Annotated in this window: 53 protein-coding genes, 2 tRNA genes and 1 other annotated feature; of the genes, 16 read left to right on the top strand and 39 right to left on the bottom strand. The window is 56.2% G+C overall.

Annotation, left to right across the window (positions count from 1 at the left end; translation table 11 throughout):
- Positions 1-541: 541 nt before the first annotated feature.
- Positions 542-618, bottom strand: a tRNA-Met gene (locus tag WMO44_RS08550).
- Positions 619-734: 116 nt separating this feature from the next.
- Positions 735-1625 (bottom strand): helix-turn-helix domain-containing protein, encoded by an 891-nt coding sequence (locus WMO44_RS08545; protein ID WP_349152340.1) that lies wholly within the window; start codon positions 1623-1625, stop codon positions 735-737.
- A 249-nt stretch (positions 1626-1874) separates the two neighbouring features.
- Between WMO44_RS08545 and WMO44_RS08540 the strand changes: the two genes are divergently transcribed.
- The 6 genes from WMO44_RS08540 (at position 1875) to WMO44_RS08515 (ending at position 10635) form a co-directional block, all read left to right on the top strand.
- Complete coding sequence (locus WMO44_RS08540) at positions 1875-2450, top strand: YcxB family protein (protein ID WP_349152339.1); 576 nt, start codon at positions 1875-1877, stop codon at positions 2448-2450.
- A gap of 85 nt (positions 2451-2535) precedes the next feature.
- The gene (dctP, locus tag WMO44_RS08535) at positions 2536-3573 is read left to right on the top strand and encodes a TRAP transporter substrate-binding protein DctP (RefSeq protein ID WP_118658711.1); all 1038 of its coding nucleotides are present in this window, start codon (positions 2536-2538) and stop codon (positions 3571-3573) included.
- Between the two features lie 101 nt (positions 3574-3674).
- Positions 3675-4163 (top strand): TRAP transporter small permease, encoded by a 489-nt coding sequence (locus tag WMO44_RS08530; protein ID WP_055186371.1) that lies wholly within the window; start codon positions 3675-3677, stop codon positions 4161-4163.
- On the top strand, positions 4163-5482 hold the full coding sequence (locus WMO44_RS08525) for a TRAP transporter large permease (protein WP_349152338.1): 1320 nt from the start codon (positions 4163-4165) through the stop codon (positions 5480-5482). The genes WMO44_RS08530 and WMO44_RS08525 overlap by 1 nt, the downstream gene beginning before the upstream one ends.
- Before the next feature lie 119 nt (positions 5483-5601).
- Positions 5602-8097, top strand: a complete 2496-nt coding sequence (locus WMO44_RS08520) for a glycoside hydrolase family 31 protein (RefSeq protein ID WP_349152337.1) — start codon at positions 5602-5604, stop codon at positions 8095-8097.
- Between the two features lie 21 nt (positions 8098-8118).
- Complete coding sequence (locus WMO44_RS08515; RefSeq protein ID WP_118658713.1) at positions 8119-10635, top strand: glycoside hydrolase family 31 protein; 2517 nt, start codon at positions 8119-8121, stop codon at positions 10633-10635.
- Positions 10636-10724: 89 nt separating this feature from the next.
- On the opposite strand, the gene WMO44_RS08510 is transcribed toward WMO44_RS08515, so the two are convergent.
- Positions 10725-12101, bottom strand: a complete 1377-nt coding sequence (locus WMO44_RS08510) for an MATE family efflux transporter (protein ID WP_349152336.1) — start codon at positions 12099-12101, stop codon at positions 10725-10727.
- 403 nt (positions 12102-12504) lie between these two features.
- Here WMO44_RS08510 and WMO44_RS08505 point away from each other — a divergent pair, with 403 nt between their 5' ends.
- From WMO44_RS08505 to WMO44_RS08490, 4 genes are read left to right on the top strand one after another with little or no spacing between them, the layout of a single operon-like run.
- Positions 12505-13047, top strand: coding sequence for an RNA polymerase sigma factor (locus tag WMO44_RS08505; protein WP_349152335.1), 543 nt, complete (start codon positions 12505-12507; stop codon positions 13045-13047).
- Positions 13044-13775, top strand: coding sequence for a hypothetical protein (locus WMO44_RS08500; RefSeq protein ID WP_349152334.1), 732 nt, complete (start codon positions 13044-13046; stop codon positions 13773-13775). Before WMO44_RS08505 ends, WMO44_RS08500 begins: the two co-directional genes overlap by 4 nt.
- Positions 13776-13787: 12 nt before the next feature.
- Entirely contained in the window at positions 13788-14669 is an 882-nt protein-coding gene (locus tag WMO44_RS08495) for an ABC transporter ATP-binding protein (protein WP_154252549.1), read from the top strand.
- Complete coding sequence (locus WMO44_RS08490) at positions 14666-15919, top strand: hypothetical protein (RefSeq protein ID WP_349152333.1); 1254 nt, start codon at positions 14666-14668, stop codon at positions 15917-15919. The genes WMO44_RS08495 and WMO44_RS08490 overlap by 4 nt, the downstream gene beginning before the upstream one ends.
- 390 nt (positions 15920-16309) lie before the next feature.
- Here the strand turns inward: WMO44_RS08490 and lysS are convergent, their stop codons facing one another.
- The 10 genes from lysS to WMO44_RS08440 form a co-directional block, all read right to left on the bottom strand.
- Complete coding sequence (gene lysS / locus WMO44_RS08485) at positions 16310-17821, bottom strand: lysine--tRNA ligase (RefSeq protein ID WP_349152332.1); 1512 nt, start codon at positions 17819-17821, stop codon at positions 16310-16312.
- A gap of 12 nt (positions 17822-17833) precedes the next feature.
- Positions 17834-18319 carry a transcription elongation factor GreA gene (gene greA, locus WMO44_RS08480; protein ID WP_055186361.1) on the bottom strand — a complete coding sequence of 162 codons (486 nt, stop codon included), beginning with the start codon at positions 18317-18319 and terminating at the stop codon, positions 17834-17836.
- Positions 18320-18579: 260 nt separating this feature from the next.
- Positions 18580-19218, bottom strand: coding sequence for a GDSL-type esterase/lipase family protein (locus tag WMO44_RS08475; RefSeq protein ID WP_097779270.1), 639 nt, complete (start codon positions 19216-19218; stop codon positions 18580-18582).
- Between the two features lie 7 nt (positions 19219-19225).
- Positions 19226-20155 (bottom strand): ROK family protein, encoded by a 930-nt coding sequence (locus WMO44_RS08470; protein WP_349152331.1) that lies wholly within the window; start codon positions 20153-20155, stop codon positions 19226-19228.
- Between the two features lie 18 nt (positions 20156-20173).
- Positions 20174-20878 carry an N-acetylmannosamine-6-phosphate 2-epimerase gene (locus WMO44_RS08465; protein WP_097783200.1) on the bottom strand — a complete coding sequence of 235 codons (705 nt, stop codon included), beginning with the start codon at positions 20876-20878 and terminating at the stop codon, positions 20174-20176.
- Positions 20879-20882: 4 nt separating this feature from the next.
- Positions 20883-21332, bottom strand: coding sequence for a NanQ anomerase/TabA/YiaL family protein (locus tag WMO44_RS08460; RefSeq protein WP_349152330.1), 450 nt, complete (start codon positions 21330-21332; stop codon positions 20883-20885).
- Between the two features lie 73 nt (positions 21333-21405).
- Positions 21406-22335: a dihydrodipicolinate synthase family protein gene (locus WMO44_RS08455; RefSeq protein WP_349152329.1), complete on the bottom strand. Its 930-nt coding sequence runs from the start codon at positions 22333-22335 to the stop codon at positions 21406-21408.
- Positions 22336-22361: 26 nt separating this feature from the next.
- Positions 22362-23333 (bottom strand): carbohydrate ABC transporter permease, encoded by a 972-nt coding sequence (locus WMO44_RS08450; protein ID WP_055186355.1) that lies wholly within the window; start codon positions 23331-23333, stop codon positions 22362-22364.
- Between the two features lie 14 nt (positions 23334-23347).
- Positions 23348-24244 carry a carbohydrate ABC transporter permease gene (locus tag WMO44_RS08445; protein ID WP_349152348.1) on the bottom strand — a complete coding sequence of 299 codons (897 nt, stop codon included), beginning with the start codon at positions 24242-24244 and terminating at the stop codon, positions 23348-23350.
- Between the two features lie 130 nt (positions 24245-24374).
- Positions 24375-25730 (bottom strand): extracellular solute-binding protein, encoded by a 1356-nt coding sequence (locus tag WMO44_RS08440; RefSeq protein WP_349152328.1) that lies wholly within the window; start codon positions 25728-25730, stop codon positions 24375-24377.
- A 486-nt stretch (positions 25731-26216) separates the two neighbouring features.
- Between WMO44_RS08440 and WMO44_RS08435 the strand changes: the two genes are divergently transcribed.
- Positions 26217-27062: a MurR/RpiR family transcriptional regulator gene (locus WMO44_RS08435; protein WP_349152327.1), complete on the top strand. Its 846-nt coding sequence runs from the start codon at positions 26217-26219 to the stop codon at positions 27060-27062.
- 132 nt (positions 27063-27194) lie between these two features.
- On the opposite strand, the gene WMO44_RS08430 is transcribed toward WMO44_RS08435, so the two are convergent.
- Positions 27195-27899 carry a Bax inhibitor-1/YccA family protein gene (locus WMO44_RS08430; protein ID WP_349152326.1) on the bottom strand — a complete coding sequence of 235 codons (705 nt, stop codon included), beginning with the start codon at positions 27897-27899 and terminating at the stop codon, positions 27195-27197.
- Between the two features lie 108 nt (positions 27900-28007).
- Here WMO44_RS08430 and hemW point away from each other — a divergent pair, with 108 nt between their 5' ends.
- Complete coding sequence (hemW, locus tag WMO44_RS08425; protein WP_349152325.1) at positions 28008-29090, top strand: radical SAM family heme chaperone HemW; 1083 nt, start codon at positions 28008-28010, stop codon at positions 29088-29090.
- Between the two features lie 271 nt (positions 29091-29361).
- Here the strand turns inward: hemW and WMO44_RS08420 are convergent, their stop codons facing one another.
- The 10 genes from WMO44_RS08420 to WMO44_RS08375 all read right to left on the bottom strand — a co-directional run bounded on the left by WMO44_RS08420 (position 29362) and on the right by WMO44_RS08375 (position 37102).
- A complete protein-coding gene (locus WMO44_RS08420; RefSeq protein ID WP_349152324.1) occupies positions 29362-30885 on the bottom strand; it encodes a recombinase family protein in 1524 nt (507 codons plus the stop codon).
- Between the two features lie 13 nt (positions 30886-30898).
- Positions 30899-31219, bottom strand: coding sequence for a type II toxin-antitoxin system RelE/ParE family toxin (locus WMO44_RS08415; RefSeq protein WP_120120646.1), 321 nt, complete (start codon positions 31217-31219; stop codon positions 30899-30901).
- Complete coding sequence (locus WMO44_RS08410) at positions 31216-31521, bottom strand: type II toxin-antitoxin system RelB/DinJ family antitoxin (protein ID WP_035393314.1); 306 nt, start codon at positions 31519-31521, stop codon at positions 31216-31218. Before WMO44_RS08410 ends, WMO44_RS08415 begins: the two co-directional genes overlap by 4 nt.
- Positions 31522-31689: 168 nt before the next feature.
- On the bottom strand, positions 31690-32430 hold the full coding sequence (locus WMO44_RS08405; protein ID WP_349152323.1) for an ABC transporter permease subunit: 741 nt from the start codon (positions 32428-32430) through the stop codon (positions 31690-31692).
- Complete coding sequence (locus WMO44_RS08400; RefSeq protein WP_349152322.1) at positions 32430-33227, bottom strand: carbohydrate ABC transporter permease; 798 nt, start codon at positions 33225-33227, stop codon at positions 32430-32432. Before WMO44_RS08400 ends, WMO44_RS08405 begins: the two co-directional genes overlap by 1 nt.
- A 1-nt stretch (position 33228) precedes the next feature.
- Entirely contained in the window at positions 33229-34695 is a 1467-nt protein-coding gene (locus WMO44_RS08395) for an ABC transporter substrate-binding protein (protein ID WP_349152321.1), read from the bottom strand.
- 20 nt (positions 34696-34715) lie between these two features.
- On the bottom strand, positions 34716-35147 hold the full coding sequence (locus WMO44_RS08390; RefSeq protein ID WP_143405465.1) for a hypothetical protein: 432 nt from the start codon (positions 35145-35147) through the stop codon (positions 34716-34718).
- Between the two features lie 58 nt (positions 35148-35205).
- The gene (locus WMO44_RS08385) at positions 35206-35454 is read right to left on the bottom strand and encodes a hypothetical protein (protein ID WP_097776517.1); all 249 of its coding nucleotides are present in this window, start codon (positions 35452-35454) and stop codon (positions 35206-35208) included.
- A 168-nt stretch (positions 35455-35622) separates the two neighbouring features.
- Positions 35623-36288, bottom strand: a complete 666-nt coding sequence (locus WMO44_RS08380) for a sigma-70 family RNA polymerase sigma factor (RefSeq protein ID WP_349152320.1) — start codon at positions 36286-36288, stop codon at positions 35623-35625.
- Positions 36272-37102 (bottom strand): helix-turn-helix domain-containing protein, encoded by an 831-nt coding sequence (locus WMO44_RS08375; protein WP_349152319.1) that lies wholly within the window; start codon positions 37100-37102, stop codon positions 36272-36274. Before WMO44_RS08375 ends, WMO44_RS08380 begins: the two co-directional genes overlap by 17 nt.
- Before the next feature lie 776 nt (positions 37103-37878).
- On the opposite strand from WMO44_RS08375, the gene WMO44_RS08370 reads away from it, so the two are divergent.
- Positions 37879-39144 carry a plasmid recombination protein gene (locus WMO44_RS08370; protein ID WP_349152318.1) on the top strand — a complete coding sequence of 422 codons (1266 nt, stop codon included), beginning with the start codon at positions 37879-37881 and terminating at the stop codon, positions 39142-39144.
- Between the two features lie 17 nt (positions 39145-39161).
- On the top strand, positions 39162-39338 hold the full coding sequence (locus tag WMO44_RS08365) for a hypothetical protein (protein ID WP_223387700.1): 177 nt from the start codon (positions 39162-39164) through the stop codon (positions 39336-39338).
- A 98-nt stretch (positions 39339-39436) separates the two neighbouring features.
- Here the strand turns inward: WMO44_RS08365 and WMO44_RS08360 are convergent, their stop codons facing one another.
- Positions 39437-39688, bottom strand: coding sequence for a DUF6061 family protein (locus tag WMO44_RS08360; protein WP_349152317.1), 252 nt, complete (start codon positions 39686-39688; stop codon positions 39437-39439).
- 152 nt (positions 39689-39840) lie between these two features.
- Positions 39841-39925 (bottom strand) — tRNA-Tyr (locus WMO44_RS08355).
- A gap of 205 nt (positions 39926-40130) precedes the next feature.
- Between WMO44_RS08355 and WMO44_RS08350 the strand changes: the two genes are divergently transcribed.
- Positions 40131-40802 (top strand): sugar transferase, encoded by a 672-nt coding sequence (locus WMO44_RS08350; RefSeq protein ID WP_055186966.1) that lies wholly within the window; start codon positions 40131-40133, stop codon positions 40800-40802.
- Between the two features lie 46 nt (positions 40803-40848).
- On the opposite strand, the gene ilvD is transcribed toward WMO44_RS08350, so the two are convergent.
- From ilvD to ilvB, 4 genes are all read right to left on the bottom strand, one after another.
- Positions 40849-42507: a dihydroxy-acid dehydratase gene (ilvD, locus tag WMO44_RS08345; protein WP_249251252.1), complete on the bottom strand. Its 1659-nt coding sequence runs from the start codon at positions 42505-42507 to the stop codon at positions 40849-40851.
- 204 nt (positions 42508-42711) lie between these two features.
- A complete protein-coding gene (gene ilvC, locus WMO44_RS08340; RefSeq protein ID WP_097779242.1) occupies positions 42712-43731 on the bottom strand; it encodes a ketol-acid reductoisomerase in 1020 nt (339 codons plus the stop codon).
- Positions 43732-43830: 99 nt separating this feature from the next.
- Positions 43831-44394 carry an acetolactate synthase small subunit gene (ilvN, locus tag WMO44_RS08335; RefSeq protein WP_349152316.1) on the bottom strand — a complete coding sequence of 188 codons (564 nt, stop codon included), beginning with the start codon at positions 44392-44394 and terminating at the stop codon, positions 43831-43833.
- Between the two features lie 15 nt (positions 44395-44409).
- On the bottom strand, positions 44410-46074 hold the full coding sequence (gene ilvB / locus WMO44_RS08330) for a biosynthetic-type acetolactate synthase large subunit (protein ID WP_112121381.1): 1665 nt from the start codon (positions 46072-46074) through the stop codon (positions 44410-44412).
- 87 nt (positions 46075-46161) lie between these two features.
- Positions 46162-46419 (bottom strand) — a binding site (T-box leader).
- A gap of 182 nt (positions 46420-46601) precedes the next feature.
- On the opposite strand from ilvB, the gene WMO44_RS08325 reads away from it, so the two are divergent.
- Positions 46602-47819 carry an ATP-binding protein gene (locus WMO44_RS08325; protein WP_349152315.1) on the top strand — a complete coding sequence of 406 codons (1218 nt, stop codon included), beginning with the start codon at positions 46602-46604 and terminating at the stop codon, positions 47817-47819.
- Positions 47820-47910: 91 nt separating this feature from the next.
- Here WMO44_RS08325 and WMO44_RS08320 read toward each other — a convergent pair whose 3' ends face one another.
- The 9 genes from WMO44_RS08320 to WMO44_RS08280 form a co-directional block, all read right to left on the bottom strand.
- Positions 47911-48285 carry a RidA family protein gene (locus tag WMO44_RS08320; RefSeq protein WP_055186970.1) on the bottom strand — a complete coding sequence of 125 codons (375 nt, stop codon included), beginning with the start codon at positions 48283-48285 and terminating at the stop codon, positions 47911-47913.
- Positions 48286-48600: 315 nt separating this feature from the next.
- Complete coding sequence (gene ilvA, locus WMO44_RS08315) at positions 48601-49806, bottom strand: threonine ammonia-lyase (RefSeq protein ID WP_249240646.1); 1206 nt, start codon at positions 49804-49806, stop codon at positions 48601-48603.
- Positions 49807-49951: 145 nt separating this feature from the next.
- Complete coding sequence (locus WMO44_RS08310; protein ID WP_349152314.1) at positions 49952-50896, bottom strand: TPM domain-containing protein; 945 nt, start codon at positions 50894-50896, stop codon at positions 49952-49954.
- Entirely contained in the window at positions 50893-51651 is a 759-nt protein-coding gene (locus tag WMO44_RS08305; protein ID WP_349152313.1) for a LemA, read from the bottom strand. The genes WMO44_RS08310 and WMO44_RS08305 overlap by 4 nt, the downstream gene beginning before the upstream one ends.
- Position 51652: 1 nt before the next feature.
- Entirely contained in the window at positions 51653-52804 is a 1152-nt protein-coding gene (locus WMO44_RS08300) for a toxic anion resistance protein (RefSeq protein WP_349152312.1), read from the bottom strand.
- Between the two features lie 43 nt (positions 52805-52847).
- Positions 52848-53477, bottom strand: coding sequence for a 5-bromo-4-chloroindolyl phosphate hydrolysis family protein (locus tag WMO44_RS08295; RefSeq protein ID WP_015537494.1), 630 nt, complete (start codon positions 53475-53477; stop codon positions 52848-52850).
- 103 nt (positions 53478-53580) lie between these two features.
- The gene (locus WMO44_RS08290) at positions 53581-54069 is read right to left on the bottom strand and encodes a DNA-deoxyinosine glycosylase (protein ID WP_154251703.1); all 489 of its coding nucleotides are present in this window, start codon (positions 54067-54069) and stop codon (positions 53581-53583) included.
- A complete protein-coding gene (locus tag WMO44_RS08285; protein WP_349152311.1) occupies positions 54066-54959 on the bottom strand; it encodes an HAD family hydrolase in 894 nt (297 codons plus the stop codon). The genes WMO44_RS08290 and WMO44_RS08285 overlap by 4 nt, the downstream gene beginning before the upstream one ends.
- Positions 54960-55096: 137 nt before the next feature.
- Complete coding sequence (locus WMO44_RS08280; protein ID WP_349152310.1) at positions 55097-55984, bottom strand: putative manganese transporter; 888 nt, start codon at positions 55982-55984, stop codon at positions 55097-55099.
- Positions 55985-56343: the final 359 nt, after the last annotated feature.

Raw genomic sequence — 56343 nt, 5'->3', positions numbered from 1 at the left:
ACAGCTGTATTCATTGGCTAAAGTATAACAGAAAAAGACGGTCTTTGCCAGAACGTTCTTATTATAAAATGGGAAAGTTTTACGCTTTTTGCCGGGCAACAAGCACGATATCTTCTGGATGCAGTGCAGACGGAATCGCGCAAAATCGTAAAAATGACCGTTTTTACCTCGAAAGTCTTCTAACTCTTTCTGCGGCAAAGCCAGTATGATAAACGCATGACAAACACATCCTACTTCGGCTCCGCTGCCCGCAGCGGGCTACACTGTTCAAGCGCAGCGGCCTGCGCCTATGACCCACAGAGTTTTGAACAATGTGGGCATTCAGACCCGGAAACGCCGCATTCCGTACCCACAATGTTCAACCCGCACGATGTGAACATTTGACGTAGAATAGTTTCTTTTTACACACTGATCAAATATAAAAAGTTATAATAATATTCTACACTGTTCACGCTGCACAATGTGCAACAGCGGCGGTGCTTCCCACTTTGATGTGAACACAAAAAAAGCAGGTTGAATTTAAAAAATTCAACCTGCTTGGTGGTTGCGGGGGCCGGATTTGAACCAACGACCTTCGGGTTATGAGCCCGACGAGCTACCAGACTGCTCCACCCCGCGATATTTACTTTTCGCTTCTCAGCGGTTCTCGCTGACTGCTCAAGTATAATACCATAGGCCGGGCAGAATGTCAACCCTTTTTGCGAAAAAATTTTCGTATCCTCTTGCCACAACTTTTAATGCCTCATCGTCCGGTGCTGTGCGCGGTATTCGGCGGGAGTGATGCCGTACAGGCGGCGGAAGGTTTTCAGAAAGCTGCTGTAATCCGGGAAGCCGCTCTCGGTGCAGGCGTTCAGGACGGAAACGCCCTCCTCCAGCGCCTTGCGGCAGTGCTGCATCCGCAGATAGGTCAGGTAGTTGTGGATGCTCTCCATGGTGCACTCCTTGAACGCGCGGGAAAGGTGCTCCCGGCTGGCGTAAAGTTCCTGCGCCAGCTGCGCGGTGGTAAGGGTCGAGTCCTGATAATGCGCCTGCAGGTAGGCCACCGCGCGCGCGACCAGTACACTGGTGCTGCTGGGGGCAGCGGTCTGTCCGCTGCCGGTGGCCTGCGTGATGAGCAGCATCATTTCAGAGACCTGCGCCTCAAAAACGGTGTCCCGGATAGAGCCCGGCAGCTCCAGACTTTGCGCCATGCGGATGAAAAGCCCCTTGAAGTCCCACTTGCGGCATGCCTCGCTGTCCAGCACGGTGAGCTGCTGCAGCCAGCCTGTGTTTTTCAGGTTCACGCGGCGACGGGTGGCCTGCCAGAGGGCATCGTCGATCTGGACGACCAGACGATCCGACTGGGCATCGTTGATATTGAAGTTGCCAGAGTGGTAGACCTGAGAGGGAAAATAGACCAACTCCCCCACATGGACCAGATACACGCTGCCGTCCACCGAGTAGCGCACCGTGCTGCCGCCGATGGGGAGCACCAACTCGTGATACGGGTGGGAGTGCACCACAGACTGCTTGTTTTCCCGGTTCGTGTACCATGCGACCAGAAGCCGGGTGTCGCGCAGCCCCATCCGCGCCTGTGCTTCCGTAAGGACATTATCAATATAATGCGAGACACGTTCGATGCCCATAGCCACTCCTGCTCCTTGTTAAAAAAATAAGAATCATTCTCTTACGTCCTTTTTTGCCCTAGTATATCAGTACATATCACATTTTGCAACATTTAAATCACAAAATCCGCGGAAAATCCATATATTTTTTAGTATGATAAGGGTGCAAGGAGACGAGATTGACCAAATACACAAAAATGTTTCAACACTTTTGTGCTTATCGACAAATGCATTGGTTGCATTTCGTGACCGCCTGAAAGGAGTCCGTCCATGCAGACCTCAAAGAATCATTTTGAAGCCAAAGTGGTCTTTAACGATGAGACCATCCGCCGGATGTTCCGCACGGAGTTCTACACCTACGAGGGGCTGCGGCATCTGCTGTGGCTTGCAGCAGCCTTTGTGTTGGTGATGGCGGCGCTGTTCACTGCCATTCCTACCGTTGTCAAAGTGCTCTGCCTGCTGGTGGGCTGTGCCATGTTCGCCATGCCGGACTTTTTGAGCCGGGTGGCGGCAGAGGGCGTCATCATGCAGCGGGGCGGTGCGGAAACTACCGTGAGCTGCCGGGTCAACGATGGCGGCGTGGACGTGGAAAATGGTGCGCACATCCCCTTTGCAAAGATCGACCGGCTGGTGGAGGATGACCAGTATTTCTACATCTTCCAGAGCCGACAGATGGCCGTGATGATCCCCAAGGGAAGCCTGCTGCCGGCAAACCCGGAGCGGTTCGCAAAGGTGCTTGCCAAAGAGACCGGCAAGGACTGGCAGCGCTCCAAGAGCCTGTGGGGGCTCAACCTGAAAGACCTGATCCAGATGGGAAAGGATCGCTTTCAGCGCAGCGCGTCCTGAGCGCTGCACCGCAATTATGCTGTTTCACAGCCGGTTGGCTGTGATCGTGGGATACGATAAAACAAGATAAGGAAGGAAAAACACTATGAAAATCACTCGCAGACAGTTCGTACAGGCCATGGCAGTTGCTGGTGCATCTGCCCTGCTCACCGCTTGCGGCGGTTCTTCCGGCAGCACTGCCGGTTCCGGCGCAGCTTCTGCCGCCGCCGGCGGCAGCTTCAACCTGAAGCTGGGCCACAATCTGGCCGAGGATCACGCTGTGCACATCCAGCTGACCAGCTTTGCAGAGCAGGTCAAGGAAAAGACCGGCGGCAGCATCAACATCCAGATCATCCCCAACGGCACCCTGGGCAGCGAGGCTGACATGATCTCCCAGATCCAGGCAGGCGCACTGGATATGGCAAAGGTCTCCGCTTCCACTCTGGGCAACTTCAGCGAGAAGTACAACGCCTTCTCCGTGCCTTATGTGTTCAACGATCAGGCACACTACTACAGCTACATGGACAGCGACTCTGCAAAGGCTGTCTTTGAGTCCACCGACGATCAGGGCTTCCGCGGCCTGACCTGGCTGGATTCCGGCGCACGTTCTTTCTACACCAAGGCTACCGCCATCCGCACCCCGGCTGACCTGAAGGGTCTGAAGATCCGCACCATGGACAGCCAGATGGCTATCGACATGATGAACTGCCTGGGCGGCTCCGCTACCGTTATGGGCTACAGCGATATCTACACCGGTATGCAGCAGGGCGTCATCGACGGTGCCGAGAACAATGTCACCGCACTGCGCGACCACGGCGACGTGACCAAGTACTACTGCTTCGACGAGCACACCCGCATCCCCGATATGGTGGTCATCGCTTCCAGCGTGTGGAACAAGTTCTCCGATGAGCAGAAGTCCATCGTGTCCGAGTGCGCTGCTACCGCTACCGAGGAGTACAAGGACGCTTGGAAGAAGTTCGAGGACGAGGTGCTGGACAAGGCTGTGAACCAGAACGGCGTCGAGCTGGTCAAGGATGTGGACATCGCCGCATTCCAGGCCGCTGTGCAGCCCATCTACGACAACCTCAAGACCTCTAACCCCACCACCTACGCGGTCGTGGAAGAGATCCGCGCAATGGCCTAAACGCCAACGCATTGCTTTCCATTCTTATCTCCCAAGCTGCGGGCAGCGCACGGTGCTGCCCGCAGCTGCGCGGGAGGGAATGAGTTCAAGGAGATGATCTTGTGAAAAAACTGGATAAAATTCTGGATAATGTCATGCGCTTCCTCATGGCAGTGGCAATGTTCGCCCTGCTGGCAGGCGGCACTTGGCAGATCTTTACCCGCTGGATCCTGCGCAACCCCTCCACTGTAACGGACGAGTTTCTGCGCTATGTCCTGATCTGGGCATCCATGATCGGTTCCGCCTACTGCTTCTACAAGGATAAGCATCTGGCACTGGATCTGGTCAAGGGCCGCGCAAAGGGTGCGTTCAACGTCGTGCTCAGCGTGTTCATTGAGGCCGCCATCGTGTTCTTTGTGGGCTACGTCTTTGTTTACGGCGGCTGGAAGCTGACTGCAAACGCCACCAACGTTTCCTCGGTCATGCGCATCCCCTTCAAGTTCCTGTATTCCATCCTGCCGATCTCCGGCGTGTTCATCATTCTGGCTCGCGCGCTGAAGTATGTACAGCTCTTCGCAGAGCGTAAGGAAAAGAAAGGAGAAAACGCATAATGGTTGCACAGGCTACGTTACTGCTGTTCGGTTCCTTCTTTGTCATGCTGCTGGCCGGTGTGCCCATCTCGGCAGGCATTGGCATTGCATCCATCTTCACGGCACTGTTCAGCATGGACCCCGCAATTTTTGCCCTGACCGCCGCACAGCGCTGCTTCTCGGGCATTGACTCCTTCTCTCTGCTGGCGCTGCCCTTCTTCTCTCTGGGCGGCAACATCATGAACAAGGGCGGCATTGCAAAGCGCCTTGTCCGTCTGGCACGTCTGGCTGTGGGCAAGATGCCCGGCTATCTGGCTGCCACCAACGTTCTGGCTAATATGTTCTTCGGTGCCGTTTCCGGTTCCTCCGTGGCAGCTACCTCTGCCATGGGCTCCATCATGGCTCCGCTGGAGCTGGATGAGGGCTACGACCCCAACTACTCCGCAGCCGTCAACATCTGCTCTGCCCCCACCGGCATCCTGATCCCCCCGTCCGGCCCGCTGATCCTTTACTCCATCACCGCCGGCGGCGTTTCTGTGGCTGCTCTGTTCATGGGCGGCTACCTGCCCGGCATCCTGATGGGTCTGTGCGTGGCTGGTCTGGCTGTGTTCATCGCCGTCAAGAAGGGCTATAAGTCCTCCGCCGTCAAGGACCCCGACCCCGCCGTCAAGATCATCATTGATGCAGTGCCCTCTCTGCTGGCCGTCATCATTGTCATGGGCGGCATTCTGGCAGGCTTCTTCACCGCTACCGAGGCCGGTGTGGTGCTTTGCCTGTACTGCGGCCTGCTGTCCATCCTGTACAGGGAGATGACCTTCAAGAGCTTCTATAATCTGCTGGCAGACACCATGGAGAGCAGCGCTACCATCCTGTTCCTGATCGCCGCTTCCTCCATCATGTCCTACGTCATGAGCTACTCCGGCATCCCTGCCGCTATCAGCAACGCACTGATGAGCGTTTCCAGCAACCGCTACGTCATCCTGCTGATCATGAACGTGTTCCTGCTGGTCATGGGTATGTTCCTGGATCTGACCCCGGCTGTCTTGATCTTCACCCCCATCTTCCTGCCCATCACCCGCAGCATCGGCATGAGCGATGTGCAGTTCGGCATCATGCTCATCATGAACCTGGGCATCGGCTCGGTCACCCCGCCGGTCGGTTCCTGCCTGTTCGTGGGCTGCGGTGTCGGCAAGGTCAAGATCGAAGGCGTTACCAAGTATATCGTGCCGCTGTTCGCCGCCATGGTCGTGGCACTGTTCCTTGTCACCTTCATCCCTGCCATTGCGCTGTGTGTCCCGTACCTGTGCGGTCTGGTGCCCAGCCTTGGCTGGACGTTCTAAGCCCTGACTGTTCCGGGTAAAGCAACGAATACGTTGCCCCCATTTCTCTGAAGATATCCTGCATCTGAGGGGGAATGGGGGCATTTTTTATCAAAAATCAACCGAGAGGAGTAAAAACTATGGAGATCTGCTCCCGTTTTACCGGCATGGAGCGCAAAGACGGCGCTTTCCTGCTGCATACTGATAACGCTGATATCAAGGTCTGCTTTGTGACCGATGAGATCGTCCGCGTCCGCGCAAGCTTTGACCATGAGCTGGCAGAGGAGTCCTACGTCCTGATGACCACCGCATGGGAGGATCGGATGGACGAGCTGTTCAAGGGTGAGCGCACCCGTGTGGAGCCCTTTGCCGCCGAGGTCACCGAGGATGACAGCACCCTCACCTTTGCCACCGGCAAGGTGACACTGGTGGTGGACAAGGACCCCATCAACTTCAAGCTGCTGGCTGCTGACGGCTCCGAGCTGTACAGCACCCTGCCCGGCAACCCCTTCGTCAAGGACGCCAACAACCGCGTGGTGGCTTACAGCCGGATGAAGGAGGACGACTGCTTCTACGGCTTTGGCGAAAAGACCGGCCTGCTGGATAAGAACAAGACCTTCCAGCGGGAGCGCGCCACCGACGCCATGGGCTACGATGCCGAGAAGATGGATACCCTCTACAAGCACATCCCCTTCTATATCCGTCTGGACCGCGACACCCACAAGGCTGTGGGCGTGTTCTACCACAACTTCTACGAGTCCGTGTTCAACATGGGCTGCGAAAAGAGCAACTACTGGCCCCGCTACACCTATTTTCAGGCAGACGGCGGCGATCTGGACTGCTTCCTGATCGGCGGTGACACCATTGCCCGCATCGTGGACAACTACACCCTGCTGACCGGCCGTCCGGCACTGCTGCCCAAGCGTGCACTGGGCTATCAGGGCTCCAGCATGTACTACCCCGAGCTGGAAAAGGACAGCGATGACGCCGTGCTGGGCTTTATCGACACCATCAAGGAAGAGGGCTTCCCCATCGATGGCTTCCACCTGTCCAGCGGCTATACCAGCCAGAACAACAAGCGCTGCGTCTTTACATGGAACACCGACCGCTTCAAGGACCCCAGCGCCTACTTCCACGCCATGAACGAAAAGCACGCCCAGAACGTGCCCAACGTCAAGCCGGGTGTCCTGCTGTGCAACCCCCGTTTCGACGAGTTCAACGCAGATGACGTATTCGTGAAGGACAGCAAGAACCCCGAGACCTACGGTGTCGGCAAATGGTGGGGCGGCGACGGCGCATTCTGGGACTTCACCAAGCCCGAAGGCCGTGCAGCTTGGAAAAAGTACCTCACCGAGTCCATCATCGCCGTGGGCACCGATTCCGTCTGGAACGACAACTGTGAGTACGACAGCCTGATGGACAAGGACTGCACCTGCGATTTTGACGGCAAGGGCGGCACCATCGGCCAGCTGAAGCCCCTTATGAGCACCTTGATGTGCAAGGTGGGTGCCGATGCCGTGGTGGAGCACAACGCCAAGGCACGTCCCTACATGGTCTGCCGCAGCGGCAGCGCCGGTATCCAGCGCTACGCCCAGACCTGGTGCGGCGACAACTACACCAGCTGGAAGAGCCTGAAGTACAATATCCCCATCATCACCGGCATGGGTCTGTCCGGCCAGCCCAACGAAGGCGCGGACATCGGCGGCTTTGCCGGCCCCGCACCCACCGAGGAGCTGTTCGTGCGCTGGGTGCAGAACGGCATCTTCCAGGCTCGCTTCTCCATCCACTCCGCCTCCAACGATAACACCGTCACCGAGCCGTGGATGTTCCGGGAGTCTGCGGACACCATCCGGGACGCCATCCTGCTGCGTTACCGCTTTACCCCCTATCTTTACAGCGCCGAGTACGAGGCCAGCCAGACCGGTGCGCCCATCATGCGCGCTCTGGTCTACGACTTCCAGAACGACCCCAAGGCATGGGAGGAGAGCTTCGAGTTCCTGTTCGGCCGGGATATTCTGGTGGCCAACGTTCTGGAAGAGGGTGCCAAGACCCGCACCGTCTATCTGCCCGCAGGCTGCAAGTGGTACGACTGGAACGATAAGTTCCGCTGCTACGAGGGCGGCCAGACCATCGAGGTGCCTGTCACCATGGCTACCATCCCCATGTTCGTCCGCGAGGGCGCAGTCATTGCCATGGCAGACAACCAGCTGATGACCATGGAGGGCGACCACACCACCGCCCTGCACCTTATCGTAGCACCCAAGGGCACCACCACAACGACCCTGTACGATGACGACGGCATCACCAACGATTTCAAGAGCGGCGTGTACCGCAAGACCACCATCACCACCACCGCAGGCGAGCGGGTGACCATAAACTTTGCCTCCGAGGGCAGCTACAAGGACACCGTGGAGACCATCAAGGTGGAGATGATCGCCAAGGAAAAGAGCCCCTTCTGGGTCACGCTGGATGGCCGCAAGATCGAGCACTTCCTCAACCGCCGCAAGTTCGACGCCGCTGCCGAGGGCTGGTATTACAGCCAGAGCAAAAAGGCTGTCGAGGTCAAGTATGCAAACCCCGCCAAGGATCACGCGCTGACTGTTTCGTTTGAACAGTTCGACCTGATCGGTATGTAACACTGTACGGAGGAACCTCTTATGCTGCTGCGTAGTTTTGAATCCTTTGAAAAGACCGAAAACGGCTACCTCATCCACGGCGATGCCGCTGATGTGAAGCTGATTTTCATGACAGACGATATCATCCGCATCCGGGTGCACTTCGACAAGGGCACCCCCATGGAGGAGGAGTCCTACACGCTGGTGACCACCGCGTGGGAGGACCGGATGGACACCCTGCTCAAGGACGAGCGCACTCGCATCACCGCGCTGGATGTCCCCTGCGCCGAGGACGATAAGGCCCTGACCTTTGAGACCGCACACCTGACTTTGAAGCTGTTCAAAAAGCCCTTCCACTTTGAGCTGTTCGATAAGTCCGGCAAGCTGATCTATCAGGATCTGCGGGAGCGCGCCTTTGAGAAAGATCAGATCGGCCGTCTGAGCCACTTCTCCAAGGTGGATCGGGAATACGACCACTTCTACGGCTTTGGCGAAAAGACCGGTCATCTGGACAAAAAGGGACGCCGCCTGCGGATGTCCCCCAAGGATGCCATCGGCCACGACCCCGAGACCGGCGACCCGATGTATAAGCACATCCCCTTCTACATCCGGGTGAATGAACACGATCTGCGCCCCGTGGGTCTGTTCTACCACAACTCCTACGACTGCGTGTTCGACCTTGGCGAGGAGCTGTCCGGCTACTGGGAGCGCTACTGCTACTACCAGACCGACGGCGGCGACATCGACCTGTTCCTGCTGGCCGGTGAGACCCTGCCGGAGATCCTGAACGAGTACACCCTGCTGACCGGCCGCAGCGCCCTGCCCACCAAGCAGTCTCTGGGCTACTGCGCCTCCACCATGTACTACGCCGAGCTGGAAAAGAACTGCGACGAGGAGATCTACAAGGTCATCGACAAGCACGAAAAAGAGGGCATCCTCATCGACAACTTCTGGCTGGCCTCCGGCTATTCCAGCGGCGAAAAGGACAATCTGCGCTATGTGTTCAACTGGAACCACAAGCGCTTCCCGGATCCGGAAAAGTTCTTTGAGAACATGAACGCCCGGGGCATCAACGTGATCCCCAACCTGAAGCCCGGCATCCTGAAGCACCACCCCTACATCGACCTGTTTGAAAAGAACGATGTCTTTATCAAGACTCCGGACGGCAAGGCACCGTACTACGGCCGCTGGTGGGGCGGCGAGGGACGCTTCTTCGACTTCACCGGCCCCAATGGCCGCAACACCTGGAAGCAGCTGCTGGAGGAGAACATCCTCAAAAAGGGCACCAAGACCGTCTGGAACGACAACTGCGAGATGGACGGTGTGGAGGACCGCGATGCCCAGTGCGACTTTGAGGGCAAAAAGGGCACCATGGCAGAGCTGAAGATCCTGCACTCCAACCTGATGGCCTACACCGCCAAGCAGGCGCTGGCAGATGTGTACCCCGGCGAGCGCCCCTACATCATCAACCGCGCAGGTTACGCCGGTATCCAGCGCTACGCACAGGTATGGGGCGGCGATAACCTGACCGACTGGCGCACCGTCAAGTTCAACATTGCCACCATTCTGGGCATGGGCTTGTCCGGCTGCTCCAACATGGGCTGCGATATCGGCGGCTTTGCGGGCCCTGCACCCGAGGCAGAACTGCTGCTCCGCTGGCTGCAGAACGGCATCTTCCAGCCGCGCTTCTGCCTGAACTCTGCCAACAACGATAACACCGTCACCCAGCCGTGGATGTACGAGGAGAACCTGCCCTACATCCGTGCAGCCTACCAGCTGCGCTACCGTCTGATGCCCACTTTGTACTCCCTGATGTACGAGTCCAACCAGAACGGTATGCCGGCATGGCGTCCGCTGTTCCTGGAGTTCCCGGACGACCCCAAGTGCTACACCGACAAGAACCTGACCTTTATGTTCGGCAAGAGCATTCTGGTGGCGAACGTGGTGGAAAAGGGTGCCACTACCCGCACCGTCTACCTGCCTGCAGGCTGCACCTGGTACGATATGAACGATAATCTGCGCGCATACGAGGGCGGCCAGACCATCGAGGTCCCGGTCACGCTGGCAAGCATTCCCATGTTCCTGCGCGGCTCTGCCGTTGTGGTGACCACCGAGGACGTCAAGCACATCCTCAAGGACACCATGCGCCAGATCGACCTGCTGGTCGCTGCCGAGACCGACACCAGCTTTGTGCTGTACGATGACGACGGCCACACCGAGGACTACAAAAACGGCGTTTACGCCAAGACCACCATCACCGTCAAGGCCGGCGACCGCACCGACATCCGCTTTGCCACCGAGGGCAGCTACGAATCCCCCGTGGAGCGCATGACCCTGAAGCTGGTCAGCAAGAAAAAGGGTGCGCTCTGGGCCAGCGTGGATGGGCAGCAGCTTCCCCAGTACATCGTCCGCGATGGCTGGGAGGCCGCAGAGTCCGGCTGGTACTATAACCTGCCTGACCGCACCATCTGGGTCAAGTTTGCAAAGCCTGCCAAGAAGGACTTCACAGTGACTGTCTCCACCGAAAAGTTTGACCTGATTGGTATGGCAGAGGACTAAAAAGTCATCTCCAATCTTCTTTAATTCTTCTTCAAAAACACGATGACCCGTGGGGAGTTCCCCACGGGTCATCGTGTTTTTTATAGGTTTCAGGCTTCGATCTGCGTCTCCCGCCGGAGGATGCGGCAGACCATGAACAGGCAGTAGAACATTGCCAGACCCCATGCAAAGGGATTGGAAAGGCAGATGCCCAGATACCCAAGGCTGGTCTTTACTGCCAGCACGCCGCCAAGGCTGCGGCCAATGAGCTCGCCCACGCCGGAAACGATGGCCAGCACGCTGTAACCAAGCCCCTGCAAGGTGTTGCGGAAGATCATCAGCAGGCCGTGGAAACAGAACAGCATACTCATGACGCTGAGGTACTGGATGGCACCCGCCGTGACGGCAGGGTCGGCATCGCCCAGCACCAGCCCCACCGCGTAGGGCTTGATGAAAAAGATCACGCCCCATGCCACAGCGCAGTAGAGCAGCTGCACCATGCAGCCGTCCTTGATGCCCTGCCGGATGCGGTCGGTGCGGCGGGCGCCGTGGTTCTGTCCCACATAGGTAGCCATGGCCATGCCTACGCTCTCCATGGGCAAGGTGAACATCTGACGGATCTTTTCGCCTGCGGTCTGGGCTGCCACAGCGGTGCTGCCCAGCAGATTGATGGCGTCCTGCATGATGACTGCACCGATAGCCGAGACCGAGTATTCAAACCCCATGGGAAGGCCGATGTAGGCCAGCCGCCTGCAGTGCCCTGCCGAAAGCAGGGTGCGCGGCTGCCGGAAGGAAAGCCCCTCCAGCTTTGCCGTGCGGGTAAAGAACCAGTAGGCGCACAGCCCGCCGCTGAGCAGCTGGCTGAGCACGGTGGCAATGGCGGCACCGTCCACCCCCATGCCCAGCGGCACGATGAAGAAGTAGTCCAGCAGGATGTTCACCACGCTGGCGACCAGCAGGAAGTAAAAGGGGTGTCGGGAATCCCCCAGTGCCCGCAGCACGCTGGAAGCGTAGTTGTATAGCACCGTAGCCGGGATGCCCAGAAAGATGAGCCGGATGTAGAGCACCGCATCGGTGTACAGCTCCTCGGGCGTATGGATGAGCCGGAGCAGCGGTCCCGCCATCAGGGTGGTAAGCACCGTAAACACCACGCTCAGCACCAGACAGAGCAGTGCGCCGTTCAGCAGGTATTTTTGCAGCCCGTCCTTATCCTTTGCGCCAAAGGTCTCTGCCGCCGGGATGCCAAAGCCCACGCAGGCTCCCTGCACAAAGCCCAGAATGAGAAAGTTGAGGGAGTAGGTGGTGCCCACCGCGCCCAGCGCATCGGTGCCCAGACACCGCCCTACGATGACGGTATCCGCAAAGCTGTACAGCTGCTGGAACAAGGTGCCCAGCACCAGCGGCAACGCGAACCGCAGGATCTGGAACAGCGGCTTGCCCACCGTAAGGTCGGTGGTGCCGGAGCGCTTTTGAGAAGTAGCTGCCATAAAGAAAACTCCTTATTATGGTATTTTCTTCATTCTATCATGGACAGCCGCTTTTCCCAAAGTGGTTTTGTGACAGGAAGTTGTCTTTTTGTGATGGAAGCGCGGAAATCTCCGTTTTTTTTACAGTTGCTTCTTCTGCGGTGGAAAGTTCCGGCTGTTTGTTTGCAAATTCATAAAGCCACTTTTGATGCAGCTCTTTACAGGTTCTATACCCATCCGCCACACAGCCGTTTTTACTGCCAAAAAGAGAGGATTGGACGGTGCCAGCCCTCTTGACAAGGAAAAACACAAGGCTCTTTATTATAATAAAGCTATAAAAACATAATAAAGGCAATTATTTGAAATTTTTGAAAAAACAGAAATCATTTTGATGATATGGGACGTTTTAATAGACAGGAAGGGGGTGAACCGTATCCAGACAGAATTATTGCTGCGGAAAGCGCAAAGCGGAGATACAGGTGCGCTGGACACTCTGATTACAGCGTACTATCCACAAATTCTGAACTATTGCCGTTGGCATACAGCGGACGAGCAGCAGGCGCAGGATGCAGCACAGGAAACCTTTTTGAAAGCGGTGCGCTGGCTGGATTCCTGTGGTGGATTTCAGGGGGCATTCCGTCCCTTTCTGTACAAAATCGCAAAAAACATTTGCATCGATCTGAACCGTACCATGGAACGGTCGGAGATATCGCTGGAGAGCTTGCCGGGCGAACCCGCCTATCAGGAAAGCGGCTTTGCTGCGGCAGAGGAGAAAGCAAACCTGCGAGCGCTGACGGCCCAGCTGGAGCCGGAACAGCGGGAACTGGTATTGCTGCGGTTCGCACAACAGCTTAAATTGCGGGAGATCGCGCAGATTACAGGTCTGCCCCTGCGCACAGTGCAGTCCCGCCTGCGTGCCGCATTGAAAACCTTGAAAATGCAATTGGAAAAGGAGGACTGGAGATGAATCGAGCCTTTGAAAAAGAACTGTCCAGAGCACTGGCGACAGAGCTTGACACAGCCGCACCGAAAAAGCTGCTGCGCCGCTGCCGGGCGGAACATGTCGTAAAACAACGGAGTGATTGGCGTGATTTGCTGCACTGCCAGTTCAAATTGCTGGGCTGGAAGGTCTGGGCGCTGGAAGCAATGGCGGCACTGGCGTTGTACAGTGTGGGTCGGGAACTTGCCCTGTGGGAGAAGGCATGGACATTACGCAATGCACTGTTTGGTCTGAGCACACTTGCCATGCTGACAGCCCTGCTCGATCTGCCGTTTTTATACCGGGCAAGTCAATATAAGATGCTTGAACTGGAACAAGCCACATATGCAGGAATCGGTCGTCCGCTGGTGATGCGGTTTTTGCTGCTGCTGGCGGGGGAAACGATCCTGCTGGGAGTGCTGGTACTCAATGTGCGGGCAGCCGTGCCATGGAGCATCGGGCAACTGCTGGCGGTGTTGACCGTGCCATTCCTGACCGCAAACAATGAGCTGCTTCTGCTGCTGCGCTGGGTGCGCCCGGAATGGATGATGACCGGGGCTGTACCACTGTTTGCAGGGCAGATGTGTTTGCTGCGGTTCGTGCAATTATCGGAACTGCCGAAAGGTCTGCCGCTGGCGGCGGGTGTACTGGTGCTCTGCATGGTGTTGCAGTGCATCCAGCTTGCCGCCCGGTCAGAATATATTGCAGAAGCTTGAAAGGAACAAGTCATGGAACTGAAAATTCAGAATGTTACAAAGCGATACCGGGATAAAACGGCGGTGGATGATGTGTCCATCACTCTCACGCCGGGTGTGTGGGGACTGCTGGGGGCGAATGGCGCAGGCAAAACAACCTTAATGCGGATGCTGGCGGGCATTCTGCGGCCCAGCAGTGGCCGGATTTTGTGCGATGGGGTGGAGATTGGGACGCTTGGTGCGGCCTACCGGGAAAAGCTGGGGTATCTGCCGCAGGAATTCGGGTTTTACCCGGAATTCACGGTGCAGGACTATCTGGAATATATGGCGGCGCTCAAGGGTCTGCCGCGCACAGAGGCTGCCCGGCAGATCGACGCACTGCTGGAGCGGGTAAGCCTCACTGAGGTGCGCCGCAAAAAGATCATAAAGCTTTCCGGCGGTATGAAGCGCCGGGTAGGCATCGCACAGGCACTGCTCAACGACCCGGAAATTCTGATTTTAGATGAACCTACGGCAGGGCTGGACCCCGGAGAACGGGTGCGCTTCCGCAATCTGCTGTCGGAGTTTGCGCAGGAACGGATCGTTCTCATTTCAACGCATATCGTTTCGGATGTGGAATACATTGCAGCTGAAAATGCCGTGATGAAGGCTGGCAAAATCATTGCACAGGACACCACCGAAGGGCTGGTAAAGCAGATCGAAGCCAAAGTCTGGCAGGGGAATATCCCGATGGAACAGCTTGCCCGGTGGGAATACCGGCTGCGGGTAGTGAACCTGCGCAACGAGCCGGACGGAACGGTAACATTGCGGTATCTGGCGGATGCACCGCAGCTGCCGGACAGCGTCCCGGCACAGCCCCGGCTGGAAGATCTGTATCTGTGGCTGTTCCCGGAGGAAATGGAGGAAGCAAAATGAACCTGTATCGTTTGGAATTGAAACGTGTGTGCAAAACCCGTATGACAGCTATTCTGCTGGCCATTGCGCTGGTGCTGGCCGTGGTCATGGCATATCTGCCGGTGACCTTTATCGGCTGGACGGAACTGGATGCCAGCGGAAACGAAGTGCGTTACACGGGTCTGAAAGCAATCCGGAAACGGCAGGAGCAGCAGGTATCCGGTACCATCACGCCGGATGTCATGCAGGAAGCACTGGAAGCCTATCAGCGGGTGTACCGGCAGTATGATGCAAGCTCCATCAACGATATCCCGGTCGAGGTATTTTATAAAGAACTTGCCCGGTATCAGCCTCTTGTGAACAACGCAAAGGAAGCCTTTGCCGACTCGAAAACCGGCATGGCACCGGGCGTGATGGGGCTGACCGCAGAGGATATGCAGAACTTTTACAGCCAGCTCCCCAAACGGCTGGAATCGGTGATCTGGCTGGAACAAAGCGGAAAGCCCGGCTATGCGCAGGCGCAGGCCATTGCACAGAAAAAGTTCGATGCTGTACAAAAACCGTTTACCTATTCATTTGGGGTCAGTCCAGACGCAATGGATTACCAGACCCTGTTGAGCTTGCTGCTCACCCTGCTGTGCGCGGTGATTGCGGCCCCGGTGTTTGCATCGGATGCACAGACCGGGGCGCAGGACATCCAACTGTGCACAAAAAACGGCGGTCTGCGGCTAGCAGCGGCAAAGCTAGCGGCGGCGTTTAGTATCACAGGGGCGGCGTATCTGCTCTGCGGCGTGGTGTGGATCCTAGTCACGAATGCTCTATTTGGCTGGGAAAGTACCCAAACTTCCGTGCAATGGCTGTTTTCTGTGACCAGCCTGCTGCCGTATACCGTTGGCCAGATGGAGTGGGTCATGCTGGTGGCAAACTTCCTGATCTTCTTTGCGGAGGTGGCCTTTGTGCTGATGGCATCCGTATGGGCCAAGAACAACCTGACCGCTTTGTCTGTGGCGCTGATCAGTGTGGTGGCACCGCTAATTGTTTATATGGCCGTGCCGGGCTCCTTTGGAGAATGGCTGTCCACCCTGATTCCGGCAGGGGGCATTGGGCTTTCCAATGCATTGCTGTATAAAATGATCAGCTTTGATTTTCTCTATGCAGGCGGGCATGCTTTCTTTCAGGCAGATGTACTGCTGGCATCGGCACCGATCAAGATCGTTCTGCTCGTTGGATTGGCAGCATGGGGGTATCTGCGAAAGACCAAGGTGGCTTAAAAGGAAACGCTACTGAAAAAAGTTCATCGGATGCATAGAAAACTGCATCGGATGAACTTTTGTGTTCTAAGCTCCCTGCCATGAATCATGGTTGTTGATGTACATTTGATGCGTGGTCTAACATTCTTTCCACAACTTTCTCGTATTATCTTTCAATAATAAGCACAAAGGCAGGCACACCATGTTTCCATAGTGTACCTGCCTTTTTCGTCTTTACGGGTTCAGTGTACCTACTACACCAATCCGCCTATTCATTTCTTACACCACACCGCTTTGTAAGGCTCCTTTTCGGGAAAACGTCCCAAAATTGGTGTAGTTGTGGTGTAGTACCGCAGATATCGCCCGAATTTCGTTTGGAAATCCATCGTACCTGCGTTTCAATTTTACGTTTTACTGCTCAATCGGCTTCATCGTGGGGAACAGCAGCACATCACGGATAGAGGCACTATCGGTGAGCAGCATCACCAGACGATCCACGCCGAAGCCCAGACCGCCCGTGGGGGGCAGACCGTACTCCAGTGCGTTGATGTAGTCGTAGTCCACCTGTGCCTTGCACTCGGGCTCCAAGGCCTTGCGCTCGGCCACCTGACGCTCGAAGCGGCCCTTCTGGTCGATGGGATCGTTCAGCTCGCTGAAGGCGTTGCCGTACTCGGTGCAGTCGATGAAATACTCAAAACGCTCAGTGAAAGCGGGATCATCCGGCTTGCGCTTGGCCAGCGGGCTGATCTCCACGGGGTAATCGTAGATGAAGGTGGGCTGGATCAGCTTGTCCTCCACAAAGGCGTCGAAGAACTCAGCCAGAATGGCGCCCTTGGTGGGCACCTCGGGCAGCTCCACGTTGTGTGCCTTGGCGGCGGCGATGGCATCTGCATCGGTCTGCCAGTCGTTGAAGTCTACGCCGGAATACTTCTTCACGGCCTCCACCATGGTCAGGCGCTCCCAGTGGCCCATATCGATCTGCTTGCCCTGATACGGGATGACCAGACTGCCGCAGATCTTGAGGGCAAGGCGCTTGTACAGCTCCTCCACCAGATCCATCATGCCATGGAAATCGGTAAAGGCCTGATACAGCTCAATGGAGGTAAACTCCGGGTTATGCTTGGGGTCCATGCCCTCGTTGCGGAAGATGCGGCCTACCTCGTACACACGGTCCATGCCGCCCACGATCAGGCGCTTGAGGTACAGCTCGGTCTCGATGCGCAGCACCATGTCCATGTTCAGGCTATTGTGGTGGGTGTAGAAGGGGCGGGCAGAAGCGCCGATCTCGAACGGGGTCAGGATGGGGGTATCCACCTCCAAGAAGCCCTTCTCGTCCAGATAGGCGCGGATCTCTTTCAGGATCTGGCTGCGCTTGATGAAGGTGTCCTTCACCTCCGGGTTTGCGATCAGATCCACATAGCGCTGACGGTAACGCATCTCGGTATCGGTCAGGCCGTGAAACTTCTCGGGCAGGGGGCGCAGGCTCTTTGCCAGCAGGGTCAGCTCAGTGGCGCGCACGCTCAGCTCGCCGGTCTTGGTGCGGAACACCTCGCCCTTCACGCCGATAATGTCGCCCACGTCCAGCTTTTTAAAGGCGGCGTAGGCCTCGTCGCCCAGCTCGTCGCGGCGGACGTAAAGCTGGATATCGCCCTTGTCGTCGCGCAGGTGGGCAAAGCTTGCCTTGCCCATAACGCGCTTGGACATCATACGGCCTGCCAGTGCCACCAGCTTGCCGCTGTCGGTCTCGTTGGGCAGCTCCTTAAATTCTTCCTTCAGGTCGGCGGAATACGCGTCCTGCGGGAACTTGGTCAGGGTAAAGGGGTCGTTGCCGGCGGCCTGCAGGTCGGCCAGCTTCTGGCGGCGCACCTGTACCTGCTCGCTCTCGGACAGACCCGCAGCGGGGTTTCTCTTTTGCTCTTCCATGGTTACTCCTACTTAGTTTGCAGAATGGGTGATGGCCAGCACAGTGTACTCCACGGTCTGGCCGGTGGGCAGCAGCACTTCGACCTTTTCGCCCACAGCCTTGCCCATCAGGGCGTGGCCCACGGGGCTCTCATCGCTGATCTTGCCGTTGAAGGCATCGGCTTCGGTGCGGCCCACGATATCGTATTCCTCGGCCTCGTCCTCACCGGTCTCACGGATGGTGACGTGGGTACCAACGGAGACGTTATCCACGCTCAGCTCGCTCTCGTCGATTATAACTGCGTTCTTGATGGTCTGCTCCAGCTCGGTGATGCGGTTCTCCACCAGACCCTGCGTATTCTTGGCCTCGTCGTACTCGCTGTTCTCAGACAGGTCGCCGTGGCTGCGGGCTTCCTTGATCTCTTCAGCCAGCTCCTTGCGGCGGACGGTTTTGAGGTATTCCAGCTCCTCCTGCATTGCCTTCAGACCGGCAGCGGACATCTTGATCTCTTGTGCCATTTGAGAATCTCTCCTTGTTATTAGCTGTATTTCTTTCGCGCAGCCACAAAGCCGCACAGGAATGCCATTTTGACTACACTATTATAATAGCAAGCCGGTGCCTTGTCAACAAAAAAGGCGGCAGTATGGCAGAAAAAAGCGGCTCTTACCATGTGCCTTTTCCATGCTGTCCCGGAAATCGAGCTTTCTCCCCTGCCTGTATGAAAATGCGATCCCGGAAAGTCCGCAGACCTTCCGGGATCGCTCTGACATCTTTTTATTCAGATAAGCTTCGGCACCTCTGCGGTCAGCAGCTCTGCCAGCCGGGCGTGCCCCTTGCAGGTCAGGTGCATGAAGTCCACCTCGTTGAACTCGCACTCGGCGGCGTCCATAAAGTGCACGCCCTGCCGCTCGGCTACGATGCGCAGCTGCTCGGCGACCCCGCGGGATTTCTCCACGCAGCCTGCGCCCATGACGGCATCGTGGAAGCCGTCCTTGATGCAGGGCGGTGCCACCACCAGAATGTTAGGCGCTTTGCCGCCCCAGCAGTCCACGCTCTTGACCTTGAGCAGCAGCCGCTCCATGCCCGCGCCGATGCAGGCGGCGTTTGCGCCAAAGCGCTCCTTGACGTCGTTCGTGCCCAGCATGATGATGAGCAGGTCGATGACCTCGTGGCTCTTGAGCAGGGCGTAAGCCACGCTCAGTGCATCCATGGACTCATGCAGTGGGTCCACGAACACGGTAGTGCGGCCGGAAAGTCCCTCCTCGGTGACCAGATACTCTTCGCCTAGCGCCTTTTGCAGGCGGCAGGTCCAGCGCTCGTCCTCGTTGAAGCGGATGCCGTGGTCGGCGCAGTCGTTGGGGTCGGCGCAATAACCGTGGGTGTTGGAATCACCCAGACAGAGAATATGCTTTTTCATAACCAAATTACTCCTTTTCCATCGTCTGCCGGAAGTAGTACACAGCACCCACCATCCCGGCGTCATTGTGCAGCTGCGCGGCACGAATTTCCAGCCCTTCGGCAAAGGCGGGCATGATGGATGCTTTCACCTTTTCAGCGATAGGCTCGATGAGCAGCTTCTGCTGGGCAGACACGCCGCCGCCGATCAGGATCAGCTGCGGGTTGAAGATATGCACCATGCCCGCCAGTCCCTGCGCGATCTCGTCCGTCCATGCGTCCAGCAGCGCCAGCACGGTCTTGTCGCCCGCCTCAGCGGCGGCAAAGATGGCGCGGCCATCCTTCCATGCCGGGTCTTTCTCCTGCGCGGCGCGCACCAGTGCGGTGGTGGCGGCGTAGCGCTCCCAGCAGCCCTTTGCGCCGCAGGTGCAGTCCACGCCGTCCAGCGCGTGGGTGCGGTAGTGGCCCAGCTCGCCACCCAGACCCCGCGCGCCTTCCAGCAGACGGCCTCCGGTCAGGATGCCGCCGCCCACGCCGGTGCCCAGCGTCACGCCGATGACGTCCGTATAGCCCTTTGCACCGCCGACCCACACCTCGCCCAGCGTCATGCAGTTGGCGTCGTTGGCTACCGTGACCGGCAGACCGAAGGTCTTTTCCAGTTCGGCTTTAATAGGTGCGCCGATGTAGTTGGGCAGATTGCCGCAGGTGCCCGCCACGATGCCCTTGCGGCTGTCGATCTGCCCGGTGGCCGACACGCCGATGCCCGCAAGGCTTTCCGCCGGGATGTTCTGCGCGGCAAGGAATGCCTGTGCGGCTTTCAGCACGGTGGTCAGGATGGGGGTGCGGTAGCCGTCAAAACTTACGCTCTCTTCGGCTTTCGCCAGCACCGCGCCGGCTTCGTCCACGATGCCCAGCTTGACGGCTGTGCCGCCGATGTCGATACCAAGATAGTGTTTCATTGCAGGCACTCCCCTGTGTTATTTCTTTGCGGCGTTGATAGCACCGGTAAAGCGTGCGGTGATCTCTGCCGGGCGGGTAATGGCACCGCCCACCACCAGCGCAAAGGCACCGGCCTCCAGCGCCTTGACCGCCTGCTCCGGGTAGTGGATGTGCCCCTCGGCAATGATCTTTGCCGGGCACTCTGCGGACAGCTTGCGGATGAAGTCAAAATCGATATCATCAATGCCGGTGGTCTCCGGGGTGTAGCCGCGCATGGTAGTGCCCACAAAGTCGGCACCGGCTTCGGCGCAGAGCATGGCGTTTTCAAAGTTATCGCAATCAGCCATCACCAGCTGCTCAGGGTACTTTGCCTTGATGGCGCGGATGAACTGCGCGGAGGTGGAGCCGTCCGGGCGCAGCGCACCGGTGCCCTGCACGGCAAGGATATCCACCCCGCAGGCCACCAGCTCGTCCACTTCCTTCATGGTGACGGTGATGTACATGGGTGTGCCGGGGTAATCCTTTTTGATGATACCGATGACCGGCAGGTCCACCACCTGCTTGATCTGGGTAATATCCCGCACGGTGTTGGCGCGGATGCCCACAGCGCCGCTCATGGCGGCAGCTTTCGCCATCAGGGGCATCACGCCGCCCTCCTTGGTGTACAGCGGCTCGTGCTCCAGTGCCTGACAGGACACGATCAGCCCGCCCTTGATCTGTGCAAACAGCTTTTCCTTATCCATGGTCTTACTCCTCCATTCTGATCTTGACAACGGCCTTGCGCACGCTGACGCATCCGTGCTGTGCAAGGCCGGGTTTATGCAGCTCCTCCGGGAAGAACAGTACAAATCGACCCTCGCCCAGTGCACCGGTCACTACGCTGGCACTGTCCTGAAAGCCGCAGTCCCCGGTAAATTCCCCGATCTCCGCGCCGGGCAGATTGGTGTAGCCCCAGCCCTCGCTGCCGGTAAGGTCTGCCTGTAAATCAGCATAAATCTTGTGGTACTCCGGGTGGTATCCCGCGTCCGGGTGCAATGTGGCGTCCATCAGGTTGATGAACACCTTGTCGCCGTCCACCTCGGTGCGCCCCAGCGGCAGGGCGGCAAGGTCGTGGGTAAGCAGGTAGTCAATGACGGTATCCAAGTTGGGGTGCAGTCCCCTGTACCGGCCCAGATGCTGCAAGGTATCGCAGATCATTCGCGTTTCCTCCAATAAAAGAAGCGCCCGTCTCCCCTCTGGAAAAGAGACGGAGAGGGGCGCTTTTATTTTGTTACAGCTTTGCGATGGCAACTTCGATCATGGCCTGTGCCTCGGCAACGATGGGCTCATCCTCGGGGATCAGGCCGGGCATCGGTGCGCGCACGCTTCCCAGCTCCAGCCCGTACATCCGGCGCAGGATCTCCTTTTGCACGGCATACAGGTTGCCGTGGGCGGAGCACATCTTGTAGATGATGCGGTCGGCTTCGTACTGGATGGCACGGGCCTTTGCGATCTCGCCCTTTTCCAGATGGGCGTTCATAGCCAGATACAGCTCCGGCATCACGGCGTAGGTGCCGCCGATGCCGCCGTCTGCACCGATGACGCGGCCGGAAACGAACTGCTCGTCCGGTCCGTTGAACACCACAAAGTTGCCCTCGCCGCGGGCGGCAATACCGGCATCCTTGAACATCTGGATGTCCTGCGTGGGCATGGAGCTGTTCTTCACGGCTACCACGTTGGGGTTCTTCAGCATCTCGTTCAGCAGGCTCATGGTCAGCGCCGTGCCAGCCAACTGCGGGATATTGTAGATGACGAACTCGGTGTTCGGGGCGGCAGCGGACATATCGTTCCAGTACTTGGCAATGGCGTATTCCGGCAGGTGGAAGTAGATAGGCGGGATGGAGGCAATGGCGTCCACGCCCACGCTCTCGGCGTGGCGTGCCAGCTCCATGCTGTCGGCGGTGTTGTTGCAGCCGACGTGAGCGATCACGGTCAGCTTACCCTTGGCCTCGCTCATCACGGCCTCCAGAACGGTCTTGCGCTCATCGACGTGCTGGTAGATGCACTCGCCGGAGGAGCCGCCCACATATACGCCCTTGACGCCCTTGGCGATCAGGTGGCGGGTCAGCGCCTTGACGCCCTCCACCGAAATGTTGCCCTCTGCGTCATAGCAGGCGTAAAAGGCAGGGATGACACCCTGATATTTTTTGATATCTTTCATGTTTCAAGCCCTTCTTTCTGTAAATTTTAGCCCTTGACTGCACCCATTGCGATGCCCTTGGTGAAGTACTTCTGGAAGATGAGGAAGATGATGATGATCGGCACAGCAGCCAGTGCAGCGCCTGCCATGATCAGACCAAAGTCGGTGCTGTTTTCTGCCTGCAGCTTTGCAATGCCCAGCGAGATGGTCAGGTTGCTGGTGCTGGACAGCATGATCAACTGCATGAAGTAATCGTTCCAGCTGTTGATGAAGGTAAAGATGGCCAGTGCGCCGATACCGGGCTTGACCATGGGCAGCACGATCTTGACAAAGGTGCGCGCCTCGCTGGCACCGTCGATACGGGCAGCCTCCAGCATTTCGGTGGGGATGCCCTCACTGAACTGCTTCATCAGGAACACGCCGAACGGCCAGCCCACGATGGGGAAGATGACCGCCCAGATGGTGTTGTACAGGTTCAGTGCGCTCATCTCGCGCAGCAGGGGGATCAGGATGACCTGCTTGGGCAGTGCCATGGCGCAGACAATGAGGGTGAACAGCAGCTTGCGACCCACAAAGCGCTTTTTTGCCAGCGCATAACCGGCCATGGCGGCGGTCAGGCAGGTAAGGATCATGGACATAACGGCCATGAACACGGTGTTGATCATCCAGCGGATGGCGGCGGGAGCCATGGGACCCACCGAGAAGTAGACAGGCTCGCCGTTGGCGCTGAACTTGGAGCCGAAGGGCACAGCCAGCTGCCACAGCGGGGCACGCTTCCCGGCAAACAGTTTCTGGTAGTTGGTCAGCACCCACTGGCTGGGCCACCACTCGGGGGTGGTCGCGTTGATGGCGGCACCGGTCTTGAAGGAACCGGTGATGATCCAGTACAGCGGGAAGGCGAACAGCACCGCCATGATGCTGATGAGGATGATGGCCAGAATGGCGTAGGCGCTCATCTTTTTCAGTTTACTGGGATGGCGCTTCAACGGTTTTTGCTTTTTTGCAGCAGTTGCACGCATTGTTCCGCACCTCCTTAATTATCCTTGTTGCCCATCTTGAACTGGACAGCAGACAGAATGGCGATGATCACCGCCAGCACCACGCCCATGGCGTTGCCATAGCCGTACTTGTACTGCTTGAAGGCGGTGTAGTAGATGTAGTACATAATGGTATCGGTCTTGTGGTTGGGGCCGCCGGAGGTCAGCAGCTGGATCAGTGCAAAGCACTGGAAGGAATTGATGGTGGTGATGACCAGAATGTACAGGGTGGTGGGTATAATGGCCGGCCACTTGATCTTCCAGAAGCACTGGAGGTCGGTCGCGCCGTCCACCTCGGCAGCCTCCACGATGGACTGATCCACGTTGCCCAGTGCCGAGACATACAGCACGATGGGCTGACCCACGGAGGTAGTGAGCAAGATCAGGATGATACAGCCCAGTGCAAACCGCTCGTCACCCAGCCAGTTGATGTTTTTGTCCAGAATACCAAGGCTCTTGCCCAGATAGTTAAAGATACCGTAGTAGTTGTTGTACATCCACTTCCACACCACGGTAACAGCGACCGAGCCGGTGACCACGGGCAGGTAGAACACGCAGCGGAAAAGGCTGGTGGCCCACTCCGGTAGGTCTACGATGGCGGAGGACACCCACAGCGAGAAGATGCAGGTGATGGGCACCGACACGATGACGATGACGAAGGTGTTCTTTAATGCGCCAAGGAAGATGGGGTCGGCAAACAGGGTCTTGTAGTTTGCCATCCCCACAAAGATATCCGCGCGGTTCATGGTGGAGTCAAAGAAGCTGGTCACCACGCAGAGGATCATGGGGTAGATGACGAAGCCCAGAAAGAAGATCAGGCTGGGCAGCAGGAAGCAGTAGGAGGCGAAGGTTTCGCGCCGTACCAGCGCACTGCTGCGTTTGGGCTCTTTCATTGCCGTCTTTGCAGCCAAGAGGATCACCAGACCTTTCGTTTGAGAGTGTTTTTCCATAAAAAGGCCCCTCCCTCACCCGGAGGAAGGGGCCTTGCGGTTCAGCTGTGATGCAGTTCAGAAAAAGTAGCGCTTATGCCTCGGCAGCAGCGGCTGCGTTTGCGTTGTCCACGAAGGTCTTGACGGCAGTCTCAACGGCCTCGCCGGAGCCCACGCGCTGCAGCATGTTCCACCACTCGGTACGGGCAGTGGTCCAGCCCGGGGTGATCTGGTAATAGTCGCCCAGATAGCCCATGAACTTGCTGTACTCGCTCATGACCTCGTTGCCGGCGTAGATGTCGCCCACGCTGGTGCGGACGGGGAAGTAGGTGGAAGCCAGCACGCTGTCCTTCACCTGGTCGGGGTCAGCAGCGATAAAGCTGATGAAGGTCTTAGCGGCCTCGATCTTGGCCTCATCGCCGTTATCAAAAATGCCGAAGCCCCAGATGCCGCCGCACAGCTTCGGGTCGCCGCTTTCGGTGGGGAATGCCATGGGGAAGATCTCGTCGCCGCTGATGGTCTGGCCTGCGGCAGCGGTGTCAGCGTTCAGCTGCTGTGCAATGTTCCAGCAGAAAGCCATCTGCAGGGTGCCGTTGCGGAACAGGGTGATCTCCTCGCCGCCGTTGATGGAGGGATCGAAGTTGACGCCCTTTGCATCGTACAGAGCCTGAATGGCCTTGATGTTCTCGGCAGAGTCGGCGGTGTACTTGGTGTGGGCTGCATCGGTAAAGGTGCCGCCGTACATATTGTTGATGATGGCGCGGGTACCCTGGTCACCGCCCTGACCGCTGCAGTAGATGGCTGCCACGTTCTCGTAGCCGCCCTTGTACAGTGCGTCCACAGTGTTCAGGAAGCCCTCGGTGCTCCAGGTGTGCTTGTCGGTATCAATGTACTGGTCAGCGCCCACTTCCTTGACCTTGGTCATGTTCACGGCCATGCAGTGTGCGGTCATGCACAGGGGATACTCGTAGTAGTCGCCCTTCTCGTTGTGGCAGGCAGACTCCACAGAAGCGTAGATGTCCTTCTTGGCATCGTCGGTCCACAGGTCGTTCAGCGGAGCCATAACGCCCTTGGCACCCCAGTTGGCCACCAGACGCTCGGGGCCTTCCATGACCAGATCGGGTGCGCTGCCGCCCTCGATGGCGGTGTTCACCTGATCGTCGCCGTTGGTGTAGTCCAGATACTCCACGGTCACCTTGATGTCGGGGTACTTTGCGTTGAAGCTGGAGATCAGGTTCTGGACGGTATCGTCATTGCCCCAGCCGCCGATGGGGTATGTCCACAGCTTGATGCTTGCGCCGGTGCTGGCTGCACTTGCAGCAGCAGAGGAAGCGGTGGAGGAAACAGCAGTGCTGGTGGAGGAGGAACCGCCGCAGGCGGCCAGTGCACCGGCAGCGCCCAGAATACCGGCAGCCTTCAGGAACGAACGGCGGGAAATGCAGTTTTTCATGGTAGATTCTCCTTGTTCATCTTCTTCGACCCATCGGGGGATCGTACTCCGTTTTGCTCGTAGCGGCTGCTCGTGTCTGCAGCCGTTGTTTGTAGCCTAATTATAGAAAATTATTTTCATTTTGTCTATTCATTCTTTTCATAAATTTTCATTTTCAAACCCAGCAGCCTGCACAAATTTGTGGGATATCAGAAAAAACACAATATTTTCATCCACTTCACTTGTCAAAATAGTTACAAAACGGTACACTTTCCCCGCCTGTTCTGAAAATCGCTTTCAGTTTTGAAATCGTGAAAATGAAAAGCATTTTCACGATTTGAATCATTTTTTCCAAAAAAACTGTGCCCTCTGCACAGAATCGGCGGGTAAAATGTGGTCATTACGCCTCTTGCACAGCGGCGCGGTTTCTCTTATACTTTTATATAAGAAGGTAAGCACGAACACGGCACCGGCACCCGTCGGCGGCCTAAGTCAGGAGAAGGAAGAATGTCTACAAATTTTTGGGAGCTGCTGCAGCAGCATCAGGGCGACCTGACAAAATCCGGCCGCACGGTGGCCGAATATCTGGTGCAGCACGCTGCGGAGGCACAGTATCTGTCCATATCGTCGCTGGCCAGAGAGTGTCAGGTGGCCGAGGCCACGGTGTTCCGGTTCTGCCGGGCGCTGGGCTTTGAGGGCTACCACGAAATGCGTATTGCTCTGGCGCAGGCCAACGCCACCGGTGTGCTGGTGAACCAGCAGGAGCCCGCCCCGGACGCCGACACCGCTACCCTGTGCGAGCACGCCTCGGCGCTGTTCATGACCGCCATCAATGGCACCCAGAACGCTCTTTCGCCGCAGGCGGTGGAGCAGGCTGTGGCGCTGCTGCATAGCGCCCGGCAGGTGTTCTGCATGGGACAGGGCGGCAGCATGGTCGCCGCCAGCGAGATTTGTGCCCGGTTCGCCTGCATCACCAACAAGTTCCGTGCCACCGCCGACAGCCACATGCAGGTCATGGCTGCCAGCCTGATGACCGAGCAGGACGTGGTGCTGTTCGTCTCCTACTCCGGCGCTACCCGCGACCTGATGGAGACCCTGCGCACCGCCAAAGCCAACGGCGCAAAGATCATCCTGATCACCCACTACGAGGACTCCCCCGGCGCAAAGCTGGCAGACATCGTGCTGCTGTGCGGCGCACAGGAAAGCCCGCTGGATTCCGGCAGCATCCCCATCAAGGTGGCGGTGCTGTATGTGGCCGAAGTGCTTGTGCTGCGGTATATTCTGGACGATAAGCCCAGCAGTACCGAGGCACAGGAGCGCACCACCGAGGCGCTGGCCGTAAAGCTGCTTTGAGCATCGACCTAAAATAGCAGGGATAACGGAGCATCCGCGGATGCTCCGTTATCCCTTTTTACACAAAAAAATCGGTCAGACCCGTAGGTCTGACCGATTTTCAGTTTATCAATATTTTTCAGCGCTATACGCTTAGTCGCGGCGGCGGCTGTTGAGACCCAGCAGACGCACCACATACAGGAAGATGTTGATGAAGTCCAGATACAGCGTCAGTGCGCCGTAGATAGAAGCCTTTTCCGCCAGCTCGCTGTCCCCTGCGTAGTAGGAGTACATCTGGCTCAGCTTCTGGGTATCGTAGGCGGTCAGCAGCATGAACACCACCAGACCAATGCCGGAATACATCACCGTGCCCATAAAGCCCATGCCGAACAGCAGGCCGACGAAACCGGTGATAAGCAGCGCAAACAGTGCCATCATCAGTTTGGGGCCCCAGCCGGACAGGTCTTTGTGGGTGGTGGTGCCGTAAACTGCCATCAGGCCGAAATACAGCGAGGTGGCAAGGAAGGCCAGCACCAGCGTGCCCACTTCAAAGGCAAGGAAATAATAGCTCAGCACCATGCCGTTGAGCAGGGCGTAGCCTAAAAACACCCCTCTTGCCGCGCCCACGGACATATTCTGCACCCGGGCGCTCAGCACGAACACCAGCGCCAGCTCGGCAATGGTGAACAGCAGATACAGCGAATTAACCACATAGAACAGCGGTGTGGTGGCGGTGACAAACGCCGCCGCAAAGGTGACCAGCAGTCCCAGCGCCATCCAGCGGTAGGTGCGGGTCATATAATCAGCCGAGGTCATTGTAGGCTCTGCATAGCCACGGTTGTAATTGTTGTAACTCATCTGGGTTCCTCCAGTCTATTCTGCGGAGCATTTCTCTCTTGCTCCGGTCTACGGAATATAGTATACTGCATAGAAATGAACGTTTCATGAAAAAGGCTGTGATATTGTATGTCCCTTGGACTTTATCTGCATATTCCCTACTGTTTTTCCAAATGTCGGTACTGCGATTTTTATTCCCACCCCGGGGAGCGGGGCGTACCGGACGCCTATGTGGACGCGCTGCTGCGGGAGCTGCACCGCTTTGCGCCGGATGCGCCCCTGCGGCCGGACACCCTCTATTTCGGCGGCGGCACGCCCAGCCTGCTCACCCCGGCGCAGGCCAAGCGGCTTATCCGGGCAGCAGACCCCGTGCCCGGTGCAGAGATCACCTTGGAGGCAAACCCCGAGACCGTCACCGAGGAGAGCCTGCGGGGCTTCCGGGCGGCGGGGGTGAACCGCATCTCCTTCGGGGTGCAGTCCGCCCGGGACACCCAGCTGCGCACCCTTGGTCGTCCCCACAGCGCCAAGCAGGCGCGGGCAGCCTTTGCCGCTGCCCGGCGTGCCGGGTTCGAGAACATCAGCGGCGACATCATGCTGGCATTGCCCCACTACACGCAGGCCGAGTTCGACGAAACATTGGAGCTGATCGAAAAAGGCGGTGCCACCCATATCTCGGCTTATCTTTTAAAGATCGAGCCGGACTCTGCCTTCGGCAAGCACCCGCCGGAGGGTCTGCCCACAAGCGATGAAGCCGCTGATTTCTACCTCTACGCCGTGGAGCAGCTGGAACACCACGGCTACCGCCAGTACGAGATCTCCAACTTTGCAAAGCCGGGCTACGAGGGGAAGCACAACCTCATTTACTGGGACTGCGGCGACTATCTGGGCCTTGGCCCTGCGGCACACTCCTGCATGGGCGGCAAGCGGTTCTGCTACGCGCCGGATACCGCCGCCTTTCTGCAGGATGCCGCCGCACCCATCATGGACGGCAACTGCGGTGCAGAGGACTACCTGATCTTGCAGCTGCGGCTGCGCAAGGGGCTTGACCTTGAAGCTTACAAAACTCTGTACGGCAAGCAGTTTTCCACCGCGCAGCTGGCCTTTGTGCAAAACTGCGTCCGCGCCGGGTACGCCACCTTTGATGGCCGCATCCTCGCCCTGACCCCCGCCGGGCTTATTGTGCAAAACAGTATTCTTGCCCAGCTGCTCTGATGGGCGAGTGAAGCAAAAACAGCAAGGCAAAGTATCGTAAAACAAAACCGCAGCGTATTTTGATACGTTGCGGTTTTTTGGTGGGCGCGGGTGGATTGCGCGAGCCGCGCAGAAAAGGAACCCGGGTCGCGGCTCCCAGCGGCTGCATCGTGCCTTGGGCGGCACGCGCATCCTGCTGGCCGCAGCCCCAACAGCTCCTCCCTGTTTCTGCCGCTGGCAGCGGTCGTCGCTGTTGCTGTTCGAATCCACCCGCTCTATGAGTTTAGCCTTGTTACAAAACAAAAACCTCAGCGCACTTGCATACGTTGAGGCTTTTTGGTGGAGCGAAGCAACCCAAATCCGAACCATTGCCCTCTGGGGCATCTTTGGCGGCAATTTCATCGAAAGTGATGGTTTTTGTGCCGTCTTTGTAGTTGAATGTAATCAAAACTTTTTCATCATAGAGATAAATCGCGTTCACGAATGTATTGATAAGCGTTTCCCGGTGGCTTTTCACGTTCGGGTCGAGCTTGCGGAACCGGGTCAGCCAGAACCGAATTTGATTTTCGCTCAACCGTGGCCGAGCGATTTTTTCTTCGGCAATCCGAACTTCAAGCTCTTTCTGCTGGGCTTCCAGCTTTTCCAAACGCGATTTGGTGGAGTTGGTCAGCACACCAGCTTGAATGGCGTTCAGCATATTTTCAATGCCGTTCTCCACCTCGCGCATCTGCTTTTCCAGCAAAGGGAGTGTGGTGTTTTCCTGTTCCTGCAACTCCATGACCTCTGCAACGATGGCATCAATCACGGCATCGTCTTGAATCAGCTTCATGGTTTCAGCTATGACCAAATCTTCCAGCCACTCTTTACGGACGGTCTTTTTCTTGCAGGTCTTGAAACGTTTCGCGGTGGCACACTTATAATAATGATGAACGACCTTGTTCCGGCCTGTGCCGCACTCGCCGAACATCATCGCGCCGCACATTCCGCAGAACAGCTTGGTGGTGAGCAGATAATCATCCTCGGCCTTGTGACGGGCAGGAGCGCGGCTGTTCTTCTTGATTTTTTGCTGCACTTCTTCAAACAAGTCCTTGTCCACGATGGCCGGGATGCTGTCGGGCATTACGATGTCCTTGAAGTGGTTTTCTCCGATGTAACGTTTGTTCGTCAGCAACTTCTGAACACTGTTATAGGTGAACTTCTGGTTGCGGTTGGTAGTCACACCGCTGTCGTTCAGCCAGTTCATCAATTCTTTCATGGTCGCACCATCGTTGTACCGCTGGAAGGCTTCTACCACAAAGGGGACTTTCAGCGGGTCAATTTGAAAGAACTTTTCCTCATCCACCTTAAAACCAATGGGAATCGTGCCGCCGTTGTACTTCCCCTTCAGAACATTCTCAGTCATGCCGCGCACGACCTTTTCAGAAAGTTCTGCGGAATAGTATTCAGCCATGCCAGTGAGCATACTCTTGACCATGATACCCGCAGGGCTGTCAGAGATAGGCTCCGTGGCAGATACCAGCTTGACATGATTCCGTTCCAACTGATACTCATAGTGGGCCGAATCATAGCGGTTTCGGGCAAAACGGTCAAGCTTCCAGACCAGCACGATGTCAAACAGCCGTTTTTCGCTGTCCTTGATCATCTGCTGGAAGTCCGGGCGGTTATCGGTTTTGGCGGAAAGGGCACGGTCAATGTAGTGCTTAACTACCGTAATGCCGTTCTTTTCGGCATAAGCCGTACATTCACGAATCTGGCCTTCGATGGATTCTTCGCGCTGGTTATCGCTGGAATAGCGGGCGTAGATTACGGCGGTCATGCGAACACCCCTTTCACTTCATTCTCCGCAGACGGCGCACAAGGTCAGATGCACTGTACAGCACACGAGCCACTGACACCGCATCCTCGCCCACGATGTAGAACACCGAGTAGTTGTCCACCAGCATCTGCCGCAGCCCTTGGGTGCGCTCTGGTTCACTTTCCACCAGCGCGCAGCGTTCCGGCAGGATGTTCAGCGATTGGATAGCTTCTGCAATGCGGTTATACTGCCCCATAGCCGTGTCAGGCTCCAGCAGACGGTCAGCAATATAGCTGTAAATCTGCTCCATATCGCTGAGGGCTGCATAGGAAATTTTTACGTCATACTGCTTCATCTGTGCTGTTCCCTGAACTGTGCGAATGCGCTTGCAGCATCCACGGTATCACCGTTCTGAATCTCCTTAATGCCCACCTGCAAGGCTGCATGAAGCTGGTCATCGGTCATGGTGTCAGCGTTCAGAGCCGCAGGAGCTTTCGGTAAAGACAGCGAGAAGGGGATGCCGCCAGTCAGGGTGATCTGGCGCAGGTACATATCAATGGCTGTTGCCATCGGGATGCCGAGCTGCTTCAGCACGTCTTCGGCTTGCTGCTTGACAGTAGGGTTGACACGGAGATTGAGTGTCATCGTTTTTTCCATGGTTATCACCTCAGCTTCATTGTAACGTATTTTGCGTTGCAAATCAACAACTTCCAAACTTATAATTAAATTTCTCCATATTGCACAACATATTTATTGCAGAATTGTTCAAAGATCAAAATATCCACCCTGTTGCTGAAATGAAATCAAGCTAGTCATTCTTATTTTTCACGTATCGATTATCTTTTTTACCATTGTACCGAACAAAATCATCAGCGGAATCGCAAAGAGCAAACATAGGACATTTTTTAATTCAGCATTATCCGTTGAAAGCTGCATCAAAATCATAGAGAGCGGATACTTTTCTTTGCTCTGCAAAAATGTCATGGGTTGTTCCAAAAGATTCCAGCTCTCAGCGATAGAAAGGAATGCCGCAATCATAACATACGGTCGTACAATTGGAGCATAAATTTTCCTAAAAAGCACCCAGTTGCTTGCGCCGTCACAAATTGCTGAATCGAACAGGCTACTGTCAATTCTTTTTGCTGCGAACCAAAAGAGTAAAATCATCCAAGGCTGGAAAGCCGTCATTATCAATAGCCCTTTCAGGGAATCCAACCATCCAATATTCATCAGAACCAGATATTGAGGGAGCATAAGTGCTTGCTGCGGCAAAAGCAAAAAGAAAACACAGGTCAAAAGAAAAAATGTCTGCGCTTTCGGAGATGGGATTCTGGCAATCGCATAACCTGCAGGCAGTGCAATCACAATTTGAATAAGCACTCCGACAATTGCAAGAATCGCGGTATTTTTATAGGCGCAAATGAATTCCATCAGAGAATCCATCTGCCACAAGTCATCTGGGTTTATATCAAATGTCGGGAAAACAAGAAATACGCATGGCAGCACAAAAATCACAGCAGCTATCAAAGATAACATCCTATATGTAGCTTCTTTTCGTGGGTTCATCAGTTATTCCTCTTTTTTCTTGCCAAGTACATTCCGATCAGCACAACGGCCCCAACAAAAAGCACAACCAAAACAGATGCCGCTTCCAGTCGTGCATAGTTCATATTCATAAAATTGTTTTGTAGAAAGTGCTGAATACTATATAATTGTTCATTCGGATGACTTCCTCCAATCAAATAGGCTTCACGGAAACATCGAAAGCTATTGTAAATCGTCAAGATTCCACAAATCAATAAAGAACTCTTTATTATTGGAAGCTTTATGTACCAAAAACATTGTAAAGGGTTGACTCCATCTAGCATGGCGGCATCTATGATCTCGGATTCAATGGATTTCATAGCAACCATAAAAATTAAAATTGAGAATCCCAGAGTTTTCCATAATACAATTACAAGGAACACATAAAATGCAAATGGTGTTTCACCCCACTGGCTGGGAGACTTTTGTAAGATGCTTGATGCAATTGTCACAACACAAGCTGCCGGAAGTATTGAAGGAACAAGGAAGAACAGACAAAGTTTTTCTTGTCGGAACTTTATATAAACTTCCGCAATGAAAATGCCAATAACCAAATTGACGGGTATAATAATAGCCCACAAATGAAACAGATTTCTAACAGCGAGTGAAAATGCCTCATTTTCAAAAAGATCCACATAATTTTGTATGCCGACAAAATCAGTTCCTGTTCCAAGAAAGAAACTTTTCCCAAAAGCAATCAAGATTGGAAACAGATAGCAAAAAAATCCGGCAATAAGTGCCGGCAGAAGAAGGATATTGTTCTGAAGATTCTTTTTCATTTTATTCATCAAGGTACAATTTGAGCCGCGGAGTAAGTTGATCAACAAGCTCATCAAGGGTAATTTCATCATTCCAATACTGAACCATCGTTTCGCTTAGAAGATTTCCGCCATCCTCACTTTGATCAAGCTGCAAGGCACGGTACCAAATTGTGTGATATTGCGCTGCATTGATCTTGTCACATATTGTTTCAAGTTGATCTAGCTGTGCATCAGTCAAATTGTCACCATACATCTCTTTTCGGTTTTCAATATCTTCTTGCCCTATTTTTTCATGGGATGCATCATAGACACTGAATTGATATTGTGCTTCCATACATTTTTTAAGACATCCACGTCGGACAGGAAACATATCTTTATCTGCAAACGCCGAACTCGACTGGCATTCTTCACTAAGAAGATAAGCTAAAAGTGCTTTTACCTCTGCTGGATGCTTTGTGTTTCGATTTCCCATTGCGTAAGAACCGATTTCAGCAGTAACACCGCCTAGCTCATTGGGAATGGGAAGTGTTACGGTTTTGATTCCAAGAGCTGCACACTGCCGAAGAAGTCCCACCGTCATATAGCTTGGGTCAAGACTAGCAAAAGGTTCACCGTTTGCAAAATAATCTTGGACTACTTCTGGATTGAAACTGTCAAACAAACCATTTTGCATCTCATAAGAAATTTCACCCGTACGGAATTCTTTCTCGTATGCTAATGTTTGCCGACAACTAACTGTGTCCAAGTTAATAGTGTGATTCTTGTAATCGATAATTGGCTGCGATAACGCGCTTGTCATGCTAAAGTCCATCACAACCAGCATTGGTTTTTCCTTGTAGACGCGCAGCAGTTCATCCATCGTGGCCGCAAGGCTTTTTGATGCGGCTTGCATATCAAATCCGCTGTCTTTCAGAACGCTTTCTGCACTTGTCAGAGCTGGAACTGAAAAGCACAAAGGTAAAATATACTGTTTTCCTTTTAGTTTTCCAGCATCTAAAAGAGGCATATAAAAATTCTCTGCTGTGAATTCGTTTGAATCCATTACATCGGTAAGATCGAGAAAAGCTCCATTCATCATACTCTTTTCAATATCTGGAAATAGATTAACATTCGTCAATCGGTTTCCTTCCATAATAAAAAGGTCGGGACCCTTGCCTGAAAGGATTTCCGTATTTAGCTGATGAATCTCTGCCTCACGCTCTGCGGTATCACCCTCTTTTGGCGATATGAACTGTATTGTGATATTCGGGTTCTCTTTTTGATAATCTAGCAGTTTTTCATAGATAGGACAATGTGTATCAGGATTTGCATAGTGAGCGGTAAGGTAGACTGTTAAAGTGACTGGATTTGAGCTATCCTCTGCAACGGGCTTAGCTAAATCAGTTTCCTTCTTGGTAGATGCGCATCCTGTGAGAAGAACCAGCAGGCTTACAATAATAGCGGCAATAAATATACTAAATCGGTTATTTCGTCTATTGTTATACATAACTTCAGGTTCTCCGACTTCTAAAATTTTGCTTCATACCAATACCAATGTGCTGCAATTCGTTCAGTATATTGTGTATTATCACCTTCTGATTCTGCCCACGACCATCCATTTCCACTTTTTACAAACTCAACCGGAACATCTTGAAAGCCATGTGGTTCATCATCTTCAGAATAGTAAAAGCCCTTATATGTAGTACTCGGAATGAGCCCGAAAGAGCCTGTACAAAATTCCACCATATCATCTGCGTAATAATATACTTTCCATCCATTCCACTCTAGCGGTCCCATTGGATGTTCTTCTATCACTTTCCGCGCATAGTTTGTCAGCTCATCCTGATTTCGCAGTACATAAGACTGGATGGATTTTTTGCTAAATGGCCGAACAATCAACGCCGTAGCTACAGCAATACACCCTAGTGCGGTCAAAAGTCCAATGCAAATTCTTTTCATGTTTTTCTCCAGTCAACTGAAAACATATCACGCTGTAAGAACTATGATATCGCAGACTTTACTTTAGCGTGTGTACAATATGCAGTGCCATATCTGCATTTTCTTTGTCTACAAATATCTCTGTGATATACTTTGGTTTTATACCTAGAGTTCCAATTCTTGCCTGATCGAACGTATTACGCCGATTGACATCTTTAGTTTTGCAATAGAACTTGATTCCCGCAGCCGCCAACGCATCCGTGATGCGATTGCACTGGTAGGGGTCAGAAACAGCTGCAACTTGTGATTTGAAAAATTGTTCTAACATAAAAAGGCCTCCTATATACGTTCTAAAAGAAGTTCTTACAAATCCTTTTTAAAACAACGAAATTTAAGCCCGCTTTATTTCATCCGTCCACAATTTTTTTCAAAATCGTATGGTTGCACATAAATTTCCAGAAAGCTTGTAGCACAATCACGATTTTTTTCTTTTTATTCAAAGAAACCACCACGGCAGTTCCAGCCACAGGTTATCCATGGCCTGTTCCTCCGTCTTTTTGGCGCGGCCTTTTGTCAGGTGAAAGTATATCGCCGTGCCGATCAGTGGATGCTCTTCGCCATCAGTGAAGCCATAGCGGTACAGCAGGTAGGTCTGCTCCCGCTGGGTCAGCCGTTTCAGACCATCGTACAGTTCCCGGCGCGATTCCTGCTCCTCCATAATGATCTGCGGCTGCATGGCGTAGGGGTCGGCTATGGCTTCAATGCGCCGCAGTTGTTCCTCTCCCGGCAGAACATCATCCAGCGAAACACGCTGGTAACAGATGCCGTCCTTGTCTTCCGTTACCATCCGCTGCTCAAAAGCAGTAAAGGCATCCCGCACCATGTCCATCATGGCATTGCGGATGGCAGGAGCCGCGTAGGTCAGGAACTTCATGCCGCGCGCTGCATCGAACTTCGGCACAGCTTTCCACAAGCCCAGATTGCCCGCCTGTTTCAAATCGTCCGTGTCAAGGTTCAGGCCAGCCTGTGCCAGATTCATGCTGCGAAAAAGGTCATTTGCCACCTTGCCAATAAAGGACTTGTTGTTGTCGATCAGGCTGTCCAGCGCGGCAGCATCGCCTTTCTGTGCCAGCGCACAAAGCCGTTCATTCGTCTGCTTCATGGGCGTTTTCCTGCTCTGCGGCAGACTGCAAGATTTCCAACAGACCGCTTCGCAGCTGTTCCAGTGCTTCCGGTGTGGCTCCTTCCATACCCGAAACGCTGTCCAACATTGCATCTGTCAACTGCTCTGCCGTAATCGTTGGGTGCTGCACATCCTGCCCTTTGGTCAATTCGGTGAACATTTTCTCTGCCACTTTCTTGCTCATGGCTTCCTGCTCGGCGTAATGGCTCCCGATGCCCTTTTTGATCTCCTTGACCGCTGCCATGAAGTACATTTCAATATCATCAAGGTCGCCTTGATGCACTGGCTTTCTCCGAAGGCTGATGTCCTTTGCGGCTTTGGCTGCTTCCGGGGTCTTGACCTTTGTGCGCAGCAGAGTGCTCAATGTCGTGAGCATGGCGTTCTGTGCTGCGATGCCGGAAGCAAAGGTATCATCAAAATACTGCGCTATGCGGTAAGTAAGCTCTGCAAAGCGGGCGTTTTCCAACAGCAGGTTGACCACCTCTGTATTGACACGCCCTGTGTAGAGGTTCCTTGCGGCTTCAACGGACAAGCCCAGTTCGGCAATGTCGTAATTTTTGCGGTCAGGGATGTTGGTTTCTCCCAGCAGGAAATCCGTAGATACGTTGAACAGCCTTGCAATCTTCAGCACCTGCTCATGGGTCAGCGTCCCTTTTGCGCCGCTGATGAAGCGGCTGATGGTGCTTTTGGAGCAGCCGATTTCCTTGGCAAGCTCCGGTTGGCTGATGTTGTGCTCTTTCATCAAGTCCGCAAGACGGACGTTGGATGGTGCGGGCAGATATTCCTGTGCCATGTGGTCGGCCCTCCTTTTTGAGTTTTTTCCTCATTATAATACGCTCTGCCGTTTTGTTCAATATACGTTTTCCTCTCTGCCTTTGCTGTTGCAAATCTGCAACCAGTAAGGGCTTTTTTCTTTTTCCGTTGCAGTTTTGCCGCTTTTTTGCTCTTTCTGCAAAATTTTCCGTATATTCAGGCACAAGGCAAAAAACACCAGAGTTCCCACTTTGGGGTACTCTGGTGCAACACATAACATCGCCCTGCCCGGTGGCCGCAGGGTGCGTGGTTTCGTGGGCATCGAACCGCTTGTCCACCCCTGCCCGTAAAAAGTGCATTTTTTCACGGAAGAAGTTTGTACAACCTGTACGGTCTGTACTTGTACGCACCCGTACGGCGAATTAAAGCAAATTAAAACGTGTTATCGTTTATATTTCACATTTCCGTACGTCGTACAGACCGTACGGGTTATTTGAAGTCCGTACGCAATTTTTTCAGATGCGTACGGAGCAATCAAGTTCGCATTGTGCGAACTTGTCGGGGCGAGGCCCCTCCATCTTGCTGGCGCAAGACCGTTCGGTCACTTAAAAGCCCCACTGGGGCTTTCATTGCTTCGCAAACGTGAACTCGATTAACTCTCCCGCAGGAGACGTTCCCCCTCGGAGAGTCCTCGAAGAGCCCACTACACTTTGCAGACCATAGGGATGAAAGTGTTATAGTGGGTTATTACACTTCCGAAGAAGTGCATCTCCGTCCCCGTCACCTTCCTCTGAACCCCGAAAGGAGGGATGCCCTTTGGCAAGAAATGATGGTATTGACCGCACCAGTGTCCGAAATCTCGCCGTTTCAGACAAAGCCGTTGGCAACACCCAGCAGCACAACGAGCGCGAAAAGGACAGTTATCGGAACCCCGACATTATCCCCCAGCGCGCTGCATGGAACGTCCACTTCAAAAAGCCAACCGCCCGCTACACTGACCTGTTCGCCCAACTGGAAACCGCTGGTACGATTTCAACGCGCGGCCTGAAGCCGGATGCTACCCACTACTGTGAACTTGTCTTTGATGTCAACTCGGCCTATTTTGACAATCACGGTGGCTACGAGTTCGCCAAGCAGTTCTATGCGGATGCCTACAAAGCTGCTGTGCAAATCGTGGGTGGTGAGCAGTATATCCTCTCGGCTGTCATGCACGCCGATGAGATCAACCGTGCCATGACCGAAGCACTGGGCCGGGAGGTCTACCACTATCATCTCCATGTGGTCTATGTGCCTGTGGTGGAAAAGCAGATCCTCTGGTCGAAACGCTGCCAGGACAAGGCACTGGTCGGCACAGTCAAGGAGACCGTCATGCAGGTCAGCCGAAGCAAGAAGTGGGCTTCCAAGCCCCTGCTGGACGATGCCGGAAAGCCTGTCCTGCAAAAGAGCGGCAAGCCAGTCCTGAAGAAGTCGTACAGTGTCCTGCAAGACGATTTCTTCCACTATATGCGCAACGCCGGGTATACGGATGTAGAGCGCGGTGAGCGTGGCAGCACTGAAGAACACCTGACCGTCACCCAGTTCAAAGTCCAGCGGGAGCAGGAGCGACTGGACACTCTGACCGCCCAGATTGACCAGAAAGAGCAGCACCTCACCCAAACCAACAAAACCCTCTCCAAGACCGAAAAGGAACTTGCCGCTGTGCAGAAAAAGGTCACGCTCACAAAAGAAGCCCTCATTCATGCGCGCGATCTGGATTATATTGGTAAGCGCACCTTTCTCGGCAACTATTCGCTGACCGAAGAAGAGTTTTCCAAGCTGAAAAAGCAAGCCGACCACGGCTATATGATGGATGTGGAGAACCGCCGCCTGAAAGAAGAACTTTCCACCGCCAAGAAAGAGGCCGTTCGTTGGAGCAACAAGTACCACGACCTGTGGTACGACGTGAAACCCTATCTGGATGCTCTCCACCGTGCGCCCGAACTGGTGCGTGGCTTTCTGGAAAAGATTCTTGCCCCCAAGCAGGAGCGCACCATGAATGTGCCGCAGCGAAACCGCAAGCGTGGGCAGGATATGGAACTTTGAGTTTCGGAGGATACCACTTGAACAAAAAGAAGAAGTCGAACAAATCCGGCTACCCGGATGAAGCAATCAAAACCCTTGCACGTTGCTTTTATCCCTCCATGGTTGAGTTTTTCAACAGCGAGGAAGGCCAGCGTGAATATGAGGAATGGCTGAAAGAGCAGGAAGCTCTACAAGCCTTGCCTGTTGCAGCATAAAAACAGCAGGACGCTCCCGGTAAAGGGAACGCCCTGCCTTACATAGATGTATCTCGCCGAGGTGTGTCCAGTTGGGCGCACCTCTTATTTTTTTGCCCTTAATCTTCTAGCCCATGGCTCCCGGCTGCATTTTTCAAATATTCCTCCGGGTCACCGTTCAAAATCAAATCGGCATAGCCCAGCGGGTCATTGTAGATGAGATAATCCAGCTCCGACCTCTGCGCCATTGTCACATCCAGCGCATCCTCGACCCCGGTGCAATCAATGGAGATCATTCTCCCATCCCGGAGCAGCAGTTCCACGCAGCCAGTGTCCATGTTGAATTTGCAGACTCTTTCATCGTACTTCATAATCGCATCCTCCAAATCTTGTTATCGGCTTACGGTCTATGACAAGGTATCGGGATTTTGCGCCGTCCACGGGAGCCTTCGTTGTTGTACCCGAAGAAAACGAAAAATCCGAACCCTTCTCCAATCGGAAATAGGTTCGGATTTTTCTTGTTTGGTGGGCGCGGGTGGATTCGAACCACCGAAGCTGAAAGCAGCAGATTTACAGTCTGTCCCCATTGGCCACTCGGGAACACGCCCATATTCAGTTGTTGTGCATCCGTTTGCCGGACGACTTGTTTATTTTAGCATGAGAAAGGGGTTTTGTCAACTACCTTTTTTCACTTTTTCGGCACTTTTTTCAGCATACTTTCTGCCCCCGTCCGCCGCGCTTTATCTGGTTGAATTGCATCCTGTTTTATGTTAAAATAATGTAAAGATTTTACAGGCAGGAGTAGGTCATTGCATGGAGTCAACAATCAGCGCCGCCCCGCAAATTTTTATCGACCGGGAAAAAATGCTGCGCGGCCATCGGCATTACTGGGTGCTGCGGCGTGCACAGGACATCGTATTCTCCCTGCTGGCGCTGATTTTGCTTGCGCCGCTGGCGCTGGTGATCAGTCTTGCCATCGTGCTGGACAGCCCCGGAGACGGAGCCATTTTCCGGCAGCGGCGGGTAGGACGGGACGGCAAGCTGTTCTGGCTGTATAAGTTCCGCACCATGTGCCCGGACGCTGAGAAGCGGCTGAACGAATTGTTGAAGCTGAACCAGATGGACGGCCCGGTGTTCAAGATCAAGGGCGACCCCCGCATTACCCGGGTGGGACGTTTTCTGCGCAAGACCAGTCTGGACGAGCTACCCCAGCTGCTCAACGTGCTGCGGGGCGATATGAGCATCGTGGGACCGCGCCCTGCACTACCCCGGGAGGTAGAGCTGTACAGCGACTACCAGCGCCAGCGACTGTACGTCACCCCCGGGCTGAGCTGCTACTGGCAGATCGCACCCCACCGCAACGAGATGAGTTTTGACGAGTGGGTGGCGCTGGATTTAAAATACATCCAGGAGCGTAGCTTCTGGGTGGACTGGAAGATCATCATCCTCACCGTCCGCGCCATGTTCATGAAATACGGAGAGTGACAAAAGCGCCTGTTGTGCATCCGCACAACAGGCGCTTTCGTTACGTTTATTTCAGCACCGCACCCAGATTTGCACTGGTGACCATGCGGGCGTAGCGGCTCAGCCAGCCGGTCTTGATGTTAGGCTCCGGCGCAACGTACTTTGCCTTGCGCTCAGCCAGCACTGCATCGCTGACCTCCAGCGTGATGGAGGCGTTGGGGATGTCGATAGTGATGGTATCCCCTTCCTCGATCAGGCCGATGGGGCCGCCGGAGGCTGCCTCCGGGCTGACGTGGCCGATGGCGGCACCACGGGAGGCGCCGGAGAAGCGGCCATCGGTGATGAGCGCCACCGTCTTATCCAGCTTCATGCCAGCCAGCGCAGAGGTGGGGTTGAGCATCTCCCGCATGCCCGGGCCGCCCTTGGGGCCTTCGTAGCGGATGACCACCACATCGCCCGGGACGATCTTGCCCGCGTAGATGGCGGCAATGGCTTCCTCCTCGCTGTTGAACACCCGCGCCGGGCCGGAATGCTGCTGCATCTCCGGGGCGACAGCGCTGCGCTTGACAACGCAGCCGTCCGGGGCAATGTTGCCCCACAGGATCTGCAGACCGCCGGTCTCAGAGTAGGGGTTCTCGATGGGACGAATGGCCTTTTCGTTCAGGATATGGGCGCCCTTGATGTTCTCGCCAAGGGTCTTGCCAGTGACGGTGGGCACATCCAAGTCCAGCAGGCCCTTCTTTGCCAGCTCTGCCTGTACTGCCGGAATGCCGCCCGCCGCGTACAGATCCGGCATGTGGGTGGGGCCTGCCGGTGCCAGATGGCACAGGTTGGGGGTCTTGGCGCTGATCTCATTGAACAGCTTCAGGTCGATGGGCACACCGGCCTCGTAGGCGATGGCCAGCAGGTGCAGCACCGTGTTGGTGGAGCAGCCCAGCGCCATATCACAGGTCAGTGCGTTGCGGATGGAGCGCTCGTTGATGATCTGGCGCGCGGTGATGCCCTTGCGCACCATCTCCATCACGGCCATACCGGCGTGCTTTGCCAGCTGCAAACGCTTGGAGTACACAGCCGGGATGGTGCCGTTGCCGGGCAGGGCGATGCCGATGGCCTCGCACAGGCAGTTCATGCTGTTGGCGGTATACATACCGGAGCAGCTGCCGCAGCTGGGGCAGCAGTTGCAGGTGCAATCCTCCAGCTGCTCGTCGGTGATCATACCGGCCTTATAGGCACCTACGGCCTCGAACATCTTGGAAAGGCTCACTTCCTCGCCGCCGTAAGTACCGGCCAGCATGGGACCACCGGAGCAGACCACAGCGGGCACATCCATGCGCACCGCTGCCATCACCATGCCGGGCACGATCTTATCGCAGTTGGGCACCAGCACAAGGCCGTCCAGCTGGTGTGCCATCAGCATGGTCTCCACGCTGTCGCAGATCAGTTCACGGGAGGCCAGAGAGTACTTCATGCCCACATGACCCATGGCGATGCCATCGCATACACCGATGGCGGGGATCAGGATGGGGGTACCGCCGGCCATCTGCACACCGGCCTTGACAGCCTCGGCGATCTTATCCAGATTCATGTGGCCGGGCACGATCTCGCTGTGAGCGCTCACCACGCCGATGAGGGGGCGTTCCAGCTCCTCCGGGGTGTAGCCCAGTGCATAAAACAGGCTGCGGTTGGGCGCGCGCTCCGAGCCCTTGGTCACGTTGTCACTTCTCATGGTTTGTTCCTCTTTTCCTTATAACAAAAGACCCCCTCCCAAAGGAGGGAGCCTTTCTTAGTTTTAAAAGCAGCTTTTGGCTGAACTCCTTCCGTCATCGCTTGCGCGATGCCACCTCCCTCACGGAGGGAGGCTTCACGCTGCGGTCAGACAAAAGGCTCCCTCTTTGAGGAGGCTGTCGCCGCAGGCAACTGGGGGAGTTCATTACTTCTTCAGCCAGCTCATCATGCCGCGCAGCTCGGCACCCACCTTCTCGATGGGCAGCTCGGCCTCCATACGGCGCTTGGCAAGGAAGTGCACCTTGCGGCCACCCTTGGGGCTCATCTCAGTCAGGAACTCGGAAGCAAAGGTGCCGTCCTGGATCTCGGTCAGAACCTTCTTCATCTCCTTGCGGGTCTCCTCGGTGATCAGGCGCTTGCCGGTGCGGTAGTCGCCGTACTCAGCGGTGTTGGAGATGGAGTAGCGCATCTTGGAGAAGCCGCCCTCGTTGATCAGGTCAACGATCAGCTTCATCTCATGGCAGGTCTCAAAGTAGGCCATCTCGGGCTCGTAGCCAGCCTCCACCAGCGTATCGAAGCCGGCGTGGATCAGCTCGGAAACACCGCCGCACAGCACGGCCTGCTCGCCGAACAGATCGGTCTCGGTCTCCTCCTTGAAGGTGGTCTGCAGGATGCCTGCACGGCCTGCGCCGATGCCGGAAGCATAAGCCAGAGCAATGTCCTTGGCCTTACCGGTGTAGTCCTGCTCCACGCAGATCAGAGAGGGGCAGCCCTCGCCCTCGGTGTACAGGCGGCGCACGATGTGGCCGGGGCCCTTGGGAGCGATCATGATGACGTCCACGTTCTTGGGGGCGGTGATGGTCTTGAAGTGGATGTTGAAGCCGTGTGCAAAGGCCAGTGCCTTGCCCTCGGTCATGTAGGGAGCCACCTGCGTGTTGTAGATATCGGCGCACAGCTCGTCGGGCACCAGCATCATGACAACGTCACCGGCCTTGGCAGCCTCTTCCACTTCCATCACCTTGAAGTTTTCGTGGGTGGCAGCGAACTCAGAAGCCTTTGCCCAGTGGGCAGAGCCCTTGCGCAGGCCGACCACAACGTTGACGCCGCTCTCAGCCAGATTCTCAGAGTGTGCATGACCCTGGCTGCCGAAGCCGATAACAGCGACGGTCTTGCCGTCCAGCACGCCGAGGTTGCAGTCGGAATCGTAGTATTTCTTGATAGCCATAATCGTTAGTCTCCTTTTACCTTTTCTGGTTGGTTTATCTTCCGGTCTTGTATGCTCTGTTCTATCTTTCGCTCACCCTGAGCGGAAAAGCAATGTGATTTATGCCCGTTTTGCGCCCGGCGGGGGCAGCTGGACGGAGCGCACCTCCTGCGGCGGCTTCTGGATATGCTGGTGCATCCCGCCGCGCTCCAGTGCAGTAACGCCGGTGCGGCACTGCTCAAGGATGTTGTAGCCCTCGAACATTTTCAGAAAAGCATCCAGTTTGTCCGGCCGGCCGATGAGCTCAAACACCATGCTGTCCGGGGAAAGATCAATGATCTTTGCCTTATAGATGCAGGCGATCTCCCGCAGCTCTGTGCGGTTGTGCACGTCCGATTCTACCTTGAGCAGCAGCAGCTCCCGCTCCAGCGCTTTTTCGCTGTCCAGCACGAACACCTGCCGGGTGACTTCCAGACGCTCGGTCTGCAATACCAGCTGCTGCAAAGCCTTTTCGTCGCTGGTAATGGTCACCGTGATGCGGCTGACTGCCGGGTCGTTGGTGGCGGACACCGTAAGGCTGTCGATATTGAAGCCGCGGCGGCAGAACAGGCTGGACACCCGGGCCAGAACGCCACTCTGGTTGTCCACCAGCAGGCTGATGACCCTGCGCTGATCAGATTCCATGATGCTGTGTCCTCCTTATTCCATGATGATGTCGTTGATATCGCCGCCGCCGGGGATCATGGGCAGCACCTTTTCGTCCTTGTCAATGATGCACTCGATCCAAGTGGGGCCTTTCTGCTGCAAGGCATCTGCAAAGGCTTCCTGAAACTCCGGCAGATTGGTGCAGCGGTAGCCCTTCAGGCCAAAGCCGTCTGCCAGCTTGACAAAATCTGTCTTGCGGTGGGGGTCGGTCTGGCTGTAACGCTTGCCGTAAAAGCTGGTCTGCCACTGGCGCACCATGCCCAGCACCGAGTTGTTGAAGATGACCGTGATGATGGGCAGCTCGTAGCTGACGGCGGTGCAGGCTTCGTTCAGGTTCATGTGGAAGGAGGCGTCACCGGTAAACATCACCACACGCTGCTGGCGTCCCAGTGCCATCTGGGCACCAATGGCGGCACCGTAGCCAAAGCCCATGGTGCCAAGGCCGCCGCTGGTGATAAAGCCACGGCTCTTGGTGTGGCGCAGGTACTGCGCCGCCCACATCTGGTGCTGACCCACATCGGTAACATACACGGCGTCTGGGCCGCACTGGTTGCACACCTCGCCGATGACCTGATGGGGCATCAGCCGGGTAGGGTCGGACACAGGGTGGTAATCCTGTGCCTGCCAGCTCTGGATCATCTTCATCCATTCCGGGTGCTTGGCGGGCTTGATCTGGGGCAGCATGGCGTTCAGCACATAGGCTGCATCGCCCACGATGGAAAGATCCACATCCACGTTCTTGCCCAGCTCGCTGGCATCAATATCGATCTGGATGATGGTGGCGTTTTTGGCAAAGGTCTTGGGGTTCAGCGCCACGCGGTCAGAAAAGCGGGTACCCACCGCGATGAGCACATCGCACTCTGCCACCGCCCGGTTGGAGGTGTAGCAGCCGTGCATACCCAGCATGCCCAGATTCATCGGGTCGCCATAGGGCACAACGCCTGCGGCCATCAGGGTGTAGGTGGCGGGGATCTCCGCCTTGTGCAGCAGATCCCGCAACGGCTGGCAGCTGGCTGCGCTGCGCACGCCGCCGCCAAAGTACACCAGCGGACGCTGGGCAGCGTTGATGAGGTCTGCCGCCCAGTGCACCTGCTCCTCATTATAGGTAGTCACGGTGCGGATGGGCTCCGGCTGCTTTGGGGTGAACTCGCACACTGCTGCGGTCACGTCCTTGGGGATATCCACCAGCACCGGGCCCTTGCGGCCGCTCTGCGCAATGCGGAAAGCTGCCCGCATGGTGTCAGCCAAGTCCTCTACCCGGCGCACCGTGAAGTTATGCTTTGTGATGGGCACCGTGATGCCCTCGATGTAAGCTTCCTGAAAGCCGTCCTTGCCGATACTGCTGGTGGGCACGTTGCCGGTAAAGGCCACCATGGGCACCGAGTCCATATAGGCGGTGGCAATGCCGGTGACCAGATTGGTGGCACCCGGGCCGCTGGTAGCCAGCACCACGCCGGTGCGGCCGGTGGCGCGGGCGTAGCCGTCCGCGGCATGGGCTGCGCCCTGCTCGTGGGCGGTAAGCACATGGGTGATGCGGTCGGCATTCTTATACAGCTCGTCATAAAGGTTCAGCACAGCGCCGCCGGGGTAGCCAAAAAGAGTGTCCACTCCCTGCTCGCACAGGACCTCTACAAAGATCTGAGAACCATTCAACTGCATGGTGTTGCTCCTATTCCTGTTCCACTTCTTATCCATTCCCTCAGGGAGAGCTTTTGAAAAAGAAAAAGCCCTTGTCCCCTGCTTCTTTCAAGAGACAAAGACCTTGTAACATCAAGCTCTCTGCGGTACCACTCTCGTTGGCGTGCTGTGCACACCCTCTCACGGGCTTCCAACAAAGCCCTGCACGGTAACGGCTGCAACCGGCGCTGCTTACAAGGGTTTTGCACCCGTTGGGCAGGCTGCTCCGGGATGATTTTCCGCACGAAACGCTGACTGCCTTGCACCAGACGGCAGCTCTCTGAACAGTGGGGATCGTGTGGTACTTTTTCCCATCTGCGCATTTGTTGATGTAAATTATACTATAAACCGGGCTTTTGTCAATCGACAATTTGTAACCTGAATCAGCCCAAAGATGAAGCATTTTTAACACCCCCTTGCATCCACACCCGAACCGCTGTATACTTTTGATATCCGCGTACCTGCGTTTTGTAGGGTATGTGCTAATGGAGAGGAAAAGGGATCGACCGATGAAACTGAGAGAATGGAATGCCCATCTGCATGGGCTTGTTGTGTTCCGCACCCTGCTGAACGACCCTGTTGTGGCAAGGCTTTTAGACCTGACCAACCGCATGGAGGCGGGCTGCTCCTCCTACGGCCCGGTGTGCGATGCTGTAGCCGCCTTTGAGGCTGCGCTATTCGAATACACCACCAACTGGGGCAGCTACCTGAGCAATGCTGTGCTGGAGGCCGAGACCATCTGCGTGCGGCAGGCCGCTGCCGGGCAGCTGGACGCGCTGCTGCAAAGCGCCCTGGACAGCGAGCTACAGTTTTTGCAGCAGCTGTGCGGGCTGACGCTGGACGAGCTGTTCCAGACCGCCTACTCGGAGCAGGCGCAGCGGCCGGAACTGGCTTTTCTGCCCCGGTGGCAGACCTGTGAGCTCGACCTTGCCGCCGCCTACGCCCAGCGCATGAGCGAGGTGGGCAAAAAGGGCTACGGTATGTTTGCAAAGCACCATGTATTCACGGTGGAGAACGGCCAGCTTGTGCCGGTAAAGTACCCCGACCCGCAGCGCCTTTCCGAGCTGCCCGGCTACGAGAAGGAGCGGGAAAAGGTGATCGCCAACACAAAGGCGCTACTGGCCGGGATGCCCGCCAACAATGTGCTGCTGTACGGCGACGCCGGTACCGGCAAATCCAGCGCGGTAAAGGCCATTGCCAACGAGTTTGCGCCCGAGGGGCTGCGGCTGGTAGAGGTAAAAAAGAACCAGCTGTACCAGATTCCCGACCTGATGGACAAGCTGGCGGCAAACCCGCTCAAGTTCATCCTGTTCATTGATGACCTGAGCTTTACCGCCAACGACGACAACTTTGCCGCCCTGAAGGCTATTCTGGAGGGCAGCGTAGGCGGACGCGCCCAGAACATTGCGGTGTACGCCACCTCCAACCGCCGCCACCTCATCAAGGAGACCCTCTCGGACCGCACCGGCGACGACATCCATGAAGCCGACACCCGGCAGGAGCTGATGAGCCTTTCCGCCCGGTTCGGCCTTACGGTCACCTTCCAGCGGCCGGAAAAGGCACGGTTCGAGACCATTCTGAAAGAGCTGGCAAAGCAGCACAACATCCAGATGCCCACCGAGCAGCTGCTGCTCAAGGCTGAGGCCTTCGCCCTGCGTGCCGGTGGCCGCAGCCCCCGGGTGGCCAAGCAATTCATCGAGCAGTGCGAGGCCGGTGTGCAGAAGTAAAAATCGGTTTTCCGAATATGATGCCAAAAAGCGGGACACCAAAGCATCCGCAGATGCTCCGGTGTCCCGCTTTTCTTGTCTTATTTTTCGCTCAGTCCCGCACAGCGATGCACTCGATCTCCAGCTTTGCACCCTTGGGGATGGCTGCCACCTGCACGCAGCTGCGGGCGGGGAACGGCTCGGCAAAGGCCTTGGCGTACTCTGCGTTCACTGCGGCAAAATCGTTGATGTCGGCCAAAAAGATCACCGTCTTGACCACGTTGTTCATGGAAAGCCCGGCCTCGGCCAGTATCGCCTTCAGGTTGGCAAGGCTCTGTGCGGCCTGCTGCTCCACGGTATCGGCCATGGTGCCGGTGGCGGGGTCTACCGGGATCTGCCCGGACACAAACACCATGTTGCCCAGATCCAGTGCCTGACTGTAAGGGCCGATGGCGGCAGGTGCGTTGGTAGTAGATACGACTTTCATAGTAGCAGTTCTCCTTTGTTATAAAATCACAATTTAGAATGGCCTCCGCTTCGCTCTGGCCATAAATAGCGGAATCATTCTTTTTTATTTTGCGTTTGTCGTGCCCTGCGGGGCACGACAAACGCATTTTTCACCGAAGGGGTCGGCACATGAAGCGGCATCTCAATCGCTGCCGTTTCGACCATGGCCTTTCTCGTGAAAAGGCAATCCAGAAAAGCCCGCAGGCTTTTCTGGATTGCAAATATAAAAATAAAATTTCCGCTGAATATAGCCAGAGCGAACGCGTCGGCTATTCCAAATCGTCCATTATCTTTATTATACTCTTTCGCTGACCAGCTGGAAGCCGGCCTTGGTCAGCTCGGTGCGGATCTGCTCGATCTGGGCAGCATCGCGGGTCTCCAGCGTCAGCTTGAGGAAGCAGCTGGAGATGGGCATATTGGGGTCGGAGCCATCGTGCTGCACCGACACCACGTTGCTGCCGCAGCGGGATACCACCTCGGCCACCTTTTTCAGCTGGCCGGGCTTGTCCTCCAGTGCGATGGTCAGGTTTGCCTTGCGCCCGCTCATGACAAGACCGCGGGTGATGACGCGGTTTAGGATGTTCACATCAATGTTGCCGCCGGAGATGACGCAGGCCACCTTTTTTCCTTCCACCGGCAGCTTGTGGAACAGTACTGCTGCCACCGGCACAGCGCCTGCACCCTCGGCCACCAGCTTCTGGTTCTCCATCAGGGAGAGGATGGCCGCCGCTGTCTCGTCCTCGGTCACGGTAACGATATCGTCCACATACTGCTCGCACAGCTGATAGGTCAACTCGCCCGGGGTCTTGACCTGAATGCCGTCCGCAAAGGTGGAGGCAGCTTTCAGGGTCTGGTACTTGTGCTCGTGCAGGCTGCGGTACATACTGGGGGCACCCTCGGCCTGTACGCCGTACACCTTGACCTCCGGGCGCAGAGTCTTGATGGCAAAGGCAATGCCAGAGATCAGTCCGCCGCCGCCCACCGGCACCACCACAGCGTCCACATCCGGCAGCTGGTCAAGGATTTCCAGACCGATCGTACCCTGCCCGGCGATGACCTGCTCGTCATCGTAGGGGTGGATAAAGGTCATGTCGTACTCCTTTTGCAGCTGCACGGCCTTGTCGTGGGCTTCGTCGTAGGTGCCAGGCACAAGGCAGACCTCTGCGCCCAGATTTTTGGTGTTCTCCACCTTCATCAGGGGCGCGCCGTCCGGCATACAGACGATGCTGCGGATGCCGCGCCGGGTAGCCGCCAGCGCCACACCCTGCGCATGGTTGCCCGCAGAGCAGGCAATGACGCCCTTGGCGCTCTCCTCCTCGGAAAGCTGGCTGATCTTATAATAAGCGCCCCGCACCTTAAAGCTGCCGGTGGCCTGCAGGTTCTCGGTCTTGAGGTACAGCTGGCAGTCCTTGGACAGCTTGGGGGCTTCAATGAGGTCGGTCTTTCTCGCCACGTCCTTCAGCACAAAGGCGGCGTGGTAGATCTTATCCAGAGTCAGCATGACAGATACTTCCTTTATTTTTTCGTGATGTCATCCAGTATAAGTTACGAAAATTGTTTTGTCAAATGAATTTCATTCACGATAAAAGGCATAAAAAAGAGAAAGGCAGTGGTAAAGCGCCACCGCCTTTCTCTTTTTATTCTCATTACCGCCCACGGCCACCGCCGCCGCCGTGGCTGGAACCACCGCCCATGCCACCGAAGCCGCCGCCAAAGCTGCCGCCGCCGAAACCGCCGCGCCCGGCACCGCCCCCGAAGGAGCCACCGCCCATGCCGCCAAAGCCGCCGCGCGGAGGCCGAGGGCCACGGGAGCCGCCGTAGAAGCCGCCCGGTGGGGGCGGCGGCGGGCCGCGACGTCTGCGAGGAGGCCGCGGCCCGCCGAAGCACCACAGCCAGCCGCAGGGGCTGGCAAAAACATAGGCCATCGACCGGATAATGACAATGAGCAGCACAACGCTGACCACAAGGGTCAGGATGTCGGTCAGGGCACTGCCGCCGCTGCTCTGCTCGCCCTGATAGCCGGGCTGCACGGTGCTGCCGTTACCGGTGCCGCCGGAAAGGCTGACGCCGTAGATATCCGCGATGGTGTTTGCCACGTTGCGGGCACAGGTGGTCACCGCGCCGTCATAATCCTTTGCGGCGAACTGATCTTCCATGGTCTGGGCGATGGCGCTGGACTGTTTTGCCAGCGTAGTGTTGCGGAAACCGTCGCCATAGGTCAGGTAGTAGTCACCGTCTGCATACTGCGCCGACTCCATCACCAGCAGAATCAGAACACCGTTATTGTTGGAGGAGGAACCGATGCCCCATGCGTTGAAAGCCTGTGTTGCGTAATCCTCCGTGGAATCATTGCCTGTATATTCTACAGTCAGTACACCGATCTGCGCGCCGCTGCAACTGGATTCCAACTGGGCGTTCAGTTCGGTGATGGTCTGCACGGTGCTGCTGCTCAGCACACCGGCACCATCCACCACGCACTGATCCTTGGGCAGGCTGGGCAGCTGGGCGGCAAAGGCCGCAGGGCACAGCACTGCCGCGCTGACTACCACAGCCAGCACCAGTGCGCTGATGCGTTTTGCAAAGTTTTTCATGCGAAGGGCTCAACCTCCTTCACGCCGGACAAAGCTCCCAGCACACTGGCCGGGAAGCCGCCGACATCCTTCTGATATTCATACACCGCCGTATTGTACTGCAAGGTGCCAATGATGGTGGCTGCGCTGTTGAACTGGCCGTACTGCCCCTGCACTGCGCCCATCTTCATGGGGTCGGCGGCCTGCTCCTGCAACTTTGCATACAGCTGGTCGATGGCAGCGCCCAGCGCCTGGTCGGCCTGATACAGCGCGTGCATCGTGCTGCCCTGATAGTAGGGCAGCGAGGTCAGCGTCTGGCTTTTGCCACCGTTCTGCACCGCCTGCAGACAAGCGGAGAAATCGTTCAGCGCCGTCTGTGCAGCCAGCACCTCGGCACTGTCTGCGCCAAGGGTGTTGGAGGCGGTGGTCAGAATGTTCGCCGCCGTATTTTCCCGGGTGGTCAGTTCCTCGCTCAGGTTATAACCGTTGTCAGCGGCGACCCCTGCGGTGAACCACTGGCGGGCGATGTTGTATTTGCCGCGCAGCTTGGCGCTGCCAAAACCGAAAAAAGCGGCCAGCATTACCACTATGCTCAAAGCCAGCGCCGCCGCCCGGGTGGAAAGCGCTGCGGGCAGCTTTGCTTCCAGTGCGGCCAGCTTCTGCTGGCGGGGCGTCAGCCTTACGGCCTGCTCCGGCTTTGCCTTTTCGCGGTAGCTGCCCGCGTCAAAGCCGCCGGGAGCGGTTTGTTTGTTCTGAGAAAAATCAGCGTTTGCCATTTCAGCTCCGGATCTCCATCATTTTGGTTTTCAGCTCGTCCTCGATGCGGGTCAGTTCCTGCTCGGCGGCAACGCGCTTTGCGCGGCCCTCGCTCTGGATCTTGTTCAGTTCGTCCAGCGTCTCGATCAGGCTCTTATTGGTCTGCTGCAGGGTCTCGATATCCACGATGCCGCGCTGGCTCTCCTTGGCGGTCTCGATGGTGCCCAGCTTCAGCGCCTCGGCGTTCTTCTTCAGCAGATCGTTGGTCATGTTGGTCACAGCGCGCTCGGCCTGCATGGCCTGCTGGCTGTGTGCCAGACCCAGTGCCAGCACCATCTGGTTCTTCCACAGCGGGATGGTGTTCACGATGGTGGACTGGATCTTTTCTGCCATCATGGTATTGTTGTTTTGCAGCAGACGGATCTGGGGCCCCATCTGCAAACTGATGTTGCGGGTCAGCTCCAGATCATACAGCTTTTTCTCAAAGCGCTCGCACTGATCGGCAAGGTCGCGGGCGGCCTGTGCATCCTCCGGCAGACCGGAGACCTTGGCTTTGTCCATAGCCTGCTGCAATTCGTTGGCACGCACATCGGCCAGCTTTTTCTTGCCGGCAAGGATATACATGCTCAGCTCCTTGAAGTAGGCCATGTTCAGCTCGTACATCTTGTCCAGCATGGCGATGTCCTTGAGCAGCTGCACCTGATGGGCTTCCAGCATGGACTGGATCTTTTCCACGTTGGTCTCGGTCTTGTCGTACTTGGTCTTGAGGGCCTCCAGCTGGCTGGTTTTCTTCTTGAAGAAGCCCATGATGCCCTTCTGCTGCTCCTCGTTGGCGTCAAAGCTCTTCAGCTCGCCGATGAGGTCGGTGATCATATCGCCCACCTCGCCCAGATCCTTGGTGGACACCTTGGAGAGAGCGGCTTCAGAAAAATCGCCGATCTTCTTCTGGCAGGCAGAGCCGTATTGCAGCACCTGCTGGCTGTTGGTGATATCGATCTTCTGGGCAAACTGATCCACCATGGCCTGCTCCTCTGGGGTCAGCTTCACCTGTGCTTCCGGGGCGGAGGCAGCGGCGGGCTTTTCCTCCTGCGGCACAGCGGCGGGGGTGGGGTCCAGCGTCAGGGTGGGCACTGCGGGGGCATCCAGATCAAAATTCAGAGTATTGTCAGCCATAAGTGATTCCTTCCTTTCAAAATCCCGAGGGGATATTCTGGTTTTACTTGCTCAAACCCTGCCCCTTCAGCATATTCTGCAAAACGGTCAGGTCTGCGGACAGGTCCATGCTCTCTGCCGCGTACAGGGCATCCAGCTGGTTTTCAAAAGCCGTGGCAATGGAGGCGGCGTTGTGCTCCACCTCGGCGCGGATGGCGGCGGCGTTCTCGCCCCGCACACCCTGCTTTGCAAGCTTTGCATACTGTTGCAAAACGTTTACGGCGTCCGGCAGATAGTAGTTGGCAAACCGGCGCACCTGCTTTGCCTTGGCGGGGTTTGCTTCCACGGCTTCCACGATGGAACGTCCTGCCTTTTCCATGCGGGTCATAGCGGCGGACAGCTGCGGATCGGGCAAAGCCTCGTTCAGCGCGTGCAGAGTGTCCAGCTTCTGCTGGATATCGGTCAGCATCTGGTCCACATCCTCCACACCGGTGTGGAAGGGTACCTCGTGCTCCACCACCCGGGGCGGGCAGGTCTTTTTTGCCACGCCAAAGGCCACGGCGGCACCGCCCAGCGCCACCAGCAGCGCCCATAATTTGTATACCGGCAGCACCGCGCACAGTACCACGAACACCAGCGCCATGGCGTAAAAAGGCAGCACGCTGGGCTTTTGGGTGCGGATGATCTTGCTCATGGTCATTTCTCCTTGTCCGGGGCAGTGCGCCCCTTATGATATCCATAATACAACGTCCGCAAAAAAACGCAAGTATCCCGCAAAAGAATTTACAGCCTTGTCATCATTTTACGATCCAGTCTGCCAGCGCAGCGCCCCAAAGCTCCTCCAGCCGGGCGGGGCTGCAGGCGGCGTTGGCGGGGCTAGTACTGGGCAGACGGACAGCCGGGATGCCGGTAAGCGGCTGCTGATATTTTGTGTAGATACGGTAGGCTGTGGCACCGTTGCAGAACACCGCCCGGATGGGTGCTTTGCGCAGCAGCCCGGCGATATCGTTGGGCACCACATCCCGGATGGAGGCATCCGATGCGCCGGTAATGGTGCAGCTTTCCAGCGTATCCCACAGCGCCAGCCCGTGGCGCAAAAGCAGCTGCTTTTTGGCGGCGATATCCTCCCGCGCGGGCAGCGGCTCCCCGGTCAGCGCCGCCAGCAGCGGCCAGAACCGATTTTGCGGGTGGCCGTAGTAAAAGGCCATCTCCCGGCTTTTGGGGCTGGGCCATGTACCAAGGATCAGCGCCCGGCTGCGGTCATCATACACCGGTGCAAAGCTCATAAACTGCCGCCTGCGCTTTCAATATTGCCCCATGCGGAGCCAAAATCTTTGCCGGAGGGCTCCGCACGGGGGCCGTCGAACCACAGCTCCTCGATCAGCGCCGCCACGCCGTCCTCCCGCACATCCCCGATGATCCGGTCGGCAGCGGCCTTGGCGTCCGGGGTGCCGTTTGCCATGCAGGCGCTCAGACCTGCGACCTTCAGCATCCCCACATCGTTGGCAGAATCGCCCACAGCCACGGCATCCGCCAGCGTAAGCCCCATCTGTGCACACAGGTCGGCAAGCCCTACGCCCTTATCCATGCCGCCGCGCACGATATCGTAGTAGCAGTAGCCGTCCGCGTTCTGCGCGCCCACCTGCATCCAGTGCAGGCCAAGGTAGCCGTATTTTTCGTGGAAGCGCTCCACTTCCTGCGGCGGCATGGCGGCAAAGGCAGCGTGGGGCATATCCACCAGATGCCTGTCCTGATCCTCGCCGTCCACGCAGTCCAGCCCGGGGCTGTTCATCCTCTGATAGCCGGTGTGCAGATACTCGTACTCACAGTAGGCGTAGTAGGCATCCCGGAAGTTGAATTGCAGCGGGTAGTTATAATCCTCGCAAAAATCCACCAGCACATACATCTCCTCGCTGGTAAGCGGATGCTCGGCTATTACGTTGCCCTGCCTGTCCACCACGCAGGCACCGTTGCAGGTAATGGCGTAGTCGTACCGGATGCCGCCCAGCTGGTTTTTATCCCGGATTCCCGGGTATGCGCGTCCGGTGCTGAGCACGAATTTGCCCCCAGCGGCTTGCAGTTTTTTTACCGCCTTTACCACCGCCGGGCGGGGCTTTGCTTCTCCAAAGGGCACCAGCGTGTTATCGTAATCGCTCGCCAGAATCTTATATTGCATGGTCATCTCTCCTGTGTGCATCGTTTTCTCCCAGTATAACACATTTCAAAGTCCAGCGGGAGAGGGGGAAAAGAAAAATGGGACAGCAGAATACCCGCAGGCATTCCACTGTCCCGAAATCCAAAATACTTTTATCTTCAGGCAAACACCGCCACGACCACCTGCATCGCCACGCCCACAAAGGCACCGGCGACCCATGTCAGGCCGGTGATGAAGAGGTTCTGCTTCCACGAGGGGTTGGCGCGCCACAGCACAGCCAAGCCCACACCCGCACCGGTGCACAGCCCCGCCACAAGGCTGGAAAAGCGCAGCGCACCCTCCACATACAACTGGGTCAGCAGCACGCTGGCGGCACAGTTGGGGATCAAGCCCACCAGAGCCGCCACCACCGGCTGGAAGAAGCCCATGCCGCCCAGCACCTCGGCAAACACGTCCTCGCCCACGCCCTCTACGATCATGCCAAACACCAGACTGAACACGAAGATGAACACAAAGATCTCCAGCGTGTGGCGCAGCGCTGCCTGCCAGATGGGCTTTTCGTTGCCCTCGGCATCGCTGTGTTCCTCGTGGCAGTCCACCTCGTCCGCATGGCCGGTGTAGCCGCCCCGCAGACCCTTGGGCAGCACGCCCCGTAGGACAAAATCCAGCACAAAGCCCACCACGATGGCGTACACCACCTTGATGACCATCAGAACAGCCAGCTTATCCCAGTAGGTCGGCATGGAGACCAGCAGCGGGATGGCTTCGTCGCTGGTGGCAAGGTACACTGCCATCAGCGTGCCCAGCGTGATGACCCGGGAAGCGTAGAAGTTGGACGCAATAGCCGAAAAGCCGCACTGCGGCACACAGCCCAGTACCGCGCCCGGCACAGCGCCCCAGCGCCCGCCGCCCGCCAGCAGCGCCTCGATGCGCTCGCCGTGGCGGTGCTCGATATACTCAATCAGCAGATAGGCCAGAAACAGAAAGGGCAACATCTTGGCGGTATCCACCAAGGTTTCGCCCAAAACATCCAGAAACAGTTCCATAAATAATCGCTCCAAAGCCCCGCATGGGGGTCGTCTCTCAACAATTTGCAATCAGTTTGCATTTTCGTGCAGGGTAGATTATACACGATATCCTTCCCAATTGCAATACCAAATTGCAAATTGGTTGCAATTTTATGTTATAGAACGTTGCAGCGCGTAAAAAAGCATGATTTCGAATGGTCTCCGCTGGCGCTCTGACCATTTTCAGCGGAAGAATTATTTTAAGTTTTGCGTTTGTCGCGCTCTGCGGAGCGCTCCAAACGCATTTTTCACGGGTGGGGTTTAGAACGAACTCCCTCAGTCAAAGCCTGACGGCTTTGCCAGCTCCCTCGAAGAGGGAGCCTTTGGCATGGCGATAC

The organism is Faecalibacterium tardum (genome assembly GCF_040096515.1).
GTDB classification, from domain to species: domain Bacteria; phylum Bacillota; class Clostridia; order Oscillospirales; family Ruminococcaceae; genus Faecalibacterium; species Faecalibacterium tardum.
This window is presented reverse-complemented; position numbering and strand designations above follow the sequence as displayed.

Excerpts from the sequence above, each read along its gene's own strand:
- WMO44_RS08540 (WP_349152339.1), top strand. The coding sequence starts at position 1,875 with ATGCAGACCTCAAAGAATCATTTTGAAGCCAAAGTGGTCTTTAACGAT.
- WMO44_RS08290 (WP_154251703.1), bottom strand. The coding sequence starts at position 54,069 with ATGAGCTTTGCACCGGTGTATGATGACCGCAGCCGGGCGCTGATCCTT.
- WMO44_RS08285 (WP_349152311.1), bottom strand. The coding sequence starts at position 54,959 with ATGCAATATAAGATTCTGGCGAGCGATTACGATAACACGCTGGTGCCC.
- WMO44_RS08440 (WP_349152328.1), bottom strand. The coding sequence starts at position 25,730 with ATGAAAAACTGCATTTCCCGCCGTTCGTTCCTGAAGGCTGCCGGTATT.
- WMO44_RS08510 (WP_349152336.1), bottom strand. The coding sequence starts at position 12,101 with ATGGCAGCTACTTCTCAAAAGCGCTCCGGCACCACCGACCTTACGGTG.
- WMO44_RS08500 (WP_349152334.1), top strand. The coding sequence starts at position 13,044 with ATGAATCGAGCCTTTGAAAAAGAACTGTCCAGAGCACTGGCGACAGAG.
- WMO44_RS08415 (WP_120120646.1), bottom strand. The coding sequence starts at position 31,219 with ATGAAGCAGTATGACGTAAAAATTTCCTATGCAGCCCTCAGCGATATG.
- hemW (WP_349152325.1), top strand. The coding sequence starts at position 28,008 with ATGTCCCTTGGACTTTATCTGCATATTCCCTACTGTTTTTCCAAATGT.
- WMO44_RS08430 (WP_349152326.1), bottom strand. The coding sequence starts at position 27,899 with ATGAGTTACAACAATTACAACCGTGGCTATGCAGAGCCTACAATGACC.
- ilvD (WP_249251252.1), bottom strand. The coding sequence starts at position 42,507 with ATGAGAAGTGACAACGTGACCAAGGGCTCGGAGCGCGCGCCCAACCGC.
- WMO44_RS08350 (WP_055186966.1), top strand. The coding sequence starts at position 40,131 with ATGGAGTCAACAATCAGCGCCGCCCCGCAAATTTTTATCGACCGGGAA.
- ilvA (WP_249240646.1), bottom strand. The coding sequence starts at position 49,806 with ATGCTGACTCTGGATAAGATCTACCACGCCGCCTTTGTGCTGAAGGAC.
- WMO44_RS08445 (WP_349152348.1), bottom strand. The coding sequence starts at position 24,244 with ATGAAAGAGCCCAAACGCAGCAGTGCGCTGGTACGGCGCGAAACCTTC.
- WMO44_RS08410 (WP_035393314.1), bottom strand. The coding sequence starts at position 31,521 with ATGGAAAAAACGATGACACTCAATCTCCGTGTCAACCCTACTGTCAAG.
- WMO44_RS08300 (WP_349152312.1), bottom strand. The coding sequence starts at position 52,804 with ATGGCTGACAATACTCTGAATTTTGATCTGGATGCCCCCGCAGTGCCC.
- WMO44_RS08545 (WP_349152340.1), bottom strand. The coding sequence starts at position 1,625 with ATGGGCATCGAACGTGTCTCGCATTATATTGATAATGTCCTTACGGAA.
- WMO44_RS08520 (WP_349152337.1), top strand. The coding sequence starts at position 5,602 with ATGGAGATCTGCTCCCGTTTTACCGGCATGGAGCGCAAAGACGGCGCT.
- WMO44_RS08435 (WP_349152327.1), top strand. The coding sequence starts at position 26,217 with ATGTCTACAAATTTTTGGGAGCTGCTGCAGCAGCATCAGGGCGACCTG.
- WMO44_RS08280 (WP_349152310.1), bottom strand. The coding sequence starts at position 55,984 with ATGGAACTGTTTCTGGATGTTTTGGGCGAAACCTTGGTGGATACCGCC.
- greA (WP_055186361.1), bottom strand. The coding sequence starts at position 18,319 with ATGGCACAAGAGATCAAGATGTCCGCTGCCGGTCTGAAGGCAATGCAG.
- WMO44_RS08490 (WP_349152333.1), top strand. The coding sequence starts at position 14,666 with ATGAACCTGTATCGTTTGGAATTGAAACGTGTGTGCAAAACCCGTATG.
- WMO44_RS08325 (WP_349152315.1), top strand. The coding sequence starts at position 46,602 with ATGAAACTGAGAGAATGGAATGCCCATCTGCATGGGCTTGTTGTGTTC.
- WMO44_RS08360 (WP_349152317.1), bottom strand. The coding sequence starts at position 39,688 with ATGAAGTACGATGAAAGAGTCTGCAAATTCAACATGGACACTGGCTGC.
- WMO44_RS08450 (WP_055186355.1), bottom strand. The coding sequence starts at position 23,333 with ATGCGTGCAACTGCTGCAAAAAAGCAAAAACCGTTGAAGCGCCATCCC.
- ilvN (WP_349152316.1), bottom strand. The coding sequence starts at position 44,394 with ATGGAATCTGATCAGCGCAGGGTCATCAGCCTGCTGGTGGACAACCAG.
- WMO44_RS08390 (WP_143405465.1), bottom strand. The coding sequence starts at position 35,147 with ATGAAAAGAATTTGCATTGGACTTTTGACCGCACTAGGGTGTATTGCT.
- WMO44_RS08515 (WP_118658713.1), top strand. The coding sequence starts at position 8,119 with ATGCTGCTGCGTAGTTTTGAATCCTTTGAAAAGACCGAAAACGGCTAC.
- WMO44_RS08305 (WP_349152313.1), bottom strand. The coding sequence starts at position 51,651 with ATGGCAAACGCTGATTTTTCTCAGAACAAACAAACCGCTCCCGGCGGC.
- WMO44_RS08470 (WP_349152331.1), bottom strand. The coding sequence starts at position 20,155 with ATGAAACACTATCTTGGTATCGACATCGGCGGCACAGCCGTCAAGCTG.
- WMO44_RS08385 (WP_097776517.1), bottom strand. The coding sequence starts at position 35,454 with ATGTTAGAACAATTTTTCAAATCACAAGTTGCAGCTGTTTCTGACCCC.
- ilvC (WP_097779242.1), bottom strand. The coding sequence starts at position 43,731 with ATGGCTATCAAGAAATACTACGATTCCGACTGCAACCTCGGCGTGCTG.
- WMO44_RS08475 (WP_097779270.1), bottom strand. The coding sequence starts at position 19,218 with ATGAAAAAGCATATTCTCTGTCTGGGTGATTCCAACACCCACGGTTAT.
- lysS (WP_349152332.1), bottom strand. The coding sequence starts at position 17,821 with ATGGAAGAGCAAAAGAGAAACCCCGCTGCGGGTCTGTCCGAGAGCGAG.
- WMO44_RS08465 (WP_097783200.1), bottom strand. The coding sequence starts at position 20,878 with ATGGATAAGGAAAAGCTGTTTGCACAGATCAAGGGCGGGCTGATCGTG.
- dctP (WP_118658711.1), top strand. The coding sequence starts at position 2,536 with ATGAAAATCACTCGCAGACAGTTCGTACAGGCCATGGCAGTTGCTGGT.
- WMO44_RS08380 (WP_349152320.1), bottom strand. The coding sequence starts at position 36,288 with ATGAAGCAGACGAATGAACGGCTTTGTGCGCTGGCACAGAAAGGCGAT.
- WMO44_RS08310 (WP_349152314.1), bottom strand. The coding sequence starts at position 50,896 with ATGAAAAACTTTGCAAAACGCATCAGCGCACTGGTGCTGGCTGTGGTA.
- WMO44_RS08455 (WP_349152329.1), bottom strand. The coding sequence starts at position 22,335 with ATGAAAGATATCAAAAAATATCAGGGTGTCATCCCTGCCTTTTACGCC.
- ilvB (WP_112121381.1), bottom strand. The coding sequence starts at position 46,074 with ATGCAGTTGAATGGTTCTCAGATCTTTGTAGAGGTCCTGTGCGAGCAG.
- WMO44_RS08405 (WP_349152323.1), bottom strand. The coding sequence starts at position 32,430 with ATGAACCCACGAAAAGAAGCTACATATAGGATGTTATCTTTGATAGCT.
- WMO44_RS08295 (WP_015537494.1), bottom strand. The coding sequence starts at position 53,477 with ATGAGCAAGATCATCCGCACCCAAAAGCCCAGCGTGCTGCCTTTTTAC.
- WMO44_RS08395 (WP_349152321.1), bottom strand. The coding sequence starts at position 34,695 with ATGTATAACAATAGACGAAATAACCGATTTAGTATATTTATTGCCGCT.
- WMO44_RS08460 (WP_349152330.1), bottom strand. The coding sequence starts at position 21,332 with ATGATCTGCGATACCTTGCAGCATCTGGGCCGGTACAGGGGACTGCAC.
- WMO44_RS08375 (WP_349152319.1), bottom strand. The coding sequence starts at position 37,102 with ATGGCACAGGAATATCTGCCCGCACCATCCAACGTCCGTCTTGCGGAC.
- WMO44_RS08320 (WP_055186970.1), bottom strand. The coding sequence starts at position 48,285 with ATGAAAGTCGTATCTACTACCAACGCACCTGCCGCCATCGGCCCTTAC.
- WMO44_RS08495 (WP_154252549.1), top strand. The coding sequence starts at position 13,788 with ATGGAACTGAAAATTCAGAATGTTACAAAGCGATACCGGGATAAAACG.
- WMO44_RS08525 (WP_349152338.1), top strand. The coding sequence starts at position 4,163 with ATGGTTGCACAGGCTACGTTACTGCTGTTCGGTTCCTTCTTTGTCATG.
- WMO44_RS08400 (WP_349152322.1), bottom strand. The coding sequence starts at position 33,227 with ATGAAAAAGAATCTTCAGAACAATATCCTTCTTCTGCCGGCACTTATT.
- WMO44_RS08420 (WP_349152324.1), bottom strand. The coding sequence starts at position 30,885 with ATGACCGCCGTAATCTACGCCCGCTATTCCAGCGATAACCAGCGCGAA.